Genomic DNA, 57,029 nt, shown 5'->3' on the forward strand with positions numbered 1-57,029 from the left:
GGCTCCACCACGGACGCCACCGCCCATGTCAGCGACTCCGTGGAGGCGCTGCGGGCGCTGATCTCCGCGGTGAAGTCCGGCGCGGCGGACCATCTGCTCTGACCGTGCGGCCCGACCGTGCCGTTGCCCCCCACACACACGCGTTTCGCTCCGAGTACGCCGACAGCTCAGAGCGCCCCGCGGCCGGGGGCCGGCCGGTCCCGGCATCCACCGCCCACCGGGGCGGATCGCCGCCGCCGTGCGCCGCCCGCGGAGGCGCGGCCGCGACCGGCCCCCACTCATAACGTCATGTAACCGGGCATCGCGTCGACCGGCTTGGCGGTGGGCTTACCTCCGCTTTAACCTACGGTCTCGTAACCTACGTATCCGTAGGTAATTCTCCCGTCCCCAGGAGTCCCCCGTGACGATCACCGCTCCCCACCTCGGCAGCCCGAAGGCGTGGACCGACGCCCAGCTGCTGTACGCCCTGGAAGAGGTGGTGGAGAAGGAGCTCAACCGCCATCTCAAGGTCGCCAAGGACTGGATGCCCCACGAGTACGTGCCGTTCTCCGACGGACGGAACTTCCCCGGCGTCTTCGAGGACGGCGAGGCCTGGCAGGCCGACCAGTCCAAGGTCACCGACATCGGCAAGATCGCGCTGGTGGTGAACCTGCTGACCGAGGACAACCTCCCCAGCTACCACCACGAGATCGCCTCCCTCTTCGGCCGCGACGGCGCCTGGGGCACCTGGGTGCACCGCTGGACGGCGGAGGAGGGGCGGCACGGCATCGTGATGCGTGACTACCTGCTCACCTCGCGGGCGGTCGACCCGGACAAGCTGGAGCAGTTCCGGATGGCGCACATGGCGGAGGGCTTCGAGTCGGACAACCGCCACTCGATGCTGCACTCGGTGGCGTACGTGGCGTTCCAGGAGCTGGCCACGCGCGTCTCGCACCGCAACACCGGCCACCAGTCGGGCGACCCGGTCTGCGACCGCATGCTGGCGCGGATCGCGACCGACGAGAACCTGCACATGGTCTTCTACCGCAACCTCCTCGGTGCGGCCTTCGAGCTCGCCCCGGACCTGACGATGCAGGCCGTGCGCGATGTCGTCGTCAACTTCCGGATGCCCGGTCACGGCATGCCGGGCTTCGAGCGGGCCGCCGCGCAGATGGCGATCGGCGAGATCTACAACATGCGCATCCACCACGACGACGTGATCCAGCCCGTTCTGCGCTTCCTGAAGATCCTCTCCATCGACGGCCTGGGCCCCGAGGGCCTGAAGGCGCAGGAGGAGCTGGGCCTGTACATGGGCGGCCTGGACAGCGAGGCGTCCAAGTTCGACGAGAAGCTGGCGGCCCGCAGGGCGCGGATGGCGGCGCGCGCCGGGGCCTGACGGCCCGGGAGGCCGCCGGTCCGCCGGAGGGGGCGCCGCCACGGGCCCCTGCCCGGCGGACCGGCGCCCCGCACCGGTCTCATACCGTTTCGTGCAGGTCCCTCGCATAGTGCTCGATCGCCGCCCGGTACTGGTGCACGGACGGGTCCGTGCTCCCGGCCGCGAGCAGTTCCAGCAACAGCCGCATGGCTTCGTGGTGCTCGCCGGTGTTGAAGAGGGCCATGGCGAGGAACGTCCGCAGCGCCCCGTCGTCGGGGAACTGTTCGGCCCCGCCGCGCAGCACCTCGACGGCCTTCTCGTACTGCCCGAGCACCCGGCAGGTGCTGCCCAGGCCGAGCAGCGCGCCCCTGCGGTCCTCCTCGGACAGCCCGGTCCCGGACAGGGAGCGTTCGTAGAACGGCACCGCCTCGGCCTCCAGGCCGAGCACGTCGTGGGCCCAGGCGGTCTGGTAGGCGACCTCCGCGTCCTCGGGGAATGCGGCGGCGAGGGACAGCAGTCGCTGCCGTGCCTCCTCCCGGTGGCCCTCGGTGCGCAGCCGCACGGCCGTCGCGAGCAGACTGTCCCGGTCGTGATCATTCATCCGGACATCGTCCCAGGCCGGTGCCGCTGTCCTCATACGGCCCCCGGTTCCGCACAGCCTCCGGCTGCCCCGCGTCTTCCCTGATCAGCTCCGCGCGCGCCGGAAGGAGCGCGCGGGGGCGACCTACGCGCGGCCGGTTCTGCGCAGCCGCTCCCGCTCCTTTTCGGACAGTCCGCCCCAGACGCCGAAGCGCTCGTCGTTGGCGAGGGCGTACTCCAGGCAGGCCTCGCGCCCCTCGCAGGCGTTGCAGAGCTGCTTGGCCTCGCGGGTCGAGCTGCCGGGGGCGGGGAAGAAGAACTCGGGCCCCGCCTGGGCGCACAGCGCTGTCTCCTGCCAGGCGAGCGCGGGGTCGGTCATGGTGTTGATCAGCATGCGGTCCACAGTGCCCGGTCGCGATAAACGACTGATCAACGCGCCATCAATGCGGCGCGCCGATGACTTCCGGTCAGCTCTGCGGCGCCCGCGCGTCCGGATCGGCGCGACGCGGCCCGCCGGGAAGCGGGGTGCCCTGCCCTGTACGCTCCCGCTCCCCGGACGGGGTCAGCGCGTGATCCCCAGTGCCGGGAGCACCGTCTCGGCCACTCGGTAGGCCTCCTCCAGCAGCGGGTTGCCGGAGAGGATGAAGGTGTCGACGCCCAGGTCCTGGAACTCCCCGAGCCGCTCGACGACCTGGGCCGTCGAGCCGACGACCGCGGTGCCCGGCCCCGGGCGGAACAGGCTCATGCCCGGCCACATGTTGGGGTGCGCCTCCAGCTCCCGGGCGTGCGCGGGAACCTTGCCGCCGTGCTGGCGGAACTGCCGCTGCCAGCCCACGCCGTCCTCGCCCGCCCGGTCGCCGAGCTGGCGGGCGTACGTCGCGTCGCTCGTCACGTCGAGGAGCCGGTCCGCCGCCGCCCAGGCCTCGTCCTCCGTGTCGCGGACGATGAGGTGGAGGCGGAGCCCGATCCTGAGCGTGCGGCCGTACGCGGCGGCGCGTTCCCTGACCCGGTCCAGCTTCTCCTTGAGCAGGTGCGGGGGTTCGCCCCAGGTGAGGAAGACGTCGACGTGCTCGGCCGCCATCTCGATGCCGGGGTCGGACGAGCCGCCGAACCACAGCGGGATGTGCGACTCCTGGACCGGTTTCAGCTCCCTGAAGGAGGCGCCCGCGTTCTTCAGGTCGTAGAAGCGGCCCTGGTGGTCGAAGACCTCACCCGCGGTGAGCCGTTTCACGATCGACCAGTATTCGGCGCTCAGTTCGTACCGCTCGTCGTGCTCCACGTGGAGTCCGTACTCCTGGAGCGACTTCGTCGAGCCGTTGACGACATTGAAGCGGAGCCGGCCGCCGAAGAGGTTGTCGAAGCTGAGGGCCATCTTGGCCAGCAGGGTGGGCGAGATCAGACCGGGGTGGACCGCCAGCAGGGGCTTGAACCGGGTGCTGGTGGAGGCCGCCAGCGCGCTGCCGAGCGGCCAGACGTCGTACAGGTCGGTGGCGAGCAGCGCGCCGCTGTAGCCGAGGCGTTCGACGGTGCCCGCGAGCTGGGCGAGGTAGCCGAGGTCGACCGGCCGCCGCCCCTCGGGCTCCCAGGGGTAGGCGCCTTCGCGCGGGATGATGTACCAGAGGACTTCGGTAGCCATGTCGTCATGCCGCCTTGTCCGCACCGGCACCGGCCAGCGCGTCGGCGACGGTGACCGGGCGGTCGATGAAGCCGGTGCGGTGGAAGATGTCGGCCGCTTCCTGCTGCTCGGCGATGAACGCGTCGGTGACGGGTTCGATCGTCCAGGGCAGGGCGCGCAGCGCGGTCTCCCAGTCGTCGGCGGATCCGCCGAGGTCGGCGGCGGCGATCTCGGCCGCCCGGCGGGGGTTGGCCGCCGCCCAGTCGTCGGCGCGCCTCAGGGCGCGGGTGAGCGCCTCGATCACCTCGGGCCGGCTCTCGGCCAGGTCGCGGCGGGCGAAGAAGACGGAGCGGTCGCTGATGATGTCGCCGGTGCGGACCAGGGTGCGCAGACCGCCGTTGCGGCGGGCGGCGGCGAGCTGGGCGCCCTGGGCCACCCAGGCGGCGACGGCGCCGGTGCGCAGCAGCTCCTCGCTGTCGTCGGTGCTGCGGACCGCGGTGATGTCGTCGGCGTAGGAGAGCCCGGCGTCGTCGAGTGCCTTGGCGATCAGATGGGTCTGCCAGGAGCCGATCGCGAGGTGGACGGTGGCGCCCTTGAGGTCGGCGACCGTGTGCACGGGGCTGTCCTCGGGGACGAGGAGCGCGCCGTGTTCGGGGCGCGGGGCGGAGACCGCGGTGTACACGATGTCGTGACCGGCGGCCTGGGCGGTGACCGGCGGGGTGGAGCCGGTGCCGCCGAAGTCGATGACGCCCCGGCTGAGGAGTTCGCCGGTGCGGACGCCGTTGGTGTACGGGTGGAAGACGACGGTCTCGCCGAGCGGGGCCAGTTCCTCCTGGGCGAGGCCGAGCCGGGAGAGGTGGTACAGGTGGTAGAGGGACGGGTTGCTGCTGTGCACACCGATGGTGATGGTCATTCAGATCACTCCGACTTCGGTACGTTCAGGGGCGTTTGAGGGGTGGTGCGGGGCCGCCTCGACCCCGAGGTCGTCGAGGAGGCGTCGGCGCAGGGCTCCGAAGGCGGGATCGCCGGGGTCGCGCGGCCGGTCGACGGTGACCGGTTCGTCGGTGATCAGCCGGCCGTCGCGCAGCACGGCGACCCGGTCCGCGAGCCGTACGGCTTCGTCCACGTCGTGGGTGACGAGGAGGACGGCGGGCCGGTGCTTGCGGCACAGCTCGCCCACCAGGTCCTGCATCTTCAGCCGGGTCAGGGCGTCGAGTGCGGCGAACGGCTCGTCGAGCAGCAGCAGTTCGGGTTCGCGGACCAGGGCGCGGGCGAGGGCGACGCGCTGCGCCTCGCCGCCGGAGAGGGTGGCGGGCCAGGCGTCGGCGTGCCGTTCGAGGCCGACTTCGGCCAGGGCCCGCAGCCCGTGCGCGGAGCGGCCGCGCGGCAGGGCCACCGTCACATTGGCGAGGACCTTCTTCGACGGTACGAGGCGGGGTTCCTGGAAGACGACGGTGCGGGCCTCGGGGACGAGGACCTCTCCGCCGTCGGCGCCGTCGAGGGCGCCCAGGATGCGGAGCAGGGTCGTCTTGCCGCTTCCGCTCGCGCCGAGCAGGGCGACGAACTCGCCCCGTGCGATGTCGAGTCGGAGGCTGTCGAGCACGGCGCGGTCGCCGAATACGCGGCGCAGTGCGCGTACCCGGACCGCCGGCCGGGGAGTCGGGTCGGTCATCGGGTGGCTCCCTGTGGGGTGCGCCAGGGCATCAGTACGCGTTCCAGCAGCCGTACGACGATGTCGGCGGTGAGGCCGAGCAGCCCGTAGACGAGGATGCAGACGGCGAGGATGTCGGTGCGGGCGTAGCTCTGTGCCTGGGACATCAGATAGCCGATGCCTGCCGTCGCGTTGATCTCCTCGGCGGCGATCAGGGCGATGACGCTGAGGGTCATGGAGAGCCGCAGCCCGGCGAGCAGGGACGGCAGGGCTCCGGGCAGGACGACCTCGCGCACGAGGGCGAACCGGCCCATGCCGAAGCTGCGCATGGCCTCGATGAGTCTGGGGTCGGTGTCGCGCACCCCGCTCGATGTCGAGACGTACATGGGGAAGGTGGTGGCGACGGCGATGAGGAGGATCTTCGCGGTCTCGTTGATCCCGAACCAGACCATGAACAGGGGCACCAGGGAGAGGAACGGGATGGTACGCAGGGTCTGGATGGAGGAGTCGAGGAGTTCGTCGCCGAGGCGGGTGAATCCGGTGGTGATGCCGAGGACCAGCCCGGCGGCGAGCCCGATGAGGAGGCCGAGGCCGGAGCGGGTGAGGGAGGTGGTGAGTGCGTCGGGCAGCTGCCCGTTGCCCCACAGCTCCCCCACCGCGCGCAGCACTTCGGCGGGCGAGGCGAGGACGTCGGGGGTGAGGAGCCCGGTGGCGGACGCCGCCCACCACAGCGCGAGGAGGGCGAGAGGGCCGAGGGCCCGGACGGTCGCGGACCAGGTCCGGCCGCGGGCCTTGCGCCGCTGGGGGCGGGGCCGGACGAGGCCCGGGTGCAGGCCGGCGTCGCTCATTTCAGTTTCTCGATGTCGAGGAGGTGGGCGGCGACGTCGACCTTGTCCGTGGTGACCTTCTGCTCGGCGTAGAAGTCGGCGACGTCCTCGAAGCGTTTGATGTCCTCGGTTCCGATGGGATCGACCGTGCCGCCCTCGCGGGTGAACGCGGCCTGGACCTCCTTCGCCTTGCCGGTGACGGCGGTCGGTCCGACATCCGTGAAGACGTTGAGGTACGCGGCGGGGTCCTGCTTCTCCTTGGCGCTGGCGTCGTGGAGGTAGCGGTGGAGCGCCTTGACGATCTCGGGGTGCTGCTCGGCGAAGCCGGTGCGCACGGCGTTGAGGCTGTAGTTGTCGGATCCGATCGCGGCACCGTCGGCGACGAAGTGCGCCTTGCCGCCGCCGATCTCGGCCACGGCGTAGGTCGCCCAGACGGCCCAGGCGTCGACCTTGCCCGTGTTGAACACGGCGGCCGTCTGGTCGGGCCGCAGATAGACCCGCTCGACCTTGTCGGCGGGGATGCCGGCCTTGGCGAGCGCCTTCAGCAGCAGGTACTCGCCGGTGCCGCCCTGGTTGACGGCGACCTTCTTGCCGATGAGGTCCTTGACCGACGCGATGCCGGAGCCGTTCTTGACGAGGATGCCCTCACCGGCCGCGTCCGGGTCGACCGCGGTGAAGAACTTGAAGCCGGGGCGCTGGGCGAGGGAGGTGATCCCGGAGGTGATGGAGCCGGTGGCGATGTCCAGCTGGTCGGCGTTCATCGCCTGGGCCGCCGGGGCGAAGGGGCCCGCGCTGCCGGTCCAGCGCACGGTGGCGCCGACCTTCGCGAGCGCCTTGTCGAGGCTGCCGTCCTTCTTGCCGAGGGCGAGGACACCGGAGTTGCCGGGGTCGGGGATACGGATGTCCACCGTGCCCTTGGCGCCCTGGCCTCCGCTGTCGGCCTCGGAGGAGCCGCAGGCGGTGAGGGCGAGGAGCGCGGTGGCCGTGAGCAGCGCGGGGGCGGCGGCCGTGCGCAGTGGTCGGGACGGGTTCATGGTGTCGGAGACCTCACAACTCAGGGGGATGGGACGCGGTGGGCGGGGCGGGAGGCGGCCAGCGCGGTGGCGCGGCGCAGCGGCTCGGGGTCGGCCCAGGCCGTGATGTCGACGGGTTCGGGCAGGAAGCCGTGGGCGCGCAGTCCGGCTTCCTGCTCGGTGAGCAGGGCCAGACGGTCCGGGGAGAGATCGGGGTGGAGGGTGAGATGGGTGCCCGGTCGGTAGGCCCCGGCGACTCCGTCGGCGCCCGCGCCGGTCTCGGCGCCGAGGATGCGGGCGACCTCGGCGGGCTGCTCGGTGGCCCAGTCGGCGGCCCGGAGCAGGACGGCGAGGAAGCGGTCGACGAGGCCGGGGTGGTCGTCGAGGAGCTGTTGGTGGACGGTGATGGGGCGCGGGGTGCCGTTGTTGATCCGGAACCGGCGGTCGGCCAAGTCGTCGAGTTCGACGGCGACCTCCGCGCCCTCGCGCCGGGCTGCCTCGACGGCCAGCGCGCCCTTCACGTACACGGCGTCCACGTCACCGCGCCGCAGCGCCGCCAGCTCGGCGGCCCACTGGCCCCGGTGTCCGGCGGCGGGCACGTCGACGAACGTGGCGTCGTCCGGGGCGAGTCCGGCGGCGGCCAACGCGCCCTCGAAGCCGCGCAGGGCCATGGCCCGCCAGAAGTCGATGGCGATGTCGTGCACGGGAACGGCGAGCCGCAGTCCGCGCAGGGCCGCCACGCCCCGGATCCCGGAGCCGGGACGGACGAGTACGGTCTGCCGCTCCTCGATCCAGGTGAGGCCGATCAGCCGGGTCCGCTCCCCGCGTGAACGGGCCCACAGGGCGGGCACGTTGCCGCCTTCGCGGAACAGGCCCGGCAGGGCGTGGGTGAAGTGGGCGGCCGGGTCGGCACCGGGCGCGGCGTCCTGGAGGGACCGCACCGTGATGCCGTCGGGGGCGAACTCTTCGGTGAGCCACCGGCGGTCGGCGGCGATGCCGGTCGCGGTGGGGACGGGACAGCGGGTGAACCAGAGCGTCCGGGGCAGGACGGCATGCGTCATGGGGGTCTTCCCGAGGGGTCGGCGAAGCGGAGGGTGGGAGGCGGCACGCCGGGACGCGGACACCGGGTACGGCCGAAGGCCCCGGCCGCGGCGGAGCGCGGCGGAGGATGAGTGGGGAACGCGGGAGAAGAGGAGAGGGGTGTCAGCGACAGGCGGCGCTGGAGACCCGCGCGAGGTCGATGTGACGGCGCAGTGTCAGGGCGAGCAGGACCGGAGCGGCGTGGGCGGGGGTCGCGGTTCGGCGTCCGGCCATGGCACTGCTCCCTTCTGCTCGTCGGTGATGACGTGCTGAGACTGCCACGCGCCGAGGCCCTCCCACAACTCGCTTCCCATGATGTGGGATTCAGTGTGAACACAGTGTTTCGCCACCCGGTTTCCCGGAATCCCAACTCCCGTAATGTGGCAACCACATACCCCGCCATCCCCTCACGAGCGGAGAGTGATCCGATATGACCGAGGCCACGGAGGCACGTGCTCCCGGTGGCGCCCAGGCGGTTCAGCGCGCCCTGGACGTCCTGCACTGTTTCCATGACAACGGCCCCGATGTCAGCGCCTCCGACCTCGCCCGCCGCCTCGGGCTCTCCGTCTCCACGGCGCACCGGCTGGCCCGCACCCTGCTCGGTGCGGGCTTCCTGGAGCAGGACGCCCGCACCTCCCGCTACCGGCTGGGCCCCGCCGTGACCGAGCTGGGCAGGCTCTCGTACCACCAGCGGGGTCTGCATCTGGCCGCCCCCGAGCTCACCGATCTCGCCGAGCGCACCGGCGCCACCGCCGACCTGGCGCTGCGCAGCGGCCCCCATGCGGTGATCGTCGCGGGCGGTTCGGTCACACCGAAGGTGGGGCTGCGCAGGCCCCTGCACTCCACGGCGCTCGGCAAGGTCCTGCTGGCCTGGGCCCGGCCGGGCGAGAGCGGGCCCGCCTCGCTGCCTCCGCTGCCCGCGTTCACCGACCGCACGATCGTCGAACCAGCGGCCCTGGAGGCCGAGTTGGCGAAGGTACGGTCCGAGGCCTACGCGCTCAACGACGGCGAGTCGGCCCACGGGGTGCGGACCCTGGCGGTCCCGGTCCTGGACGGCGCCGGTCATGCCCGCTTCGCACTGGCGGTCCGGGCCACACCGGCCGTGATCACGGACGCCCGCACCGACTGGTTCCTCGCGCAGGCCCGCTCCTGCGCACGGGCGCTGGAGGTCCTGCTGCTCTCCCCCGCCGAGCGCCGGCCGCCCACGCCCTGAGCAGCCGCGCTGTCGGTGCCGCGTGGCACGATAGGAGCCGTCCGGGGCAGGTGCCGGGCAGGACGGCAGCCGGGCTGCGCGGACAGAGGGACGTACATGACACAGGCCGGGCCGACGGAGGACGGGGCGCTCACGGGAAGGGCCGCCCGGGAGCTGCTGACGCGGGCCGAGCAACTGCTGGCGACCGCGCACGCGGTGCTGGCCGACCACACCCGTGCCGTCGGTGCCGTGCACACCGCGCTGGATCCGCTGCTCGACGCGCTCGTCCGCCGGGAGCTCGCCGCCATCCCGGCCTCCCGGCTCAAGGACGTCACCGAGGGCAGGCTGCGGCTCGGCGCGGTCGAGCAGGCCGGTTTCACGACCGTCGGCCAGGTCCACGAGGCCAACCGCTACGAGCTGCGGCAGATCCCCGGGGTCGGTGCGCAGACCGCCGACCAGGTGCTGGCCGCGGCCGGGCAGATCGCCCACGCGGTGCGGGAGACGGTCGCCGTCCGGATAGACGTGGACGCCCCGGACGAGGCCACGACCGCCCTGGTCATCGCGGTGCACCGGCTGGTCGACGCCGGTCCCGACGTCCGGCGGGCGGTGGACGCGGCGGGCCGGCTCGTCGGCAGGCTCCAACCCCTGCTGGACGCGGCGGGGCCGGCGCGCGGGCGGCTGCGCATGCTGTTCACCGGACGGCAGGCCCGCTCCCGGGCGCTGGAGGCCGTCGCCGAGGTGCACACCGCCGTCGCCGAGGCGGAGGGGCGCGAGCTGTCCCTGTTGTTCGGGCAGGTCTCGGTCGATCTGCTGCGGGCCCCGGAGTCGGACATCGCGGCGTGGGTGGATTTCGAGCTGCGGTCCGCCGAGTACTACAGCCTGCTCGCCGAGATGTCCGGCGCGGGCCCCGACCGGGACGCGGCCGAGGGGTTCCTGCCGTCCGGGATGGCGGACCGGGTGCGTGGTCTGCGGCTGGACGACGCCCATCTGCGTGTCTCGCTGCGCGGCTACCAGTCCTTCGGCGCGCGGTTCGCGCTCGCGCAGAAGCGGGTGATCCTCGGCGACGAGATGGGGCTCGGCAAGACCGTTCAGGCCATCGCCGCGCTCGCCCATCTCTCGGCGCGGGGCGAGACGCACTTCCTGGTGGTCTGCCCGGCGAGCGTGCTGATCAACTGGGCGCGCGAGATCCGCGCCCGCTCCACCCTGCGCACCCTGCCGGTGCACGGCCCCGAACGGCAGTCCGCCTTCGACGTGTGGAGTCGCGACGGAGGCGTCGCGCTCACCACGTTCGACGCCCTGCACACGCTCCCGGCCGCCGCGGACTGCGGACTGCGGCCCGGAATGCTGGTGGTCGACGAGGCCCACTACGTCAAGAACCCCGCCACCCGCCGGTCCCGGGCGGTGTCCGGCTGGACGCAGCACACCGAACGGGTCCTGTTCCTGACCGGCACGCCCATGGAGAACCGCGTCGAGGAGTTCCGCAGCCTGGTCCGTCATCTCCAGCCGGAGCTGGCCCCCTCGATACACACCACCCATGGAGCCGCCGGTTCGCTGGCCTTCCGCAGAGCGGTCGCCCCGGCCTATCTGCGGCGCAACCAGGTGGATGTGCTGACCGAGCTTCCCGCGCTGGTGCAGGTCGACGAGTGGGAGCGGTTCAGCCCCGGTGATCTCGATGCCTACCGCGAGGCGGTGGGCGCCGGGCACTTCATGCGGATGCGCCGGGCCGCGTATGCCCGGCCCGCCACGTCCGCGAAGCTGAACCGGCTGCGCGAGCTGGTGGCCGAGGCCGCGGGCAACGGCCTGAAGGTCGTGGTGTTCTCCTACTTCCGCGAGGTGCTCCACACGGTCGGACAGGCCCTGGAATCACCCGTGTTCGGCCCGCTCTCCGGGAGCATCCCCGCCCCCCGCCGCCAGCGCCTCATCGACGACTTCGGTGCCGTGGACGGCCATGCCGTGCTGCTCAGCCAGATCCAGGCGGGCGGGGTCGGGCTGAACATGCAGTCGGCGTCGGTCGTCATCATCTGCGAACCGCAGATCAAGCCGACGATGGAGCACCAGGCGGTGGCCCGCGCGCATCGGATGGGGCAGATACGGACCGTCCAGGTGCACCGGCTCCTCGTGGCCGACAGCGTCGACGAACGGATGCTGGACATCTTGGCCCGCAAGGAGCGGCTGTTCGACCTCTACGCGCGGCGCAGCGACGTCGCCGAGACGACCCCGGACGCCGTGGACGTGTCGGACGGGGCCCTGGCCAGACGCATCGTCGAGGAGGAACAGCTGCGCCTGGCGACCGCGACGACCACGACGGACGCCACCCCCGCGATGGACGAAGCGGTCGAGATCGACGGAACCGACGGGACGGCCGCGGTGGACGAGACGGCGCCCGAGGTGCGGGAGGGCTGACGCCGCCGGTCCGCGGGCGCCGCCCGGCGGCGTCGGCACCCGCGGACCGGCGGAGTCAGGATCCGTGCGCCTCCGGGCCGTGCGCTGCCGTGCTCTTCGCACGGCTTCCGGACGTCTTGCCGGCCGCCTCCTTCGCGGGGGCTTCACCGGCGGGCGCCCCCTTCCCGGGCTCGGCCTTGCCGGGAGCCGCCTTGCCGTGGGTCATCATGTCGTGCGGGTCGTACCCGGGCACGGTGCCGTCCGGTTTGGCGACCAGCAGCAGCCCGGCCATGCCCATGTCGGAGTGGCTCTGCACATGGCAGTGGTACATCCAGGCGCCCGCGCCCACGTGTTCGCCCGCGATGACCTGGAAGCCGAAGGAGTCCGCCGGGCCGACGATCTTCGTGTCGATGACCCGGCTCGGGTCGTCGGGGCCGGTGAGCAGTCCGGTCCGGTTGTCCGCCCAGCGATGACCGTGGATGTGGAACGTGTGGTAGTACTCGCCGTGCGTGATCATGACGACTTCGAGCCGGTCCCCCACCGTGGCCTCGAAGTTCGGGCTCTCGTGGGCCGCCTTGTTGTTGATCGTCATGTCGTTGAAGACGATCGTGATCGTCTTGTCCGGCAGGATGTCGCCCTTGCGCCGGACGACGAGCGGACCGTAGAGGCCCTTGCGGATGCCGCCGGTGCCGTGGTCCGTGCCGACGACATGGTCGTGGTAGTGCCAGTAGCCCGCGCTGCCCGGCTGCCAGGTGCCGTCCTTGCGCCGGCCGGGGGCGTGGGTGCGCCAGGTGTAGGTACGGGTGCCGCCGGGTTCGACGATGCTCTTGTTCATCCGGGTGCCGTCGCTCGCGATGTCGTAGTCGACGCCGTGCGCATGGAGGCTGACCGGTATGTCCGCCGTGTTCTCGAACTCGATGTGCAGGGTGTCGCCCTCGTTGACCTCGATGAGCGGGCCGGGGATCGACGCCTTCCCCTTCTCCAGGCCGTATCCCATCTGACCGTCCGCCAGTTTCTCGGCGTACAGCTTGAGATGGCGGACCGCACCGCCCGCCGGGGCGGTGTCCAGCGCGGGTTCCGCCGAGCTGGCGTCGATCGACCCGAGGGACAACGATGTCAGGCCGGTCGCGGCCGCCACTCCGCCACCGACCAGCATCCGCCGGTTGAAGCTCCTTCTGTCCATGCCGAACTCCCCACTGAGCCAAGGAATTTGGAGCGTCGACCCGCCCCGGACGGCCCACACCGTAGCCGGAGGATCTCCGTTTATCCACAGCCAGGACAAAGTTCGTGCAATTGCCGCCATAGCTATTGGCGGACCGCGAAAAGAGGTCTAGCTTCATGCGCTGTTGCAGTGACCAAAGAGGGGTGGGTGACCACATGCAGCGCGCACCACATCACCGGTCCAGATCGCGACGCGGCCTCGCGGTGGGCCTCGCGGCCGGCGCACTGACCGCTTCCCTGCTCGGCGCCGGTACGGCCGACGCCAAGCCCTATCCGGAACCGCCCGACTCCCGGGCGACAACGTTGTCCCTGCCGTCGCCGCCGGGCGGCGCCGACGTCAAGGTGCTGGTGTTCCACGCCTCGGCGACCGAGGAGTCCCCGACGGTCGACGCCGGGATCGCGGCCATCGAGAAGATCGGTCTCACCGGCCCGGAGGCCGGCCGGTTCAAGACCGTCGCCACGGACGACCCCGCGGTCTTCACCAAGGCCAAGCAGCTCGGCAGGTACAACGCCGTGGTCTTCCTGACCGGCGGCGGCGACGTCCTGGACCCGGAGCAGGAGGCCGGTCTGGAGGCGTACATGGAGGCGGGTGGCGGCTTCCTCGGCATCCATGACGCCGCGCGCACCGAACCGTACTCGGACTGGTTCACCGGCCTGGTCGGCGCCCGCCCTGCGGCGGACAGCCCGACCGCCGTACAACGTGCGACGGTCGAGGTCGGCGACCGGCAGCATCCGGCGACCAAGAACCTCCCGCTGGAGTGGAAGCGCCCCGACAAGTGGCTGAACTGGACGGAGAACCCGTCCGGCGATGTGCACACCGTGGCACGCGTCCGCGAGCTCACCTACAAGCCGGGCGCGAGCGCCAACGGCTGGGACCACCCGGTCTCCTGGTGCCGCGACTACGACGGCGGCCGGTCCTTCTACACCGCCATGGGCGGTACGGTCGACAGCTTCGCGGAGACCGACTTCCGCGACCATCTGCGCGGCGCGCTGGACTGGACGACCCGGATCTCGCAGGCCGACTGCAAGGCCACGATCGACGCCAACTACAAGGCCGAGCGGGTCACCCAGCCCAACCAGCCGGGACGGAACGACCAGATCGGCGAGCCGCACGGCCTGGTCACCGCCCCCGACGGGCGGGTGCTGTACATCGGACGCGGCGGCGCCGACAGCAGCAGGCCGGTCGTCACCGACTGGAACGACCCGGACATCGGCAAGGGCCAGGGGCAGATCCACGTCTACGACCCGAAGACCAAGAAGGTCACCCTCGCCGGTGAGCTGACGATCTTCGGCAACAAGGGCGGCGGCGACGAGCTGGTCAAGGTCGAGGAGGGGCTGCTCGGCATCGAGCTGGACCCGGACTTCGAGAAGAACGGCTGGGTGTATCTGCACTACACCCCCCACGCGAAGCTCGACCGCGACAAGCAGATGGCGGTGCGCCAGGTCTCCCGCTTCACCCTGGACCTGTCCACCAACAAGCTGGACCTGTCCTCGGAGAAGGTACTGCTGCACTGGCCCGTCCAGGTCCACAGCTGCTGCCACGCGGGCGGCGGGATGGCCTGGGACTCCAAGGGCAATCTCTACATCGCGACCGGTGACAACAACTCCTCCGGCTTCAGCGACGGTTACTCCGGGAACAACCCGCAGCCGAACTACAAGGGCGTCTCGTTCGCCGACGCCCGCCGCACCGCGGGCAACACGAACAACCTCAACGGGAAGATCCTGCGGATCCACCCGGAGGACGACGGCACCTACACACTGCCCGAGGGCAACCTCTTCACCGGCAAGGAGCCCGACGAGGGCGGCGGCAGGACCCGCGGCGAGATCTATGTGATGGGCGTGCGCAACCCGGCCCGGATCTCCATCGACAAGTCGACGGACACGCTGTACGCGGGCTGGGTCGGCCCCGACGCGGGCGCGCCCTCCACCACCTGGGGGCCCGCCAAGTACGACACGTTCGCCGCGATCACGAAGGCGGGCAACCACGGCTGGCCGTACTGCATGGGCAACAAGCAGCCCTACCGGGACCGCAATCTGCCGGACCCGTCCAAGCCACTGGGCTGGTACGACTGCGACCACCCGAAGAACGAGTCACCGAACAACGACGGTCTGGTGAATCTGCCGCCGGTCACCTCCAACACCATCTGGTACTCGCCGCAGGGCGGTGGCGTGGACTACCCGCGCGACGCGAACGGCATCCCGAGCTACAAGGTCGAGGACCAGAAGGAGCTGCTGCCGTGGCTCAAGGGCGGCGGCCAGGCCACGATGAACGGCCCGGTCTACCGGTACGACGCGACGAGCACCAGCGCCGACAAGTGGCCCTCCTACTGGGACGGCAAGTGGTTCGTCGGTGACTTCTACGACGACACCCAGCCCCGGCACGCCGTGCTCACCGACCCGAAGACGGTCGGCAAGGGCGGCCTGCCGACACACGCCGAGTCCCTGCGGAAGATCATCCCGGTCGGGGCGGACGGCATCCGCAACCTGATGGACTGGAAGTTCGCCCCGGACGGTTCGCTGTACGTCCTGGACTACGGGCGCGGCTTCTTCACCTCCGACTCCAAGTCCGCGCTGTGGCGTGTGACGTACAAGGGCGGCGGTCCGACCCCGGCCGCCGGGGATCTGGCCAGGAAGGCGGCAGTGCGGTGAGACATCGTCCGGTTCTCTCGCGAAAGCGGTACCGTCCCGCCCGGCTGTGGCTCGCGCTGGTGGGTTCGTTCCTGATGGTGCTGGGGCTGACCTCGACGGCGGCGTACGGCCGTACGGCGGCTCCCGCGGGTGCGGCGGCCGATCAGGTCCTCACCTGGACCGCGGGCGACCCCATCGACCACTATCTCTCCGCCCCGAAGACCGCGGTGGCCGGCAAGGCGACCATCGTCTTCGAGAACAGCGCGGCCACCGGGAACACCACGGGGATGCCGCACACCCTCACGTTCAGCGTCTCGGACCCGGAGTTCAACAACGACGTCACACTGAACATCCTGGCCAATCCCGGCGACGACCAGGGCGGCAAGCACACCGCCGAGGTCACGCTCTCCCCCGGCCGGTACTTCTACCACTGCACCATGCCGGGGCACGAGGCGATGCAGGGCATCCTCGTCGTGACCGACGGCGGTGGCGGCGAGGACACCACGGCGCCCGGCACCTCGGCGACGGTGGACGGCGACAAGAACGCCGACGGCGCGTACATCAGCCAGGCGACGGTCACCGTCTCGGCCACCGACGACGGCTCCGGCGTCGACACCATCGAGTACGCACTCGGGGCGGACGGCGCCTGGCAGCCGTACACCGCACCCGTCGTGGTCAACGAGATCGGGACGCACACGATCCGCTACCGGGCCACCGACAAGGCGGGCAACACGGCGGCCGGGAAGTCCGTCGACTTCACCGTCGCCGCACCGCCCACGGATGACGGGACGCCGCCGGAGACCTCGGCGACGGTGTCCGGCGAGAAGGACGACCAGGGACGGTACCTGGGGATGGCGACGGTCACCGTGACCGCCTCCGACACCGGGTCCGGCGTCAACACCATCGAGTACGCACTCGGGGCGGACGGCGCCTGGCAGCCGTACACCGCACCGGTGATGGTGCACGGGACCGGCACCCACCAGGTCCGCTACCGGGCCACCGACAGGGCGGGCAACACGGCGGCCGAGAAGTCGGTGGACTTCACCGTCGTCGCGCCCCCGACGCAGGACAAGACCCCGCCGGAGACCTCCGCGAAGGTGGAGGGGGCCAAGAACTCCGACAACGCCTACATCACCAGCGCCAAGGTGAGCATCACCGCGACCGACGCCGAATCGGGCGTGGACAAGGTCGAGTACTCGCTCGACGGCGGCCCGTACCTCGCGTACACCGGCACCGTCATCGTCGACCGCGTCGGCTATCACACCGTGGCCCACCGGGCGACGGACAAGGCCGGCAACACCTCCGTCGCACGGCAGGTGTCGTTCACCGTCGCGGAGAGCGGGGGCGTACCGGCGCCGAACTGCCCGGAGTTCGACGAGCGGCTCACCGTCATCGTCGGCACGGTCGACACCGGGGTCCCCAACCGCGTCACGGGCAACCGCTGCACGATCAACGAGCTGATCGAGGACGAGAAGGACTGGTCGTCGCACGCGCTGTTCCTCAAGCACGTCGACGGTGTCCTCGACAAGCTGCTCGCCGCCGGTGTGATCGACACCCGCGAGCACAAGAAGATCTACCGGGCGGCCAAGCAGTCGGGCATCGGGCTGCCGGGCCAGGACGAGGGCTACAAGAAGCTCTTCGACGGCACGGCGGCGTCCTTCGCCAAGTGGCAGCAGGTCGGCGGCGGCAAGTTCGGGCTCAACCCGGACGGCACCCTCACCAGCTCCACCGCGGTGGACGGCATGGGCATGCTCTGGTTCCCGGGACGGCAGTACGGCGACTTCTCGCTCAAGCTCCAGTGGCGCGACGACGCACCGGGCTCGGGCAACGCCAACAGCGGGGTGTTCGTCCGCTTCCCGAACGTCCACGACAACCCGGAGGAGTCGCGTCCCGAGTGGGTCGCCATCAAGTACGGCCATGAGGTGCAGATCCTCGACCGTCCGGACGGCGACATGTACAAGACCGGCTCGGTCTACGGCTTCGACCGGATCGGTCTGGCCGGTGCCGGGGTCACGCCCAAGGGCACCTGGAACGACTACGAGATCCGGGTGGTGGACCAGCACTACTCCGTCTACCGCAACGGTGTCCTGCTGAACGAGTTCGACAACGACGGCGGCCGGCTCTTCGAGCCGCCGCGCGACGACGACCCGGGCACCGACGGCCGGCGGTACGCCTCCGGTTACATCGGACTCCAGGTCCACAGCGCCACGGACGTGGTCTCGTACCGCGACATCCGCATCAAGGAGCTGTAGCCCGAAGCGGGATCAGGTGGCCGTGGCCGCGTGCTGAGGCATGCGGTCGCGGCCTCCGGGGTGCCGGTGGCGCCACACCCAGAACACCGTGCAGGAGACCAGCGCCCATACCCCGAGCACCAGATACGGGAAGATCCGCTGGTGGCCCTGGTAGTAGACCGCGGTGTGCTGGGCGTTGACGGAGGCGCCCGGCGGCAGCCAGCGTCCGATGTGCCCGAGCACGGACGGCAGGAGCGGCCAGGAGACCGCCCCGCCGGACGACGGGTTTCCCAGGAGCACCATGACGCCCCAGGTCGGGAGCATCGCCCAGCGGCCCATCAGGGTGTTGAACATGGAGAAGACCATGCCCGAGGTGAACATGGTGAACGCCAGGATCAGCCAGGACTGGAAGAACGGCAGGTCCACCGCGCCCAGCCACCAGTCCACCACCGCGGCGATGGCGAAGGCGCCGAGCAGTGAGTAGGCGATGGTGAAGGCGATCCGTTCCAGTGGGATCAGGGCGCGGGCGTGCACACTCAGCTGGATCGCGCCGACGAAACCGAGGATGACGGCGGCGAGCGAGATGTAGAACAGGGCGAGACCGCGCGGGTCGCCGCGTTGCAGGGGCTTGATGTCCCGCACGGCGACCGGCTCCCCGAGCTCGGCCCCCACCTTCGCCGCGGACTCCGTGAGCAGCTGGGCGACGGCGGCGCCGGAGGCGCTCGCGACGTCCAGTGACACACCGCGGTCCGTGGCCCGCATGATCGCGAAGACCTCCTGCTTCTCCAGTGCCTCGCGGGCCTGGGCCCGGGTCGCGAACACATGGATGTCGAGGGAGGCGTCGAGCGCCTTGTCCATGCCGGCGACGAACGCCCTCCCGCGCTCCGTCGCCGGGTGGCTGACCACGGCGGTCGGGATGCGGTGCGGGGTCGGGTTGGCCATCGCGTAGGTGTAGGAACCGGCGAAGAGTCCGGCCGCGGCGGCGAGGATGAACACCAGGACGGTCGCCGGGAAGTACGGCGAGTCCTTGTACGCGGCCCATTTCTGGGCGCGGGTCAGCGGCCTGCCGTGTGCCCCGTGCGGTGCGGCGGGCCCCGGGCCGGGCGCACTCATCCCTCGGTGCCCTCGTCGTGCCGGGCCCGGCTCGGCTGGACCCGTTTCGGCTCGCCGGGCATCTTCGGGTACTCCGGCGGATACGGCAGGTCGCCGAGCCCGCGCTCCCGCTCGTCCCGGTCCGCCAGCTCCAGCAGCCCGTCGAGCCGGAAGGCGTGGTCGTCCATGTCCGCGTGCACATCGCCCAGGTCGGCGTAGCGCTTCGGCATGGTCCGGATGTCGAAGTCGCGCGGTTCGGCGTCGTCGATCTCCTCCCAGCGCAGCGGGGCGGAGACGGGGGCGTACGGCCGGGGGCGTACGGAGTAGGCGGAGGCGATGGTGCGGTCTCGGGCGGTCTGGTTGAAGTCGACGAAGATCCGTTCGCCGCGCTCCTCCTTCCACCAGGCCGTGGTCACCCGGTCCGGCATGCGGCGTTCCAGTTCGCGCCCGGCGGCGATGGTGGCCCGTCTGACCTCGGTGAACGTCCACTCCGGTGCGATCGGGACGAAGACATGGATGCCCCGGCCGCCGGAGGTCTTGGGCCAGCCGCGCAGCCCGTGGTCGTCGAGCACGGACCGCAGCTCATGGGCGGCCCGCACCGCGTCGGCGTAGTCCGTTCCGGGCTGCGGGTCGAGGTCGATGCGGAGTTCGTCGGGGTGGTCGGTGTCGGCGGAGCGGACCGGCCAGGGGTGGAAGGTGAGGGTGCCGAGGTTGGCCGCCCAGATGACGGCGGCGAGCCCGGTGGGGCAGATCTCGTCGGCGGGCCGCCCGCTCGGGAAGGCGATCCGTGCCGTGGGGATCCAGTCGGGGAGGTTCTTCGGGGCCCGCTTCTGGTAGAAGAACTCGCCTTCGACGCCGTCCACGAAGCGCTGGAGGGTGGTGGGCCGGTCGCGCAGGGCGCGGGTGATGCCGGGGCCCACGGCGAGGAAGTACTCGGCCACGTCCCTCTTGGTGTAGCCCTTCTCCGGGAAGTAGACCTTGTCCGGATGGGAGAGCCGTACGGCCCGTCCGTCGGCTTCGAGCTCCACTGCTTTCACCGCTGCACCCATGACGGTCACGGTAGGCCGGGCTCCCATATGGCGCATATCGGGAGACTTGCACCCGGTGGCGGGTGAGAATCGGGCCATGGACCTGCCGGTGATGCCTCCTGTGAAGCCGATGCTCGCCAAGTCCGTGGCCAGGATCCCGCCCGGTATGCAGTACGAGGCCAAATGGGACGGCTTCCGCGCGATCGTGCACCGGGACGGCGACGAGGTGGTGATCGGCAGCCGCACCGGCAAGCCGCTGACCCGCTACTTCCCCGAGCTGGTCACCGCCGTCCGGAACAATCTGCCGCCGCGCTGTGTGATCGACGGCGAGATCGTGATCGCGTACGACGGGCGGCTGGACTTCGACCGGCTCAGCGAACGCATCCATCCCGCCGACTCCCGGGTGCGGCTGCTCGCCGAACGGACCCCGGCCAGTCTGATCGCCTTCGACATCCTGGCGGTGGGGGACGATTCGCTGCTCTCCGCCCGGCAGTCCGAGCGCCGTGCCGTGCTGGAGGCTGCCCTGGCCGAGGCCTCGGCCCCCGTCCACCTCGCCCCGGCGACCACGGACCCGGCCCTCGCCCAGGAGTGGTTCGAGCGGTACGAGGGCGCCGGGCTCGACGGTGTGGTGGCCAAGCCGCTCGATCTGCCGTACCGCCCCGACACCCGGGTGATGTACAAGATCAAGCACGAGCGGACCGCCGACTGCGTGGTGGCGGGGTACCGCTTCCACAAGAGCGGCCCCGTCGTGGGCTCGCTGCTGCTCGGGCTGTACGACTCCGCGGGAGTGCTCCAGCATGTCGGGGTCTGTGCGGCCTTCTCGATGAAGCGCCGCGAGGAGATGGTCGCGGAGCTGGAGCCGCTGCGCGTCGATTTCGCCGGTCACCCGTGGGCGGCCTGGACCGATGCCGAGGCGCACGAGCACGCCCGGCTGCCCGGGACGCCGAGCCGCTGGTCCGGGAAGAAGGACCAGTCGTGGGTGGCGCTGGGCCCGGAGCGGGTCTGCGAGGTGGCGTACGACCACATGGAGGGCGACCGTTTCCGGCACACCGCCCGGTTCCGCCGGTGGCGACCGGACCGTACCCCTTCCAGCTGCACCTACGCGCAGCTGGAAGAGGTGGTGCGGTACGACCTGGCGGAGGTGCTGTCGGCCGGCGGACGCTGAGCGCCTGTCGGGTGACCTCGGAGCGGGCCGGTCGGAGGTCAGCCGACAGATGCCGGGCCCGACGGCGTGGCGCAGGGGTCCTCGCTCGTCGTCGGGTCGGGTTCCGGGGATTCGGTGGGCCCGGTGGTGTCGCTCGGGTCCGGGGTCGGCGAGCCGGTCGGGCAGCCGGGGCCCGGCTCCGAGGTGCCGGGGTCGGGGCTGGTGCCGGGGTCCGGGGTGGCCGATCCGCTGTCGGTCGGGTCGGGCGAGCCGGTGCCCGGGTCGGGGGAGCCGGTGGGGTCCGGGGAACCGGTCGGCGATCCGGAGGGAGTCGGGATGGCCGACGGGGAGGGGTGGGGCGATCCGGAGGGCTGCGGGCCCACGATGATGCCGCCACCGGGGGCGCCGGGGCCGCCGACCGGATGCTTCGGCTTGTTCGGGCCGCCCGCGCCGGGGCTCTTCGGCACGGTGCCCTTGCCGTCGGCCACCGGGTGGCTGCCCTTGCGGTAGAACTCCAGCCAGGACAGCACGGTGCGCAGATAGGTGTCCGAGTGGTTGTAGCTGAGGATCGCCCGGTCCAGATCGGCCTTCACCGACAGATCGCGCGGTCCGGCGCAGAGGTAGTACCCGGCGGCGAGGGCGGCGTCGTAGATGTTGGCCGGATCGCGGCGGCCGTCACCGTTGCCGTCCTTGCCCCAGTGGGCCCAGGTGGAGGGGATGAACTGCATCGGGCCGACCGCCCGGTCGTAGGTCCGGTCGCCGTCGTACACCCCGTTGTCGGTGTCCGGGATGTCGGCGAAGCCCGCCCCGTTCAGGACCGGTCCGAGGATCGGGGTGAGCGTCGTGCCGTGGGCGTCCACCCGTCCCCCGCCCGCCTGGCCGGACTCGACCTTGCCGATCGCCGCGAGCAGCTGCCACGGCAGCCGGCAGCCGGGGTCGGTCTTCCCGAGTGCGCCCTCCGCCTTGCGGTAGGCGGCGAGCACGGTGGCCGGAATGCCCGCCTCGGCCCATGACCGGGCGGCGACCGGGCTCTGTTTCGCACCGGCCTTCGGCGGCTCCGGCGTCTGGAGCGGCGGCAGTTCGGTGTGGTACGAGTCGTCGTTGGGTACCTGCGACCACGTGACCTCGTCGGACTCCTGCGGCTTCTTCGGTGTCGCGTCGTGACCCACGAGTCCCGGTGCCTGGGACGCGGTGAGCGCGGTCATCACGGCGAACGCGGCCGCCGTGCCGCCGAGTCCGCGGCGCATCGTGCCGTTGAACCTCATGCGTGCTCCCCTCTCCCCCGGGTCACCGGGTGAACGTATCCATGGCGGAGATCCGCCAGGTGTCGCCGCGGCGAACGGCGTCCACGGCGAACATGGCCGCCGCGTAGGTCGTCTCCTCCGACGTGCCGGTGCGGGTGTTGCTCTGGTCGGCGAAGATCAGCAGCCGGGCCCGGTCGCCGTCGAGGAGTTCCACACCGCTGTCGGTGACGGTGGTGGTCAGCACGAGCTTCTGCTTCTGCCCCTGGGCGCGGACCTGGGCGAGCATGTCCTTGTGCTGCTGCACCGCCTTGCCGACCAGATGGGTCCTGGCCGCCTCCTCGGACGCGGCGGGCGAGGCGTAGTTGTAGGAGAACACCGCGCCGACGGCGTCGGCGATCTGGCCCTTCACCTCGCTGGTGCGGCCGATGTCTGTGAGGGCGGTGTTCTGCCGGGACGGGTCGTCGCGCAGGCTCGCGGCCGAGGTGAACGCCCAGGCGGCGAAGGCCCCGAGGAGCACGGTGAGGGCGCAGAGCACGGCGGGCAGCCGGACACGGAGCCGGGAGGTCCGCCCGCCGCGCGGTTCCGGCTTCTCCGGGGCCTCGGCCGGATCGTCGTCGTCCACGGCCTCGTCGGCGGTAGTGGTGTCCTTCGGTGCGGCGGGGCGCACCGGCTCGTCCCGGGACACGTCCGGGGTCTCGGGCCCGCGCGCCGGGGCGGCCGAGGTGGCGCGTTCCGCGGCGACGGTGGCCAGGCGGCGCTGACGGTTGACCAGATGACGGGTGGTCGACATGTCCGGGGTCCTCTCGGTGACGGGGTGGGAGTCGGTGGCGTCAGCCGGCGGTGTTGCCGACGGGCGCCTGGCCTAGGGCGCTGAGCTTCCACCCCTCGGAGGTGCGGGTGAGCTTGCCGAGCATCCGGCTCTCCTTCACCGCGGGCTTTCCCTTCGGCGCGGTCACGGTGACCCGCAGCGCCACCATGACTCCGGCCTTCCCGGCCCGGTCGTCGAGTTCGGTCACCGCCCCGGACAGGATCTGGGCCGTGCTGACCGTCTTCGCCTCCTGGATCTGCTTGATGAACGCCGTCCGCCCGTCGACGAGTTGCTGGTGCAGATCACCGGTGGTGGAGTCCTCCCAACTGTCGAGGCCCTTCTCCAGCTTCCGGTGGTCGAGCGTGTTCATGTTCTGTACGGCCTGCTCGCCCGCGGCCAGCGCCTCGTCCCGGGCCTGCGCGTACGCCGCCGAATCGTCGTGCGAGGCGTCGTACCAGGACACTCCTCCCCAGGCGCCCGCGCCGGCCGCCGCGACCGCCAGCACGACCGCCGCCGCCATCAGCGGGTTCCTCGTCATCCGTACCCGTGCCATGTGCTGTCTCTCCCCTGCCGACCGATCCGTACCGGGTTGCGCGAATGTGGGCGCCGCTATCTGGCGGTGATCCCGACCACGGTCCAGTGCCCGTCCCGCAGTTGGGCGGTGACGGAGAGCTGTGCCGCCGCCGTGGTGGCCGGCTTGCCCTGCCGCTCGTAGACCTGGTCGAGGAAGACCAGCAGATGAGCGCTGTCGTCCGTCAGCCGGGTCACTCCGGCACGCACGACGTGGGTGGTGAGCGTCAGCTTCTGGTCTGCGGCCTGCTTCTCGACCTGGCCGAACAGTGCCGCGTACTGCTGGAGCGCCTTGCCGGCCAGGAGTTGCTTCGCCGACTCCTTGGTGACGCCGGTGGCTTGCGGGCTGTAGGAGAAGACCTTGCCGAGCGCGTTGCTGACATCGCCCGCGACCCGGGTGGTCGCCTCGCTGTCGGTCAGCGCGCGGTTCGAGGTGGCGGGGGTGTCGCGCAGCGCCCTGCCCTCGGCGAAGAGCGCGCCGCCGGTCGCGAGCAGCGCGACGACCAGGACCGCTGCCACGACGCGCGGCCACCGCCGGGCGGGCTCCGGTGTCTGTGTCGAGCCCTCGTCGGCGGCCGCGCCGACCTCCTCGACCTCCTCAGCCTCCTCGGCGTCCCGCGTGTCCGGGTCCGTGTCCGTGGTCACGACCGCTGTCCCTCCCCGCTCCTTCATGCACCGCTCCCGACCGGAATCGCCGTGAGCGCCTTGACCTTCCAGCCGTCCGCGGTCCGGGCCAGCGTGGCTTCGAAGCGTTTGCGTTCGGTGCCGCCCTTCCCGGTGCGCGGGGTGACCTCGACATCGACGGTCGCGATCATCTCGGCCGTTCCGGTCCGCTCGTCGAGCGCGGTGAGCGCCGCGTCGGTGACCTTCCCGCGCGCGGTGGCACCGGACGTGGTGAGTTCCTTCGCGTCCTTGCTCCGGGTACGGCCCAGCTGGTCGTGGAGCGGCCCGGTCGAGGAGTCGAGCCAGGCCGCCAGTCCGCTGTCCACGGTCCCGGCGTCCTTGGCGTCGAGGCTGTTCAGCAGGGCGAGGCGGTGCTTGCCGTCGGCCAGCGCGACATCACGGTGCTTCGCGTACGCCAGGCTGTCGTCGCCGCGGGCCCGCGCGTAGGACCAGCCGCCGAGGGCGCAGACCAGCACGGCGGCGAGCAGCACCGCCCAGCCGGTCAGGGTCTTCGTACGGGTCGTCATCGGCCGCCCTCCTGTCCGAGTCCCAGCAGTCCGGCCATGCCGTCGCCGTCCGACTGCGGCCGGCCGGTGACACCGAGTGCCCCGGGGAGCCGGTCCGCGGAGCCGTGCCCCAGCAGCATCGAGCCGGGCTTGGCGGGCTCGGGCACGCCGCCGCCCTTCGGCGCGTTCGCGCTGCCGCGTACGTTGATGCCGGTGCCGGGCGAAGAGGTGCAGCGGGCCTTGGTGTTGACGGGCGGTCCGGCAGTGGTGTCCAGGCCGCTGCGGTAGACCGTGGAGCCGTATCCGGCGGTGCAGGGCAGGGGCTCGAAGAAGGTGACCGCCATGCCGAACCGGGCGCCGTTCTCGTCGATCACACTGGACCCGGCGGCCGCCACGGCGGGCAGTTTCACCAGCAGCTCCTCCATGCCGCGCTGCCGGGTGACGGCGACCTCGGAGGTGGTGAGGAGGTTGGCGACGACGACGCCGAAGCTCGGGTCGAGGTCCCGCAGCAGTCCGCTGATCTGCCCGGTCGCGTCGGGGGTGACGGCGATCAGCTTGCGTAGATCGGTGTCGGATCCCTTGAGCTGCGCGGCCAGTTCCTTGGCGCCGGAGGCGAAGCCCTTGAGCGCTTCGCCCTGTTCGGCCTGGGTGCGCAGCACGGTCCGGCCGTCGGCCATCAGCCGGGTGTTGACGGGCAGTGCGTCGTCCGCCGCCTGGACGAATTCGCTTCCGGTGTCCAGCAGTACCTGGAGGTCGTCGCCGCGCCCCTCGAACGCGGTGCCGAACTCGTCGACGACCGTGCGCAGGGACTCCAGGTCGACGGAGCTCGCGAGGTCGTTGACGCTGGTGAGGACGTTGGTGACGGGGGCGGGGACGGTGGTGTCGGCCTGGTCGATGACGGAGCCGTTGGCCAGGTACGGGCCCCCGGTGCGGGTCGGCCGCAGGTCGACGTACTGCTCACCGACCGAGGAGAGGCTGGCGACGACGGCCTTGAGCCCGTCCGGGATCTTCGGGGCGTCCTTCTCGATGCGCAGTTCGGCCTCGACTCCGTCGTCGGTGAGCTCGATCGGCCCGACCCGGCCCACCGACACGCCCCGGTAGGTGACGTTGGAGTGGGTGTACAGCCCGCCGGTGCGCGGGAGCTGGACCTTGACGGTGTAGTAGCTGCGCAGTCCGATGTAGTGGCCGAGGTCGGCGTACCGCACTCCGAGGTAGCCGAGCACGAGCACCGCGATGACCAGGAAGGCGATGTTCTTGAGCCGGATGGCGAGGGTGATCATCGGCTGCTCCTGTCCGTGCCCGCCGTCGGGACCTCGGGAAGGGGCAGCGGCAGCGCCTGGCTGGTTCCGCCGGTGCCGCCGGTACCGGTACCGGGCTGCGGGGAGACCGCCGGGATGATCGGCGGGACGATCTGCGTGCCGGGCATGGCCGTCACATCCAGGTAGACGTTGAGGTAGTCGCCCTTCACCCCGCGCAGCACTTCGTCCGTGAACGGGTAGGTGAGCAGCACCTGGAGGGAGTCGGGCAGGTCGCGGCCGGAGTCGGCGAGCGCCTTGAGGCTGGGGGCGAGGGCCTTGAGGTCGGCGATCATGTCGGCCTTGCTCTTGTCGATCGTGTCGACGGCGACGGTGGAGAGGGTGTCGAGCGAGCGCAGCATGGTGAGGAGCGAGCCGCGCTGCTTCTCCAGGACCTTCAGGCCGGGGCTGAGTCCGGTGAGGACCGTGCCGACGTCCTGTTTGCGGGTGGCGAGGGTGGCGGAGAGCCGGTTCACCCCGTCGAGGGCGTCGGTGATGTCCTTCTTGTGGCTGTCCAGGTTCGTGACGAGGGTGTCGACCCGGCCGAGCATGGAGCGCATCTGGGGTTCGCGGCCGGCGAGCGCCTTGTTGAGCTCGGTGGTGATGGTCTTGAGCTGGTTGATGCCGCCGCCGTTGAGGAGCATCGACAGGGCGCCGAAGACCTCTTCGACCTCGGGGTTGCGGTTGGTGCGGGTCAGTGGGATCCGGTCGCCGTCGGCGAGCCTGCCCTGCGCGGTGCCGCGTGCGGGCGCGGCGAGCTGGATGTACTTCTCGCCGAGGAGGCTGGACTGTTCCAGATGGGCGTAGGCGTTGGCGGGCAGTTCGACCGTGCCGTTGACGCGCATGGTGACCTTGGCGTTCCAGCTGCCCGAGCCCAGGGAGACCTTGGTGACGCGGCCGACGGCGACGTCGTTGACCTTCACCGAGGCCTGCGGGGCGAGGCTGAGCACGTCCGCGAACTCCGCGGTGATCTCGTAGGGGTGGTCGCCGAGGTCGGCGCCGCCGGGCAGCGGCACCTGGTCGATCCCGGTGAACGACGGCAGGCCGGAACCGGTGACGACGAGGGCCAGGCCGACGCCCACGGCCAGCACCGCGGCGACGCCGGTCGTGCGGGCTCCGGGTCTGCGCAGCACACGGCTCATCGGTTCGCCCCCTTCTTTTCCTTGGCGGTCTTCGCCGGGGTGCCGTAGACGGTGCCGACGGCCGGGAGCGGCAGCGTGGGCAGCGCCTTGCGGCGTGCGGTGTCCACCGGGGTGAGGCCGGCGAGTGCGCCGGCCTCGGTGAGCGGTCCGCCCATGGAGAGCTCGTTGAGGTTGGTACGGCCGTCGAGCGTGCGGTTCACCGGGTCGTAGGCGTTGACGACGTTGCCCGCGGTGAGCGGCAGGGTGTCCAGGGACTCGGCGAGCGAGGCCCGCTGGTCGACCAGGGTCTGGGTGAGCGGCACCAGGGCGTCCACGTTCGCCTTGAGCGCGCCCCGGTTCTTCTGGATGAAGCCCTTGACCTGGCCCAGCGCGGTGCCCAGTTCCTTCAGGGCCGCGCTGAGGTTCTCCTTGTCGTCGGCGAGGAATCCGGTGACCGAGTTGAGCTGCTGTTCGGCGGCGCGCACATTGCCGTCGTTGTCCTTCAGCATGGTGGTGAAGGTCTGGAGGTAGGACAGGGTGTCGAAGAGGTTCCCGCTGCTCTTGTCGAGGGTCTTGGTGGCCTTGCCGAACTGCTCGATGGAGTTTCCGATGGCCTTGCCGTTGCCGTCGAGGTTCTTGGCCCCGGTGTCGAGGAGTCCGGAGAGCGCTCCGTCGGCGTTGGCGCCGTCCGGGCCGAGGGCCTTGGAGAGCTGGGTGATGGAGTCGTACAGCTGGTCCACCTCGACGGGGGTGGCGTTGTTCGCGGCCGGCAGTACGGCGTGGTCCGCGATCTGCGGTCCGCCGTCGTAGGCGGGGGCGAGCTGGATGTAGCGGTCGGCGACGAGGCTCGGCGCGACGACCACGGCGTGCGCCCCCTTGGGGACCTTGACCCCCTTGTCGACCCGGAGGGTGACCTTCACCTCCTTGCCCTTGGGCATGACCGATTCGACCCGGCCGACCCTGACGCCGAGGATCCTGAGGTCCGATCCGGCGTACACACCGGTGGCCTGGTCGAAGTAGGCGGTGATGGTCGTCGTTCCCTCGTCGTCCAGGGCCATCACACCGGTGGTGGCCGCGACGGCCACCACGGCGAGTCCGGCGCCGATGCCGACGATGCGCTTCATTCTCATGTCAGCGGCCGCCTTGCTGCTTGGGTGGCTTGCACTCGGCCCCGGCGGGCGTGCCCGCGGGCACGTACTCCTTCGGGACGACTCCGCAGACGTAGTTGTCGAACCAGCGGCCGCTGCCGAGGGTGTTGCCGACGAGCCTGTTGTACGAGCCCGCGAGCGAGAGCACCTTGTCGAGACTCTTGCGGTTCTTCACCAGGACCGCGGTGACCCGGCCGAGCGAGTCCAGGGTGGGCTTGAGCTGCTTGTCGTTGTCCCGCACCAGGCCGGTGAGCTGGGTGCCCAGGTCCCTGGCGCCGGTGAGCAGCAGATGGATGGAGTCGCGGCGTGCCTGGATCTCGCCGAGGAGCAGGTTGCCGTCCTCCAGCAGGGTCTCGAAGCTGCTCTTCTTGTCGGCGAGCGTCCTGGTGAGCTGCTTGCTGCCCTTGAGGAGGGTGGCGAGCTGGGCGTCCCGTTCGGAGACGGTCTTCGAGAGGGCGGAGAGCCCGTCGGCCGCGTTCTTCACGTCCGGCGGGGAGTCCTTGAAGGTGGCGGAGATCGTCTCGAAGCTCTTGGCGAGCTGTGCGGTGTCGATCTCGCCGATGGTCTCGCCGAGTCCGTTGAACGCCTGGGTGACGTCGTACGGGGAGGTGGTGCGGCTCGCCCCGATGCGCTCGTGCGGGTCCTGCGGGGCGTTGCCCAGCGGGTCGACGGCGAGGTACTTCTCGCCGAGCAGCGTCTTGATGGCGATGCCGACGGTGGAGGAGTTGCCGATCCAGACGTCCTTGACCTTGAAGGCGACCTTCACCTTGGGGCCGTCGAGCGAGACGCCGGTGACCTCGCCGACCTTCACTCCGGCGACCCGTACCTCGTCGCCCTCGCTCAGTCCGGCGGACTCGGTGAAGTCGGCGCTGTAGGTGGTGCCGCCGCCGATGAAGGGCAGCGAGTCGACGCGGTAGGCGCCCAGGCCGATGAGGGCGAGGACGAGCAGTCCCACGACGGCCACGGCGACGGGGTTGCGTTCGCGTACGGGGGTGAACCTCATCCCTGGCACCTCGGCTTCCTGACCTCGATGCCGGTGGGCGGGGCGCTGCCGTCCTCGGTGGTCACTCCGCTGACCTTGGCCTCGCAGAGGTAGAGGTTGAGCCAGGACCCGTAGGAGGTGAGCCGGGTGATCGCCGCCATCTTGGCCGGGGTCTTCTGCAGGAAGTTCTCGATCTGCGGATTCCCCTTGTCCAACTGGTCGGACAGCCGCCCGAGTTGCTTGATGTCGCTCTTGAGGGGGGCGCGGCCGTCGTCGAGGAGGTCCGCGGTGACGGTGGTGAGCGCGCCCATGGCGGTGACGGCCTCGCCGAGCGGTTTGCGGTCGCCGGCGAATCCGGTGACGAGCTGCTGCAGGGTGTCGACGAGTTCGTCGAAGCCCGCCTCCCGGTCGTTGACGGTCTTCAGGACCGTGTTGAGGTTCTTGATCACCTCACCGATCACCTTGTCCTTCGCGGCGACCGTGCCGGTCAGCGAGCCGACGTGCGAGAGGATGCTGTCGACGGTGCCGCCCTCGCCCTGGAGCACCTGGACGATGGATCCGGCCAGCTGGTTGACGTCGGGCGGGGAGAGTCCTTCGAAGAGCGGCTGGAAGCCGTTGAAGAGCTGGGTGAGGTCGAGCGCCGGGGTGGTCCGGGAGAGCGGGATGGTCGCTCCGGCGGCGAAGCTCCTGCCGACCGGTCCGGCCCCCTGGTCGAGGTCGATGTACCGCTGGCCGACCATGTTGAGGTACTTGATCGAGGCGGTCACCGAGGCGGGCAGTCTGCGCCCCGCGCGGACGGCGAAGCCGACCTCGGCGAGCCTCTTGTCGGCCACCGAGATGGACTCGACCTGCCCGACCTTGACCCCGGCGATCCGGACGCTGTCGCCGACGACCAGCCCGGTGGCGTCGGTGAACCTGGCCTTGTACGTGGTGGTGTCGCCTACCCCGGTGTTGGCGATGGACAGTGCCAGCACGGTGGTGGCCAGCACGGTCACCAGGATGAAGACGATCGATTTCGTGAGGGGACCGGCGAGAGAGCGGCGCTTCACTTGAGCTTCACCTCCGCACCGCGGAAGGCCGGACCGATGAGCACGCTGCTCCAGTCGGGCAGGGTCTGCGGCTGGACTTTCAGTGAGGGAGCGACCAGCTCGTTGACGAGTTGGCTCTCCTGCGGGGAGTTGGGCATGCCGAGGGCGGCGTCCTTGGCCGAGGGCGCAGTGCCGGACGGCTCACCGGTGTGTGCGGTGCCGGGCGCCGTGGCCGCCGTCGCCGTGCGGGCGTCCGCGGTCGGCACGGCCTTGCCCACGTACGGCACGGAGTAGCAGTGCGGTCCGCCGGTCGCCTGGTAGACCGGGGTGTCCTTGCCGGGCACGTACCTGCCCTTCGACTTCACGGGCTTGACGGTGACGTGGAGTCCGGGCCGGTCGGTGCCCTTGCCGAGCGCCTTGTCCATGGCCGGGACGAAGCCGGCCATGGTCCGCAGGGTGCAGGGGAATTCGTCCGAGTACTTCGCCAGCAGCTCCAGCGTCGGCCTGCCCGTGGCGGAGAGCCGGATCAGGTTGTCCTTGTTCTCCTGGAGGAACGAGGTGAGGTCCCGTGCGGAGGCGGTCGTGGAGCCGTAGAGCCCGGCCAGCTGCGCCTGCTGTTCGGCGATGGTGCCGCTGGTGGTGGTGAAGTCGGTGAGTGCGTCCAGGACGTCGGGGGCGGCGTCCCCGTACACCTTGCTGACCTTGACCAGTTCCTTGATGTCGGCGTTGAGCGTGGGGAGTTGGGGGTTGAACTTCGCCAGGTGGGCGTCGAGCCGGACGAGGGTGTCGCCGAGCTTCTCGCCGCGTCCCTGGAGGGCCTGGGAGACCGCGCCCAGGGTGGCGGCGAGCTTCTCCGGTTTGACGGCGGTCAGCAGCGGCAGGACGTTGTCGAGGACCTCCTCCAGCTCGATGGCATTGCTGGAACGGTCCTGCGGGATGACGGAACCGGCCCGCAGCGGCTGCGTGGACGGCATCTCGGGCGGTACCAGTGCGACGAACCGTTCCCCGAAGAGCGTGGTGGGCAGCATCTGGGCGGTCACATCGGCCGGGATGCGGCCGAGCTTGCCGGGGTCGATGGCGAGGGTGAGCCGGGCCCCCTTCCCGTCGGCCGAGATGGCGCGGACCTGCCCGACGACGACACCGCGCAGTTTCACATCGGCGTTGTCGTGCATCTCGTTGCCGACGCTGGAGGTGAGCACGGTGACGGTGGCGTCGTCGGTGAAGTCCTTCCGGTACACCGAGACCGAGACCCATACGAGCACGGCCGGCACGAGGAGGAAGGCGACTCCGGCGAGTCTGCGGCGGACGGTCTGCGTCCGGTGGGCATTCATCAGCCGGCCACCTTCACCGTCGTGGTAGCGCCCCAGATGGCGAGGGAGAGGAAGAAGTCGGTGACGCTGATGAGCACGATGGCGTTGCGCACCGACCGCCCGACCGCGACACCCACACCGGCGGGCCCGCCGGTGGCGTGGAAGCCGTAGTAGCAGTGGGCGAGGATCACCATCACGCTGAAGATCAGCACCTTGAGCACCGACAGCAGCACGTCGTCCGGGGAGAGGAAGAGATTGAAGTAGTGGTCGTAGGTGCCCGCGGACTGCCCGTTGAACAGGACCGTGATGTAGCGGGACGCGAGGTACGAGGAGAGCAGCCCGATCGCGTACAGCGGGATGATCGCGACGACCCCGGCGATGATCCGGGTGGAGACGAGGTACGGCATGGACCGCACCCCCATCGCCTCCAGGGCGTCGACCTCCTCGTTGATCCGCATCGCTCCGAGCTGGGCGGTGAAGCCCGCGCCGACGGTGGCGGAGAGCGCGAGTCCGGCGACGAGCGGGGCGATCTCGCGGGTGTTGAAGTAGGCGGAGATGAAGCCGGTGAAGGCGGAGGTGCCGATCTGGTTGAGGGCCGCGTACCCCTGGAGGCCGACGACGGTGCCGGTGAAGAGGGTCATCGCGACCATCACGCCGATGGTGCCGCCGATGACACCGAGTCCGCCGCTGCCGAAGGCCACTTCGGCCAGCAGCCGCTGGACCTCGCGCAGATAGCGGCGCAGGGTCCGTGGCACCCAGATCAGTGCGCGTACGTAGAAGGTGAGTTGTTCACCGGATCGGTCGAGCCAGCTGAGCATCGACATCGGTCAGCTCCCCTTCGCGGGGACGATCTGGAGGTAGATCGCCGTGAGGACCGTGTTCACGAAGAACAGCAGCATGAAGGTGATGACGACGGACTGGTTCACGGCGTCGCCGACACCCTTGGGGCCGCCGCGCGGGTTGAGCCCGCGGTAGGCGGCGACGATGCCCGCGATGAAGCCGAAGATCAGCGCCTTGACCTCGCTGATGTAGAGGTCGGGGAGCTGGGCGAGGGCGGAGAAGCTGGCCAGGTAGGCGCCGGGGGTGCCGTGCTGGAGGATCACGTTGAAGAAGTAGCCGCCGAGCGTGCCGACGACGGAGACCAGGCCGTTCAGCAGGACGGCGACCAGCATGGTGGCGAGGACCCGGGGGACGACGAGGCGCTGGATCGGCGAGACGCCCATGACCTCCATCGCGTCGAGCTCCTCACGGATCTTCCGCGAACCGAGGTCGGCGCAGATGGCCGAGCCCGCCGCACCGGAGATCAGCAGGGCCACGATGATCGGGCTGGCCTGCTGGATGACGGCGAGGACGCTGGCTCCGCCGGTGAACGACTGGGCCCCGAGCTGCTGGGTGAGCGAGCCGACCTGGAGGGCGATGACGGCGCCGAACGGGATCGAGACGAGGGCGGCGGGCAGGATGGTGACACTGGCGACGAACCAGAACTGCTCGATGAACTCCCGTACCTGGAAGGGGCGCCGGAAGACCTCCCGGCTCACGGTCGCGGCGAGGGAGAACAGCTTGCCGGTCTCGCGCAGCGGGGCGAGCAGCCGGTTGGGCGGCTTGTGCTCCGGCGCCCTGGGCGGCGTCGCGTCGGCCGGGGGCGGTTCGGGGGGCAGCACCGGCATGGGGGCCGTCACAGGTATTCACCGCCCGGGGCCGGGGTGTAGCTCTTCATGATGGCCGTGCGGGCGGCCTCGGGCAGCTGGCCCATCATCGACAGGACCCGTTCCCGGCGGCGCAGCGCGGCCTGCCGTACGGGCATGCCGGGCGAGGGCTCCAGCTGCGGGACGACGGTGCGCGGCCCGTTGGCGGAGCTGATGCCGACTCCGTAGCCGTTCACCTCCTCGGCGGCGAGGGTGGCGGCGTCCTTCTCCTCGGCCATCCCGATGGGCCCCTCGCGGCGTCCGGCGAGGAACTGGGAGACGACCGGCATGTCGCTGGTGAGCAGCACCTCGCGCGGCCCGAAGGTGACGAGATTGCGGCAGAACAGCATCCCCATGTTGTCCGGGACGGTGGCCGCGATGTCGAGGTTGTGGGTGACGATGAGCATCGTCGCGTCGATCTGTGCGTTGAGGTCGATGAGCAGCTGGGAGATGTAGGCGGTGCGCACCGGGTCGAGACCGGAGTCCGGTTCGTCGCAGAGGATGATCTGCGGATCCAGGACGAGGGCGCGGGCCAGGCCGGCCCGCTTGCGCATGCCGCCGGAGATCTCGCCGGGCAGTTTGTCCTCGGCGCCGAGGAGGCCGACGATGTCGATCCGCTCCATGACGATCCGGCGGATCTCCGACTCCTTCTTGCGGGTGTGTTCACGCAGAGGGAAGGCGATGTTGTCGAAGAGCGACATCGATCCGAAGAGGGCGCCGTCCTGGAACATGAGCCCGAAGAGCTTGCGGGTCTCCATGATCTCGCGTTCCGGGCTGTTCACCATGTCGACGCCGTTGATGAGGACGCGCCCGTGCTCGGGCTTCAGCAGACCGATGATGGATTTCAGGAAAACGGTCTTTCCCGTGCCGGAAGGCCCGAGCATCACGCTCACTTCACCGGCGGGCAGAGTGAGGGTGACGTCCTGCCAGATGTTCTGCTTGCCGAAGGACTTCGTGAGGCCTTCGACAACTACTTCGATTCCCATCGGCCCTCCTTCGAAGTGGTGGTGAACGAAGTCATCTGTCAGCGCTCCGGCTCTGAGAAATCCAATGGCGGCTCGTCACACATGCACCAGGAGGCGCACGCTATGTCCGTCGAAACCGCCAGGACAAGCCGTTGAACAGCGGAAATCGACGAATCTGGGGCTCGGCGCGGATCACTTGTCACCGAGTGACAAAGCCGTGGGGCGGCTTTGTTGGAATCTGCGCAAGGTCCCTGGCGCGCGGAGCCGGTCCCCACGGCCGGCGAGGCCGGATCCGTCGGGGCTCCAGAGGTACCGAACGAACAGCCGCGGATACGTTTCGCCGCTGCTCAACCGGGACGCTACGACCCGGTAACCTGGCTTCGCAATACTGGTTCGGCAACTTTTTGCACGGCACTCGGCGGGCCTTTTTCTTTTTGTGAGCGAGTGAGTAATGCCTAGCGCGTACTTGTCGACAAGTGAGTCGTCCGGCTCACCGGTGCGAATGCGCCCGCCCCGCCCGGCGGAATGCGCCGGGCGGGGCGGGCGGCATCACTGATGTCCGTACTCCGGGGAAGGAGGTACGGAAGGAATGCCTACGGAGCCACTCCCGCGTGCCAGCTATCCGACAGCAGCCGCCCGGCGTTGGGCACCGCCGCGCTGGGGGAAGCCAGGCCCCCCGTGTACGTGGCGGCGTTGTTGAGCACCAGGTTGTTCTTTCCGGCCGCCGACGGGAGCGCCGTCTTCAGGTTGACCGCCCAGTTCAGCTCGCCGAGGGTCAGGGGTCCGCAGCCGCTCACCCCGGGGACGGCGAAGCCCGCGTCCCCCTGGTCGTTCCCGGTCAGCTCGATGCGGTTGAGCGCGCCACCGGTGTTGGGCGTGCCGTTGGCGTCGAAGCGCTTGCTGGCCACGGCCGGCTGGGTGAGGTTCTGCGGGCGCAGCACGATCGGGTCGGAGGTGGTTCCGATGTAGCACTTCGACCCCAGGAAGGGGTTCTCCAGATGGATGCGGACCGGGATGTCGACGATGATCTTCCCGCTCTGCATCCCGGCGGCCACGTCGAAGTTCCTGGGCGTGCCCGCCGACTGCACGGTGGCGACGACCCGGTTGAGACTGTTGTCCGTCAACTGCCGGCAGATGTCCGAGATCACCGGGATCCCGCTCGGGCACATGATGCCGAGCAGGCCGCCGGGAATCTCCGTCGGGGCTCCGATGATCGCCCCGCCCGCGGGCGGCACGATCCTGGACTCGCCCGTCGCCGTGTTCCGTACGACACCGAACTGGAGGTCGTTGGCACCGGTCGTCGCCAGGGTGTTGCCGAGCTTGATGGACCCGCTCTCGGAGTGCGAGGCCACACAGATCGGGATCTCCGTCTGGCCGTCCGCGGCCAGCATGGCGCCGTCGTCGACCGGACACCGGCTGAAGGGAGCCCAGTTGCCGTTCATCGCCTGGGCCGAGGCGGCGCTCGCCGGCGAGGTGCTCAGCGGAATGCCGACGGCCACCGCCATCAGCGCGCCGAGGAGGGCGGGTCTGACACTTTTCGGGGCAGCTCGCATGGTTCGTCCAGCCTTTCTGGGGATCCGGGAAGTCCGGGAAGTCAGCGCTTGTGGAACAGCTCTCAGCGTTCGGGCTTGGGCTTCGGCGGCTCGGGACAGTTCGCCGGAACACCTTCGACGCACAGCGGGGACTGCATCATTTTCGTGTAGTTGCCTTTTCCGGAGACCGAGGCGGTGAAGAGGTTGTCCAGATCCTCCGTGACGCCGCATCCGGTGAACGGCGGCACATCCGCGTAGCCGGTCAGGGGCCCTCCGGTCTTCACGGTGTAGCCCTCGGGTCCACCCGCGCCGGACGCCCCCTTGCCGACGAGTTGCAGCGTCATCGAGTGGGCGCTGCGGCAGTCGGGGCCGACGTCCAGCGGCTCCCCGTTGACCTTCACGTCGTAGAGACGCACATGCGCGGGGGCGATGGCGGTCGTCGTCTCCTTGTACTTCTTGGTGTCGGGGTCGGGGGCCGAGTCCCCCAGCGTTCCGATCTCGATCCTGCCGTCGAGGATCAGTTCCATCTTCGCCGTCGTCGGCATGAAGCCGAAGGTGAGGAAGGTGCCCTCGGCCGGCGGCATCTGGGGCCTGCCCCGGTAGTCGAGCGTGCCGTCGGTGGTCAGCCAGCTCTTCACGCCCGTCGGGCATTTGAGGAAGGAGACGGACGTGTTCAGGTTGAGGCGCAGATGTCCCGGGTCGTCGAACCTGATCGCCCCGGCCAGTTTGTTGACGTTGGAGTATCCCGCCATGTAGCCGTGTGCCGCCTTGGGCACCTGCACGATCGGACCGGTCATGAGCGTGCAGTCGGCGGGTGGTTGCACGCCCCCCGACGAAAGGGCCTGCGCCCGCTCGGCCTTCGCGCCGCCTGACCGGTCGGGGGTGGTGCCCCCGGACGGCTCGGGGGCGGTCCCGGACGGCGGCGGGGTTCCGGTCTCCGGGGGAACGGTGACCGTGGCCAGCTCCGCGCTCTGGTCCGGATCGACCGTGCAGGAGATGGCCAGCGGGGGCGGCGCGTCCCCGGCGCCCTCCGCGGCGCTCGGGGCCAGACCCACGTCCAGCCGCCCCAGGGCGAAGAGCACGTCGCCGCTCGATCTCGGCGTGATCGTCGGAACCTCGCCCGTCGCCCGGAGCGCGAGGTCGCCCGTGGCGGGGAGCGAGGTCTCCGGGATCTCCAGACCCTGCCAGGGCACGTCCGTCGACTCGCCCCGCTGCGAGACCTCGGTCAGCACCCGCGCGGACCCCGAGACGGCCGCCGGTTCGGTGCCCGGCGAGGCGGAGAGGGCGGAACGCGGAAGCTCGAAGGAGAGGGCCACGTCCCGGGGCTGGATCGCCGTCCCGACGCTCGTGGTCACCGGCAGCTCCGTCGCGATGTGCACCGCGACCGGCTGCGCGCCGGAGGGAAGGTCACAGGTGTAGGCGATGTCCGCCTCGGCGGTCCGGGTGTCGGCCGCGGCTCCCGTTCCCGGCATGAAGCCCGCCACGAGCGCCACCGCACCGACCGCGGCGATGCGTGCGGTGCGCCGCGGATCCGTGGTCCTTGTTCTCATCTCGACATACCTGCCGTCGTCTCGGTGCTCGGCACTCGTGCGTGGGATGCGAAGGCGCCGGCCGACGGCGGGCCGCGAAGAGGAGGAGAACCTCCGCTCCGCGGCCCTTCCCTGCCACCGGCGCCGGTTCGGTTACGGCGAGGTGATGGTGAGCGGCGCGGCGACCTTGTACGTCGCCTTGAACGTGGCCGAGTCACCCGCGTTGAGCAGCCCCGCGCAGTTGTCGGCGCTGTCGACCTTCAGACCGGAGCCGGTGTTGATGTTGAGTTCGCCCGTGGAGTTGGTGTAGGTCACGTTGCTCACGTTTCCGGAGATCACGGCCTTGCAGGTGCCCAGGATGGTGTCACCGGTCAGGTTGACCTTGACCCCGGACAGGGTGCCCGAGGTGACGCCCCCGCTGTAGGTGTTCGCGTTGATGCTGATGACGGCACCGGGTGCGAGTACGGCCGTGAAGTTCGAGCCGAGCGGTCCCGGGCACGGGCTGGCCGTGGATCCCCAGGCGGCGGCGGTGATCTTCGCGAGGCCGGCGCCGGAGGTGTACGTACCGCTCGGAGCGGTACCGCTGGCGGTGCCGGTCGAGCAGTCCACCTGCTGGCTGGTGTTGGTGTCGACCAGGGTCGCCACCGTGCCGGACTTGAGCGCGGCCGTGAAGGTGCCGTTCGCGTTGGGGTTGACCACGGTCCACCCCGCGAGGGCGGTGGCCGAGGCCGACGTGGCGGCGAAGCCCAGTGCGGCCGCGGTGACGGTCGTGGCGAACAATGCTCGTCTGAGGGTGTTTCTCACGGAACATACCTCCGGGAAGTGGAGTTGGACGTACCCGATTACCTCGCACCACACCCCGGGAATGGGCGCGGCCCGAGGGCGGCTCACATCGTGGAACGCAGAAGTCGATGGACTCGACTGCGTGATCGAACTCCGTGCGGATCGAACGTTACGAGCCAGTAGCCCGGGGCGGCAATACCCGGCGCAGAAAATCCCCGGCCCTCTCGGCAAAAGCATTCCGCCTTAGCGAGAACTCAGCAGATCGCCGCAGTTTTCTATACGAAAGTGAGTAGTTACGGCCCTGCCATGCGCCCCGGCCCCCGCAGGACACTCACCCCGGGCGCAGTCACCGGCGACTGGGCTCCCCGCCGACCGGCGGCGTACCCGCCGGTAAGATCGTCGGACCTGCGGCCGAATGACGCCCCGGCGTACCGAACCCGCCGGACGGCCGGACCGCACGGAGCGCCCCGGATCCTGTTCCCGGAGCACGGAACACACCCCGCCGGGGAGGGCGTCGATGAATTATCCATTCCGACCGACCGGTTCTTATATCGGTCCGTCAATCCCCGACCATTTCCCGTGCCGAAGAATATGTCCCCCTTCGGATAAAGCGGTGCCCGGGACGGAGGACGACCGCACCCCGGCACGACTGCGGCGCTCCGGAAGAATGCACACCACCCGCGCGAATCCACATCAATCACCCGGCAGGAATTCGTTACCCAAGGTTACTTTCTTGTCGCCGGAAGAGCAGATGTCCGAAAAACATTGTCCGGAAGTGAGCACTGGCGTCCCACCTGCGCCGAAGCACCACAACGGGGCCTCGATGTGTGCCCCTTGCACTTCGATCTTGTCCAAGCGGTGGGCACAACCGCTGACTTGGTCTATCTTCATCGCGAACTTGGTACGCACCTGTCGGTTCGTGGGAGCGCTTTCCCCACCGCCTGACCCCCCACCGGGCGCCGGAGAGCAAGGGGACAGTCATGCCAGAACTCATACAGCCGTCGGACACGGGGGATCCACTGGGGCCGCTGCCCCAGGAATTCGCCGCCATCATGCGGCCCGAACTGCCCAGCCTGATCAAGGAGATCGGCGTCGAGGTCACCCGGGCCTATCCGGAGTACGCCCGGCTGCTCAGCGGCCCCAACGGGCAGGCCATCCGCGTCGGTGTCGAGCAGAGCCTCTCCTCGTTCGTGGACCTGGTCGCCGAACCGTCCGCCTCGACCTCGCTCCGTGACGACATGTGCCGCCGGTTCGGACGCTTCGAGGCGTACGAAGGACGCACCATGGAGACGCTCCAGGGCGCCTACCGTCTCGGGGCCCGGGTCGCGCTGCGCCGGGCGAAGAAGGTCGGCCGGAGCTACAACTTCTCGCCGACCCTCATGCTCAGCTTCGCCGACGCGCTCTTCGCCTACATCGACGAGCTCGAATCCCTGTCCCGCGAGGGTTTCCTGGAGGTGCAGTCGCAGACCGGCGAGCAGACCGAGGCCCTGCGCCGCCGTCTGCTCCACCTGATCCTCGCCGGTCGCCCCGCGCCCCGTACCGCCATCGCGGAGCTCTGCGAGCAGACCGGATGGACGCTTCCCGAGGAAGTCACCCTGGTCGCCGTCCGCTCCCCCGCCACCCTGGACCGGGCCGTGGCGGACCGCGACGTCCTGGCCGATCTCAGCGATCCCCAACCGCACTTACTCATCCCCGGAGCGTTCGACGACGCCCGAAGACACATGCTGGACGAGGCGCTCCTCGGCACCCACGCCGCGATCGGCCTGACCGTGCCCACCGCCCTGGCCTCGGACTCGATCCGCTGGGCCCGGCGCGTGCTCGAACTCGTCGACACGAACATCATCGACGACGCGCCCGTCATCCTCTGCGAGGACCACCTCATCACCCTGTGGCTGCTCTCCGATCCGGTGCTGGTCGACCAGCTCGCCCAGCGCGAACTGGCGCCGATCTCGGGAATCAGCGCCACCCGCCGGGAGCGGCTGGTCGAGACCCTGCGGATCTGGCTGGACACCCGTGGCACCGCGGCCCACATGGGCGAGTTGCTCGATGTCCACCCGCAGACGGTTCGCTACCGGATGCGCAATCTGGAGTCCATCTTCGGCGAGCAACTGACCGATCCGGAGAGCCGGTTCTCCACCGAGGCCGTGTTACGGGCGCTCCAGCTGCGGGCCCGTGCCGAAGAATCACCGCTCTGAGTCCGCCGCCAGCTGGATCACGGTCCTCGCCATGAGTCAACTTACTTACAAGTAAGGCGAAATAGACGGTCACTCTCAAACGGTTGCCACACGGAGACGTTCTCAACGAGAAACCCGGAACCGCGTCCCGTACACATGGAGATGTCGGCCGCCGCACCCGGCGGCCGCACCCGGAACCACCTCCTGGCCAACCATTCCGAGAGGGCCCCATGACCGCCTCACACCTCCTCGTCCCCGTACCGATCCCGGACCGGGTCGCCGCGCTGATCGGGTCCTGCATCCCGCCGCACATCCTGCGGGCGGAATTCGACGCCGCATGCGCCGCGCGCGAGGTGCGCAGCTTCCGCGGCCCGCGGCTCTGCGACGAGGACCGGGCCGACCGCGAGCAGGCGCTCTCCGAACTGGCCCGCGCCAACAAGATCCTGGCCGCCCACCACCCCCGGCTGGCGGTGCGCCCCGGCAGCTCCTGGTGACTCCTCCGCCGCTCAGCCGGCGACCGGGGTGAACCGGACCGGCAGCGAGTGCGGGCCCCGGGTGAAGACGCCCTGCTCGGTGGGGGTGAAGCCGTCCGCGAGCCGCAGGTCGGGCATCGCGTCGAGCAGGTGGTTCACCGCCGTCTCCACCTCCGCCCTGGCCAGCAGCGCGCCGACGCAGAAGTGTCTGCCGAGCGCGAAGGCCAGGTGGTCGGCGGCGGCCGAGAAAGCGGTGGTGCTGGTCAGATCGGAGCGGAAGATGTCGAACCGGTCGGGCTCGACGTAGCGCGACTCGTCGCGGTTGGCGGAGCCGATCAGACAGGTGACGGTGGCTCCGGCCGGTACCGTACCGCCGCTGAGCTCCACCTCCCGCGCCGTCTGGCGCATGATCATGTGGACCGGCGGGGTGTGGCGCAGGGTCTCGGCGAAGGCCCGGTCGATGAGGGTGCGGTCCTCCCGCACCGCCGCGAGCTGCTCGGGATGGCCGAGCAGATTGGCGAAGACGGAGGCGATGGCCTTGTCGGTGGTCTCGCCGCCCGCCGCGAGCAGCAGGCTGCAGAACGCCTTGACGTCCTCGTCGCTCATCCGCACACCGTCGACCTCGGCGGCACAGAGGGTGGAGAGCAGATCGTCGCCCGGCGCGTTCCGGCGGCGCCGGATGACCGGGATCATGTACTCGGCGAACTCCCGGCGGGTCCGCTCCCCGGCCGCGGCCACGTCCGGGTCTCCCGCCAGATTGCCGAGGAAGGCGATGACGGTGGTGTACCAGCCATGGAAGCGTGCGTGGTCCGCCCGGTCCAGGCCGAGCATGTCGGCGATGACCAGGACGGGGAAGCGGGTCGCGAAGGCGCCGACGAGATCGGCCTCGCCGGTGTGCCGGAAGGCGTCGATCAGCTCGCGCGCGTTGCGTTCGATGACCGGCAGGAATTTCTGCTGGAGGTCGGTGCCCCGGAAGGCCGGGGCGACCAGGGCCCGGCGGACGGCGTGCTCGCCTCCGCTGAGCTGGAGGATCGTCCTGCCGTGGACCGGTTCGATCTGCCAGTCGTAGTTCTCGGTGGTGAACTCCCCCGCCCGGTCCTTGAACACCCGCTCCACGTCCTCGTACCGGGAGACGAGGTAGCTGTTCGTGGCCTCGTGCCGGATCAGCGGCGCGCTCTCGCGCATGATCCGGTACGCCCCGTAGGGATCGGCCGCGAAGGCGGGCGAGAGAATGTCGGGCGGCGACGGCGCTCGCGAGGCGACCGGCTCGTACGGGGCAGGCGTCATGACGCTCCAGGGTCGTGAACGGGCAACTCCGCCAAGGTTATTGATCCGCTGTCCTCCGACGCATCCCCCGGGAGAACGCCATGCACACCGGCCCGCGACCGTCCGTCCTGTTCGTCACCGACCTCGCCTACCAGGCGCGCGGCCGCCGCTACTGCGACGAGGACATCCAGCTGACCGCCCGGCTGCGCGAGGAGTTCGATGTCGCGCTCTGTCATCCCCGGGACGCCGCCGCGCTGCTGGAGGGGTTCGACACGGTGGTCATACGCAACAGCGGTCCGGTGCTGCACTACCAGAAGGCGTACGACGCGTTCCGCGCACGGGCCCGGGAGCTGGGCACCCGGGTCTACAACCCGTTGCACGGCCGCGGGGACATGGCCGGCAAGCAGTATCTGGTCGACCTCTGCCGGGCCGGACACCCGGTGATCCCCACGGTGGACCGGGCCGCCGATCTGGGAGCGCTGCCCGAGGCGGCGGAGTACGTGGTCAAGCCGAAGCTGGGGGCCGACTCGGCCGGACTGCGGTTCGTGCGGGAGGCCGCGCTGCCGGAGGGCGAGGACGGCACGGTGCTCGTCCAGCCCCGGATCGACCTCCGCTACGAGGTGTCCTTCTACTTCGTCGACCACGACTTCCAGTACGCGCTGTACGCGCCCGACCCGGAGCGGCGGTGGGTCCTGGAGCCGTACGATCCGGACGCGGCGGATCTGGCGTTCGCCCGCGGCTTCGTGGAGTGGAACAGCCTCGACCACGGCATCCAGCGGGTCGACGCCTGCCGGACCGCGCGGGGCGAGCTGCTCCTGGTCGAGCTGGAGGACCTCAATCCGTATCTCTCGCTGGACCGGGTGGCGGAGCCCGTACGGGAGGCGTTCGTGACCCGGATGAAGGCTTCCGTGCGGGATCTGCTGGCCTGACCCCCCATCCGGCCGTCCCCCACATGCGCGAGGCACGGGCCGGTGTGAGGGTGCAGGCGTGACCACTGCCAGCGAGACCGCACCCGCCGCGCAGAGTGCCGCCGCGCCGCCCGTACTCGATCCGCGCCGCCGGAACATCGTCTTCGCGACGATCGTGCTGGGAATCCTGCTGGCCGCCCTGGACCAGACGATCGTCGGCACCGCGCTGCCGACGATCGTCTCGGATCTCGGCGGCGCCGCCCATATGTCCTGGGTGGTCACCGCGTATCTGCTCGCGGAGACGGTGGCGACGGTCCTGGTGGGCAAGTTCGGCGACCTGTTCGGCCGGAAGATCATCTTCCAGCTCTCGGCGATCATCTTCATCACCGGCTCGTTCCTCTGCGGCCTCGCGACCAACATGACCCTGCTGATCGTCTGGCGCGGGCTCCAGGGCATCGGGGCCGGCGGGCTGATGGTCACCTCGATGGCGCTGATCGCCGATGTGATCCCGTTGCGCGAACGCGGCAAGTACCAGGGCGCGATCGGTGCGGTCTTCGGGGTGTCGACGGTGATCGGGCCGCTGCTCGGCGGGCTCTTCACCGACCATCTGAGCTGGCGCTGGGCGTTCTACGTCAATGTGCCGATCGCGATCGTGGTGGTCGTCGCCGCGGCCCGGACGATCCCTTCGGTCAAGGCCGCCGGACGGCCCGTCATCGACTATCTGGGCATCGCGATGGTCACGATCGGCGCGAGCGCGCTGATCCTGGCGACGAGCTGGGGCGGCAACGAGTACGCCTGGGGCTCGCCCGTCATCCTCGGTCTCTTCGCGGGCGGTCTCGTCGCACTGGCGCTCTTCTGCCTCGTGGAGTTCCGGGCGAAGGAACCGATGCTGCCCATGCGGCTCTTCCGGAATCCGGTGTTCACGGTCTGCTCGGTGCTGAGCTTCATCGTGGGCTTCGCGATGCTCGGCGCGATGATCTTCCTGCCGACGTATCTGCAGTACGTGGACGGGGACTCGGCGACCCTGTCGGGCGTACGGACGCTGCCGATGGTCCTCGGTCTGCTCGTCGCCTCCATCTTCAGCGGCAATGTGGTGTCCAAGACGGGCCGGTACCGGGTGTTCCCCATCGTGGGCACGTTGGTCATGGCGGTGGGGCTGTATCTGCTCTCCCGGATGGGACCCGGCACCGGGGTGTGGCTGGAGTCCCTGTACATGCTGGTGCTCGGCGTCGGCATCGGCCTGGCCATGCAGGTGCTGACGATCGCCGTGCAGAACACGGTCGACTACGCGGACCTGGGTACGGCGACATCGGGCGTGACGTTCTTCCGTACGCTCGGCAGCTCCTTCGGCACGGCGGTCTTCGGCACCATCTACGCCAACGCGCTGAAGCCCAATCTGACCGACGGCGTCGCCGCGGCGGCGCGGGCCGGCGGCGATCCGGCCACGCTGGCGAAGGCCGCGCAGAGCCCGGCGGGGCTGCACGGTCTTCCTCCCGCGCAGTCCGCGCCACTGGCCCAGGCGTACGCGGACACGCTGCACACCGTGTTCCTGTGGACGGTGCCGATCGCGGTCCTGGGGTTCTTCGTGGCGCTCTTCCTGAAAGAGGTGAAGCTGCGGGACACCGCGCGGGCCGGGTCCACGGACATGGGCGAGGGTTTCGCGCAGCCCGGCAGCGGCGACTCGGCCAAGCTCCTCGAATTCGCCGTGGCCAAGATCCTCGGCGGAGTCGGCCCGGACACCGCCCGGCGGATCATCGCGGGCTCGGACACCCGGCTGGACATGGCGGGCGCCTGGGCGGTGATGCAGGTCGAGCTGTTCACCCGCATGGTGGGCCACGCGGGTCTGCGGCTGATCGCGGCCCGGCACCGGCTGCCGCACGAGGTGCTGGTGCCGGTCTTCGACCGGATGATCGAGGAGGGCTATCTCACCGGCGACGGTCATCTGTTCGCGCACACCGCCGCCGGGAGCCGGGAGGCCGCGGCGATCACCGACGCGTGGGCGCGGTGGCTGGGCGAGCGGCTGGACGAGCACGGGGCGCGCCCGGACGACCGGCAGCTGCGGGCGGCGGTGGACATGATCGCCAAACGGCTGCTGGCGGAGGACCTGACACAGGAGCTGTCGCCGGAGAAGGCGCTGGTGGGAACGGCGGGCTGAGGGAGACCGGCCGCCGTCCGGCCGCGTCAGTCGACGAAGACCGCGCTCGCGTACACCCAGGCGCCCTCATGACGGACGAAGCGGCTCTTCTCGTGGAGCGAGTCCGGCCGCCCGTTGTCCGTGTAGTGCGCACGGAAGGTGACCGTGCCCGTGGTGTGGAAGGGGCTGCCGTCCGTCGTCTCCAGCACCTCCAGCCGCACCCAGCGCATCCCGGGGTCGAAGTCGACGGCGGGCGGCCGGGTGTCGGGGTGCCAGCTGCGCAGCAGGTACGCCTCGTCCCGGACGACGAAGGCGGCGTACCGGGAGCGCATCAGCGACTCGCAGGTCGGCGCGGCGGCGGTCCCGGCGTGCAGGCGGCCGCAGCACTCCGCGTAGGTGGCGGGCAGACCGCACGGGCACGGCGTTTCCGCGGTGACCACGGGGGGCCGTGCTCCGGCGGCGGACCGCCCCGGTCGTGTGGTGCGTCGTGACATGCGTCCATTGTGACCCGCGGCGCGGCCGGCCCGGGGAGCCGGGGGTGCTGCCGCGAGGCGGGGACGGTCAGGCCTTGCGGGCCACGCCCGCGTAGCCCGGGATCGGCTCGTCGCCGGGGACGTCGATGACCTCGCCCAGCTCCGGGTGCCAGTCCGCGGAGAGCGAGACCCCGGGCTCGACGAGTTCGAGTCCGTCGAAGAACGTGGTGATCTCCGCGTGGGAGCGCAGGCGCAGCGTCATCCCCCGGGCCCGGTACATGGCGGATGCCTGCGCCGCGCCCTCGGGGTCGAAGTCCCCGGTGGTGTGCGAGAGCACCAGATAGCTCCCGGAGGGGAGCCGCTCGACGAGGCGGTCGACGAGGTCGGCCGCGCCGTCCTCGTCGTCCAGGAAGTGCAGCAGGGCGAGCAGCGACAGGGCGATCGGCTTGTCGAAGTCGAGAATCCCGCCGGCCGCTTCGAGGATGGCTTCCGGCTTGCGGGCGTCGGCCTGGATGTACTCGGTGGCGCCCTGCGGGGTGGAGCGCAGCAGGGCCGCGGCGTGGGCGAGGACGATGGGGTCGTTGTCGCAGTAGACGATGCGCGCGTCCGGGGCGGTGTGCTGGGCGATCTGGTGGAGATTCGGCTCGGTCGGTATGCCGGTGCCGATGTCGAGGAACTGGCGGATGCCCTTCCCGGCCAGCCAGCGGGTGGCCCGGTGCATGAAGGCACGGTTCACCCGCGCCATGTCCCGCCCCCGCGCGTCGAGGGCGAGCAGCTGCCGGGCCATCTCTTCGTCGACCGGGTAGTTGTCCTTGCCACCGAGGAACCAGTCGTACATCCGGGCGGGATGGGGCTTGGTGGTGTCGATCTCGATGCCTTGGGGTTCGTGCCCGGTCATAGCGCGCTCCATGGGTCCATAGGTCGGCGAACAACAAGAGTGTGGGGCCGGGGCGGGCTCCGGCGCCGCGGATTCGGGCAAGAAGGACCGGTCCGGGCGGGAGCCGCGGCGTCAGGTGAGCAGGAAGTCCGCCTGCCCGGACTTGGCTCCCTGGATGAAGGCGGCGATCTCACGGGGCGTGTAGATCAGGGCCGGGCCGTCGGGATCGGCGGACTGGCGTACGGCGATCCTGCCGTCGGAGAGCTTCATCGCCTCGACGCAATTGCCTCCGTTCCCGCCGCTCCACGGCTTGTGCCAGCCCTCGGAGCCGAGTTCGGCGGCCGGCATGCCGTTGTATATGGGATCCATCACAGCTCCTTGCGGAAGTCCCGGAGGATTTCCTTCGTGCGTTGTGCAGTCGCGGCCTGAGCCGCCATGCGGTCCATGACTTCGAGGTAGGAGGCCACCTCGGGGCGCGCGTCGAAGTAGACGGCTCCGGTCAGGTACTCGCTGTAGACCATGTCGGGGAGTTCGGGGACGCCGAAGCGGAAGAGGACGAACGGGCCGTAGGTGCCGGGGTGGTGTCCGGTCGAGAATTCCGCGATCTGCAGCGTCACATGCGGCAGCTCGGTCGCTTCGAGCAGCCGGTCGATCTGTTCCCGCATGGCGTCGACGCTGCCGACGGGGCGGCGCAGCACCGTCTCGTCCATCACCACCCACAGCTTCGGGGCGTCCGGCCGGGTGAGCAGGGACTGACGCTGCATCCGCAGCGCCACATGGCGTTCGATGTCCTCGGGTCTGGTCTGGCCGACGGCTCCGGTGCGCATCACGGAACGCGCGTAGTCCTCGGTCTGGAGCAGGCCGGGGACGAAGTGCGGCTCGTACATGCGCAGGAGGCTCGCGGCACCCTCCAGGCTGACGTACATGCTGAACCAGTCGGGCAGCACGTCGTGGAACCGCTGCCACCAGCCGGGTTTGTTGGCCTCCTCGGCGAGCTCCACGAAGGCGTCGTTCTCGTCGTCGGCGACTCCGTACGCCTTCAGCAGCATCTGGACATAGGGGATCTTGAGAGCGACCTCGGCGGTCTCCATCCTGCGTATCGTCGCAGGTGCGACCCGCAGCACCTTGGCAGCCTGGTCACGGCTCAGGCCGACGCGCTCCCGCAGATCCTGCAGGCGCTTGCCGAGAACGACCTGACCCACGGTCGGGGCGGACCGCGGTTCGCTCACTTCAGACCTCCCCATGCACTGTTTTTGAGCAGTGTGCCATGCGCGGGCCGACCAGAACACTGCCACTCTGAAAATTTCAGAGTGCCCCTTGCCAAGTGTTCACGACAGGGGGAGAGTTGGTGAGTGAACCAGTTCACGATGTCTCGCCCGCCCTCATTCGCGTGGGAACGCGGAGCGTGACGCAGCCCCCACTGTGAGGAATCGGTTGTGGCACCTGGCAGTGCGCTCATCCCCCGGCATATGGATCTCAGTCCCGGGACGGAGGCGCTCCGGTACTGCTTCGCCCTGCCCGCGCACCCCGAGTCGGTGGCGGGTGCGCGGAGGCTGACCCGGGCCCGGCTCGACGAGTGGCAGCTGGACGCGGACGCCCACGACTCGGCGATCCTGATCGTCTCGGAGCTGGTCACCAACGCGGTGGTGCACACCCTGAGCACCCGGGTGGTGTGCGAACTGCGCTGCCTCGACGGACGGCTGCGCATAGCCGTGCAGGACCAAGGACACCAGCCCGGCGGACCGCAGCTGTGCCGGACCGCCGATGACGAGCACGGACGCGGCCTGCTGCTCGTCGACGCGATGTGCAGTTCCTGGGGTTCCCGCGACGCGGGCAACGGCTCGGGACGCATCGTCTGGGCGGAACTGCCGCACGGCTCGGAGCGCCCATGCTGAAGAACGCGATGTCCCATCTGCTCGCCGCGCGACGCGTCCGTGGCCCCCGGCCGCCCGTCCGCGCGGCGGGCATGGTGCAGCTTCCGGTGCCGCCCGCCATGTCGGCCAGCCTGGGCTGCGACGCGGTGGGGGTGCCGGCCCGGTACGGCTTCCGGCTGATGTCCCATCTGCCACGCACCGGCTGTGTCTTCGCGGACGCCGACCGCTGGTGGTGGATCGTGCCCTCGGGCTCCGACCTGGACCTGGACTGGCCGCCGCAGGCCGCCTACGCGAAGGGGGCGTTCGTCCCCGCCGTCCGGCCCCGGCTGATCCACCGGCCGGACAGCCATACGCCGTACACCCCGCCCATCCCGCTCTTCCTGATGGTGTGCCAGGTCACCGGAGTGGCGCCGTCCTGGGCGCCGTCGGGCGGCGAACGCGCCGTCTCCGCCCCCTGACACCGCCGGGGGCGTCACGGGTTCTGCCTGACGCGTGGGGTGGCGGCGGTGGCCTGCCGGGGCGGGGCCTCGCGGCCGTCACCGTCCGGAGCCGCTATGTGCGGTGGAGCCCTCCACATAGCGGGTGGCCTGCTGCTTCACCCGCCGGACGCAGCGGTCACGCTGCGTTGTCAGTGGCCCGTTCTACTGTGAAACCACTGATCGAAAAGCCCGCGGCGGAGCGGGCTGCGGGCGGGAAGGGGCGGAGCTGTGCGCCGCTGGGAATATGTCGAGGGCACTGCGTCGAAGTTCTGGGAGACCGGGGCCGAGGGCGCCACGGTGACGGTGCGCTACGGGCGATGCGGAAGCGACGGACGTACGCAGACCAAGGAGTACGCGTCGGCCGGAGCCGCGGCCGCGCAGATCGCCAGGACGATCGCGGAGAAGGAGAAGAAGGGGTACCGGGAGGTCGCCACGTCGGCCTCGGCCCCCGCCGTTCCGGACGCCGCGACAGCCGCTGCCGCCCCCGGTGCGGTCACGGACGAGGGCACGCCCGCTCTCCCCGACGAGGACACCTTCACCCTGCCCGCCGGCTGGAAGCGGGTGCTCCACCCGCGGCGCGGCGGAGTGCCCCGCGGCCCCGGCAAGGTACGGCCGGACACGCTCGACACGATCGAGGCCAGGCTGGTGGAAGAGGCCGCCTGGATCGAGGAGTTCGCGCACTCGCCGCGTTCGGACGCCTCGGTGGCCGGCCCGCTGCGCGCACACCTCGACGGAGAACCCTCGCCGACCGGTGCGGCCGCGCTGACCGCGATCGTCGGCGTTCCCGGATGGGCGGACTTCTGGACCGAGCGCTACGGCCTTCCGTTCGCCGCGCGGGCCGCGACCGAGGTGTTCTCGGTCGACGCCGACTGGCAGCAGAGCGGCCGCAAGCGGGACGCGCCCCGGCTGATGGCGCTCCCGGCACCCCGCCACGCGTACTGGGCCTGGCATCACCGGACGCCGATCGACCGGGTCCGTGCGCTGCTCGCCGCGGCCGACGAAACGACCTACCGGGCAGCGGTCGAGGCACTGGCCGAATGCCGCACCGACACCATGCGCAGGATCATCGTCTCCTACCTGGTGCCGAGCGAGACCCACTGGGTGGACGAGCTCTGCGCGGATCCCGCGGTCGGCGCGGAGCAGGACCGGACCCTGCGTGCCATGGTCTTCAGTTCGCTGTACTCGGCCGACCAGCTGGCGCTGCTCCCCTACCGCCCGGATCTCACCCTCGGTGTCGCGATCATCGCCACGGTGGCCGAGGGCATCGGCCCGGCCGTCTCCCAGTCGCTGGCCGACGCGCTCGACGGCAACCACTACTACTCGGACAGCGTGAAGCTCGTCGCCGGCGCCCTGACGGAGCTGCCCACCGACGAGGCCTTCCTCGGCCTGCTGGCCCATGCGGACTCCAAGCACGTCCGCCCCTCGCTCCTGGAAGCAATGCGCCGCTACCCGGTGCGCGCGGCGCGCCTGCTGGCCACCGCGTCGGGCGGTGCTCCGGCAGCGGCGTCCCGCGCGTCGCAGCTGCTCCGGACCCATGTCGGCGCCCACCACGAGGTGCTGTCACAGGCGCTCGGCGATCTCGGCCCCGAGGTCGTGGAGATCGTCGAACCGCTGCTCAACCCGGCGGATCTGATCCCCGACGCACCGGCGGACGCCCTGCCGGCCGTGCTGACGGCGCCTCCGTGGTCCCGGCCCCGCACCCCCGTCAAGGCCAAGGTGGTGACGGGGCTGACCGCGGTGTCCGAGCCCTCGCTGGAGTGGCTGCCCGAGGAGCGGGAAGCCTGGGCCGCCGCCTCCTCCTGGTACACCACCCAGCAGAACAACGACGACGTGAACGAGTGCGTCGACGTCCTGCGCCATGCCCCGGCCGAGGGAGACCTGCGCCCGGCGTGGGTGTTCGTCCACGGCGACGAGGAGACGGTCGCCCCGCTGCTCGACGTCTGGGATCCGACCGACCTGTGGGACGGCGAGGACACCCTCAAGCCGGTCGCCGCACGCTTCGGCCTGGCCGCGCTGCCCCTGCTGCTGCGTGCCGTGCCCAGGCAACCGTGCTCGCTCGCCCCGCTGTTCCTTCCGTTCGTCGATGTGAACGTCGCCCGGCACATGGCAGACTGGGCGGTCCGGCTCAAGTCCACCGCGGCGACCGCCCGTTCCTGGTTCGCCCGGCACGGCGTCGCGGCCGCCCCGCTCCTGGTGCCGGACGCCCTGGGCAGGGCGGGCGCGGCGCGGCGCAACGCCGAGCAGGCACTGCGGCTGATCGCCACGGCGCACGGCGACGACGTGGTGCGCGAGGCCGGCCGGGTGTACGGCACACAGGCGGCGGCCTCGGTGGACGAGCTGCTCGCCGGGGACCCGCTGGAACGGGCGCTGCCCGCCAAGATGCCGGTGCTGCCGGGCTGGGCGGAGCCCTCGGTGCTGCCGCAGATCGTGGTCGGCTCCGGCGGTGCCCTGCCGGTGGCGGCGACGCGCAACGCCCTGACGATGCTGGCCCTGTCGAAGCCCGGTGAGGTGTACCCGGGAGTCGCTTCGCTGACCGGGGTGGCCACGGCCGATTCGCTCGCCGAGTTCGCCTGGGCCCTGTTCGAACAGTGGCGGCTGGCCAACATGCCCGCGAAGGAGTCATGGGCCCTGCACGCACTGGGGCTGCTGGGTGACGACGAGACGGTCCGCCGGCTCACACCGGTCATCCGGCTCTGGCCCGGCGAGGGGGCGCACCACCGGGCCGTGGAGGGCCTCGATGTGCTGGCGTCCATCGGCAGCGATGTGGCGCTCCTCCATCTGCACGGCATCTCGCAGCGGGTGAAGTTCAAGGCGCTCAAGGTGCGGGCCCAGGAGAAGATCGCGGAGGTCGCCGCAGGGCTGGGGCTGACCGGCGAACAGCTCTCCGACCGTCTGGTCCCGGACTTCGGCCTGGACGCGGACGGCTCGGCCGTCGTCGACTACGGCACCCGTTCGTTCACGGTCGGCTTCGACGAACAGCTGCGGCCCTACGTGCTGGACGGTGACGGCAAACGCCGCAAGGACCTCCCGAAGCCGGGCGCCCGGGACGACGCGGAGCTCGCCCCGGCGGAGCGCAAGCGGTTCATGGCGCTCAAGAAGGACGTCCGGACGGTCGCCTCGGACCAGGTGCGGCGTCTGGAGGCCGCGATGGTGAGCGGACGGTCGTGGACGGCCCAGGAGTTCCTGGAGCTGTTCGTCGGTCATCCGCTGCTGTGGCACCTGGTGCGCCGGCTGGTGTGGCTGAGCGGGACGGACGGCGCGGCGCCCACGGCGTTCCGGGTCGCGGAGGACCGCACGTTCGCCGACGTGGAGGACGACGCCTTCGTCCTGCCGGACGATGCGGCCGTGCGGCTCGCGCACCCGATGCACCTCGGTGACGCGCTGACCGCCTGGTCCGAGGTGTTCGCCGACTACGAGATCCTTCAGCCGTTCCCGCAGCTAGGGCGCACCGTGCTCACACTGCCCGAGGAGGAGTCCGACGGGTACCGGCTCACCCGGTTCGAGGGCCTCAAGGTGCCGATCGGAAAGGTGCTGGGGCTGGAGCGGCGTGGCTGGCGGCGCGGGACGCCGCAGGACGCCGGGGTGGAGCGCTGGATCTCCAAGCGGCTGGGCGACAACTGCTATCTCGTGATCGCGCTGGACCCCGGCATCGCGGTCGGTGTGGTCGACATGTTCCCCGAGCAGACCCTGGAGACGGTCTGGCTCGACAAGCAGCCCGACGACCACTGGACGCGTCGCAGCCACTCGCTCCGCTTCGCCGGGACGGACCCGGTGATCGTGTCCGAACTCCTCGCCGACCTGACCGAACTCACCGAGGGCGTCGCATCGTGACCACGAGGAACGAGCCCCGTGCCGGAGCACCGGCCGGTGATGCGGCACCGGTGCAGCGGCCTCCGGCCGAGGTGCGGTACGCGGAGGAGCTCGCGGCGCTGCGGGCGGACGACCGCGATCCGCGTCCGCCCGGCTGGGAACTGAGCCTGCGTGCGGCGCGCCGGTTCGTCATCGGTGACGCGGAGACGGGCATCAGCAGGAAGTTCGTCGGCAATCCGTCGCTGGTGGACCGGGCTCTGGTGACGCTGGCGACGAGCCGTGGGCTGATGCTGGTCGGCGAACCGGGCACCGCCAAGTCGCTGCTGTCCGAACTGATCGCGGCCGCAGTCAGCGGCGACTCGACGCTGACGGTGCAGGGCGGTGCGGCCACCACCGAGGACCAGATCAAGTACGGCTGGAACTACGCGCTGCTCGTCGCCGAGGGGCCGTCCGCCCGGTCGCTGGTGCCGGCCCCGATGCTGCGCGGCATGGCGGAGGGCCGGCTCGTCCGGTTCGAGGAGATCACCCGCTGTCCGCTGGAGGTGCAGGACTCGTTGCTGTCGCTGCTCTCCGAGCGGGTGGTGGCCATCCCCGAGCTGACCGGGCCGGACGGCATGGTCTTCGCCCGGCAGGGTTTCAACGTCATCGCCACGGCCAATACCCGGGACCGGGGCGTCAACGAGATGAGCGCGGCGCTCAAGCGGCGGTTCAACTTCGAAACGGTCTTCCCGATCCCCGACCTGGACACCGAACTGGCCCTGGTGGAGGCCGAGGTGACGACCCTGCTGCGACGCTCCGGGGTGGAGCCGCCGCCGGACCGGGACGTGCTGGAGGTCCTGGTCGGTACGTTCCGGGAGCTGCGTGCGGGGGCCGGCGGAAAGGGCGGTTCCGGCGCCGGACCGGACCGCCCCTCGGCGGTGATGAGCACGGCGGAGGCCGTGTCCGTCGCCCACGCGGTGGGCGTGCGCGGCTGGTTCCTGCGCGGCGAGCCCGGCAGTGCCGCCGATGTGGTGGCGTGTCTGGCGGGCACGGCGGCGAAGGACAGTCCGGAGGACCTGGCCCGGTTGCGCCGCTATCTGGAGCAGCAGGTACCGCGCCGTCGCGGACCGCACTGGAAGGCCCTGCACGACGCACGCCATCTGCTGGCCGACTGATGTCCGCGGTGTTCCTGGGGGTGCGCCACCACTCCCCCGCCTGCGCACGGCTCGTCGAGCGGACCATCGCACGGCTGCGGCCCGTACAGGTGCTGGTCGAGGGGCCCGCCGAGATGAACGGGCGGCTGGACGAGCTGCTGCTCGGTCACGAGCTGCCGGTCGCGGTGTTCAGCCACTACCGCGACGAGCAGCGGGCCGCCACGTCCTGGGCCCCGCTGTGCGACTACTCCCCGGAGTGGGTCGCCCTGCGGGCGGGACGGGCGGCCGGGGCGGAGGTGCGCTTCATCGATCTGCCTGCCTGGCATCCGGCGTTCGCCGAGCGCACCAACCGCTATGCCGACGCGGAGGCCCGCTACGAGGAGGCGACGGAGCGGCTCTGCCGGCACTTCGCGGTGGACTCCTCCGACACCCTGTGGGACCGGCTCTTCGAGGTCGAGCCGGACGACGGTCTCGCCGAGCGGCTCGATGCCTACTTCGCGCTGGTCCGCGGTGACGCGGAGGCCGACGCGGGCGACCGGGCACGGGAGTCGTACATGGCGGCTTGGGTACGCGCGGCAGTGGACACCGCCGGGGACCGGCCGGTCCTGGTGGTCACCGGCGGCTTCCACCAGCCCGCACTCCGGGCGCTCACCGGACCGGGCGAGCCGGGCGGCCCGGAGGGCGACGACCCCGACGGGTGGGAGCGGGGCGCGGACGGGTGGCCCCGGGTGCCCGCCCCGCCGGGCGCCGCGACCGCCGGGAGTTTCCTCGTGCCGTACTCCTTCCGGCAGTTGGACGCGTTCGCCGGATACCAGTCGGGGATGCCGTCGCCCGGCTACTACCAGCGGGTGTGGGAGGCGGGCCCCGAGGCCGCGGCGGACCGCTTGCTGCGGGTGGTCGTCGAGCGGCTGCGGGCGCGGAAGTTCCCGGTGTCCACGGCCGATCTGATCGCCGCCCGGAGCCTGGCCCAGGGACTCACGGCGCTGCGGGGCCACCCCCGCCCGGCCAGGATCGATGTGCTGGACGGCCTGGCGGGCGCCCTGATCACGGACGACCTGGACCACCCGCTGCCGTGGACGGGCCGGGGCACGCTGACGGCGGGTGCCCATCCGGTGGTCGTCGAGATGGTCGCGGCCTGCGGCGGTGATCGCACCGGGCGGCTCCATCCCGGCACACCGGCACCACCCCTGGTGCACGACGTCGCGGCGCAGCTGGCCGGGCTGGCGCTGGACGGCGGCCCGGAGGCCACGTACCGCCTCGATCTCACGGACACCGCCGATCTGGAGCGCAGCCGGGTGCTCCACCGGCTCCGGGTGCTGGGGATTCCCGGCCAGGTGCGGACCGCAGGGCCCGCGCACGGTGTGGACCCGGAGTTCACCGAACGCTGGGAGTCGCGGTCCGTCGTGGGGCGCGAGGCCGCGCTGGTGGAGGCGGGGGCGTACGGGGCCACGCTGGCCGAGGCGGCGGCCGTCGCGCTCACCGGGCGGACACGGGATGTCGCGCGGGAGGCCGACCGTCTGGCGGGGGCGCTGTTCGACGCCGTGCTGTGCGGGATGGACGGCTTCTCGGACCAGTTGCTCGGCGAACTCGGCTCCTGTGTGCGCGAGTCGAGCCTTCCCGGCCCGCTCGGGGAGGTGCTCGCCACCGCTCTCGGGCTGTGGCGGCACGACCGGGTGTTCGGCATGGCGCGCGGTCCGCTGCTCGGCACCGTGATCGACGGGGCGACGGAGCGGCTGCTGTGGCTCCTGGAGGGTGCGCGCGGTTCGTCGGGGGTGGACTTCTCCCGGCTGCGGGCCGTGGTGGCGGTGCGCGACGCGGTGCTGCACGCACCGGAGTTGCTCTCCGTCACCCGGGAGACCGCGGCCGGTATCGCCCGGCGGATCGCGGATGACTCCGAGGCACCGGTCGAGCTGCGCGGCGCCGCCTTCGGGCTGCACCGTTCCCTCGGACAAGCCTCCGGCGCGGCCGGGGATCCGGCCGAGGCGGTCCGTACGGTGGCGAGGGCCGGCACGGACGCGCTCGGCGACTGGCTGGCCGGTCTCTTCGCGCTCGCCCGCGACGAGGTGACGGGCGCGGTGGGAGACGACGGCGACGGAGCGGGCGGCGGCGCCGAGTCGCTGATCGATGTGCTGGACGGTCTGGTCTGTGCGCTGCCCGACGACGCGTTCCTGTCCGGTCTGCCCGCGCTGCGTCAGGCCTTCACCTTCTTCCCGCCGCGCGAACGGGACCGGATCGCCGGCCGTCTGCTGGAACGGCGCGGGGTCCGCGGCTCCTCGCGTTCCCTGCTGCGGACCACCGCGGACCCCCTGCTGATCGGCCGGGCCCGCGCCCTGGAGGAATCCGTGTCCCGACTGCTGGCCCGCTATGAACTGGAAGCCACCCCATGACCACGCCCGAACAGGCCCCCGGCCGGGCACCCCTGCCCGGGGAAGGCCCCGGCACCGCTCCCGACGCGGGGCTGGAGCGCTGGCGGCTGGTCCTCGGCTCCGCCGCCGAACGGCACACCGGACCGCTGGGGCCGGGCAACGCCGGACGGGACGCCGCCCTCGACTGGCTCTACGGCCGCGACCCCGACCTCACCAGGCGGGGCGTGCGCCGCTCCGGAACCGCCCCTCGGGAGGGCGGCGACGGCCCGTCCGCGGTGACCGCGATCGACTGGCTCGACGACATCCACCGGCTCTTCCCGAAGGAGACCATCGAACGGCTGGAGCGGGACGCCGTCGAGAAGTACGGCATCCAGGAGATCGTCACCGACCCCGCGGTGCTGGAGCGGGTCGAGCCCAGCCAGACGCTGCTGCGTGCCGTGTTGCGCACCAAGCACCTGATGAACCCGCAGGTGCTGGGGCTGGCACGGCGCATCGTCGAGTCGGTGGTGAAGCAGCTCCTGGCCGCTCTCCGGCCCGAGATCCGCCGGGCGTTCCACGGCACCCGCTCCCGCAGACCCAGCCGGGTCCCGCTGGCGAGGGACTTCGACTTCCGGCAGACCGTGAGGGCCAACCTCGCGCACTACCAGCCGGCCGAGCGGCGCCTCCTGATCGAGCGCGCGCACTTCCACTCCCGCACCCGCCCCCAGGTGACGCGGTGGCAGCTGATCCTGCTGGTCGACCAGTCGGGCTCGATGGCCGGATCGGTCATCCACTCCGCGGTGACCGCCGCGTGTCTGTGGGGTCTGCCCGGCCTCACCACGCATCTGGTCGCCTTCGACACCCAGGTGGTGGACCT

Annotated in this window: 52 protein-coding genes (2 of these 52 cut by a window edge); 17 read left to right on the plus strand and 35 right to left on the minus strand. The window is 70.8% G+C overall.

Translation table 11 applies throughout. From position 1 onward, the window contains the following. On the plus strand, positions 1–102 hold the 3' portion of the coding sequence (locus tag GA0115234_RS38780; protein WP_093551195.1) for a hypothetical protein. Its footprint begins 90 nt before the window's first position; the window shows 102 of its 192 coding nt (coding positions 91–192); its start codon lies off the left edge, out of view; it ends in the stop codon at positions 100–102. Positions 103–400: 298 nt separating this feature from the next. Then, positions 401–1,375 carry an acyl-ACP desaturase gene (locus GA0115234_RS38785; protein ID WP_093551197.1) on the plus strand — a complete coding sequence of 325 codons (975 nt, stop codon included), beginning with the start codon at positions 401–403 and terminating at the stop codon, positions 1,373–1,375. A gap of 79 nt (positions 1,376–1,454) precedes the next feature. On the opposite strand, the gene GA0115234_RS38790 is transcribed toward GA0115234_RS38785, so the two are convergent. The 9 genes from GA0115234_RS38790 to GA0115234_RS44555 all read right to left on the minus strand — a co-directional run bounded on the left by GA0115234_RS38790 (position 1,455) and on the right by GA0115234_RS44555 (position 8,353). Continuing rightward, entirely contained in the window at positions 1,455–1,955 is a 501-nt protein-coding gene (locus GA0115234_RS38790; RefSeq protein WP_093551199.1) for a tetratricopeptide repeat protein, read from the minus strand. 123 nt (positions 1,956–2,078) lie between these two features. Then, positions 2,079–2,327 (minus strand): WhiB family transcriptional regulator, encoded by a 249-nt coding sequence (locus GA0115234_RS38795; protein ID WP_093551557.1) that lies wholly within the window; start codon positions 2,325–2,327, stop codon positions 2,079–2,081. A 168-nt stretch (positions 2,328–2,495) separates the two neighbouring features. Beyond that, entirely contained in the window at positions 2,496–3,569 is a 1,074-nt protein-coding gene (locus GA0115234_RS38800; RefSeq protein ID WP_093551200.1) for an LLM class flavin-dependent oxidoreductase, read from the minus strand. Positions 3,570–3,573: 4 nt separating this feature from the next. After that, a complete protein-coding gene (locus GA0115234_RS38805) occupies positions 3,574–4,461 on the minus strand; it encodes an ABC transporter substrate-binding protein (protein WP_093551202.1) in 888 nt (295 codons plus the stop codon). Next, entirely contained in the window at positions 4,462–5,220 is a 759-nt protein-coding gene (locus GA0115234_RS38810) for an ABC transporter ATP-binding protein (protein WP_093551204.1), read from the minus strand. Further along, positions 5,217–6,047, minus strand: coding sequence for an ABC transporter permease (locus tag GA0115234_RS38815; protein ID WP_093551206.1), 831 nt, complete (start codon positions 6,045–6,047; stop codon positions 5,217–5,219). The genes GA0115234_RS38810 and GA0115234_RS38815 overlap by 4 nt, the downstream gene beginning before the upstream one ends. Then, positions 6,044–7,060, minus strand: a complete 1,017-nt coding sequence (locus tag GA0115234_RS38820; RefSeq protein WP_093551208.1) for an ABC transporter substrate-binding protein — start codon at positions 7,058–7,060, stop codon at positions 6,044–6,046. Before GA0115234_RS38820 ends, GA0115234_RS38815 begins: the two co-directional genes overlap by 4 nt. 20 nt (positions 7,061–7,080) lie before the next feature. Continuing rightward, on the minus strand, positions 7,081–8,100 hold the full coding sequence (locus tag GA0115234_RS38825; RefSeq protein ID WP_093551210.1) for an ABC transporter substrate-binding protein: 1,020 nt from the start codon (positions 8,098–8,100) through the stop codon (positions 7,081–7,083). Between the two features lie 142 nt (positions 8,101–8,242). Continuing rightward, on the minus strand, positions 8,243–8,353 hold the full coding sequence (locus GA0115234_RS44555; RefSeq protein WP_327271637.1) for a putative leader peptide: 111 nt from the start codon (positions 8,351–8,353) through the stop codon (positions 8,243–8,245). A 196-nt stretch (positions 8,354–8,549) separates the two neighbouring features. Between GA0115234_RS44555 and GA0115234_RS38830 the strand changes: the two genes are divergently transcribed. Together GA0115234_RS38830 and GA0115234_RS38835 are read left to right on the plus strand one after the other, a co-directional pair. Then, a complete protein-coding gene (locus GA0115234_RS38830) occupies positions 8,550–9,332 on the plus strand; it encodes an IclR family transcriptional regulator (RefSeq protein WP_093551212.1) in 783 nt (260 codons plus the stop codon). Positions 9,333–9,428: 96 nt separating this feature from the next. Beyond that, positions 9,429–11,714 (plus strand): DEAD/DEAH box helicase, encoded by a 2,286-nt coding sequence (locus GA0115234_RS38835; RefSeq protein ID WP_093551213.1) that lies wholly within the window; start codon positions 9,429–9,431, stop codon positions 11,712–11,714. A 55-nt stretch (positions 11,715–11,769) separates the two neighbouring features. On the opposite strand, the gene GA0115234_RS38840 is transcribed toward GA0115234_RS38835, so the two are convergent. Then, complete coding sequence (locus tag GA0115234_RS38840) at positions 11,770–12,876, minus strand: multicopper oxidase domain-containing protein (RefSeq protein WP_237542106.1); 1,107 nt, start codon at positions 12,874–12,876, stop codon at positions 11,770–11,772. Between the two features lie 194 nt (positions 12,877–13,070). On the opposite strand from GA0115234_RS38840, the gene GA0115234_RS38845 reads away from it, so the two are divergent. Further along, positions 13,071–15,563 carry a ThuA domain-containing protein gene (locus GA0115234_RS38845; RefSeq protein ID WP_093551559.1) on the plus strand — a complete coding sequence of 831 codons (2,493 nt, stop codon included), beginning with the start codon at positions 13,071–13,073 and terminating at the stop codon, positions 15,561–15,563. A gap of 74 nt (positions 15,564–15,637) precedes the next feature. Continuing rightward, a complete protein-coding gene (locus GA0115234_RS38850; RefSeq protein ID WP_237542117.1) occupies positions 15,638–17,794 on the plus strand; it encodes an OmpL47-type beta-barrel domain-containing protein in 2,157 nt (718 codons plus the stop codon). 12 nt (positions 17,795–17,806) lie between these two features. Here the strand turns inward: GA0115234_RS38850 and GA0115234_RS38855 are convergent, their stop codons facing one another. Then, positions 17,807–18,886 carry a hypothetical protein gene (locus GA0115234_RS38855; protein ID WP_093551217.1) on the minus strand — a complete coding sequence of 360 codons (1,080 nt, stop codon included), beginning with the start codon at positions 18,884–18,886 and terminating at the stop codon, positions 17,807–17,809. Further along, a complete protein-coding gene (gene ligD / locus GA0115234_RS38860; protein WP_093551219.1) occupies positions 18,883–19,893 on the minus strand; it encodes a non-homologous end-joining DNA ligase in 1,011 nt (336 codons plus the stop codon). The genes GA0115234_RS38855 and ligD overlap by 4 nt, the downstream gene beginning before the upstream one ends. 97 nt (positions 19,894–19,990) lie before the next feature. Between ligD and GA0115234_RS38865 the strand changes: the two genes are divergently transcribed. Further along, the gene (locus GA0115234_RS38865) at positions 19,991–21,058 is read left to right on the plus strand and encodes an ATP-dependent DNA ligase (RefSeq protein ID WP_093551221.1); all 1,068 of its coding nucleotides are present in this window, start codon (positions 19,991–19,993) and stop codon (positions 21,056–21,058) included. A gap of 38 nt (positions 21,059–21,096) precedes the next feature. On the opposite strand, the gene GA0115234_RS38870 is transcribed toward GA0115234_RS38865, so the two are convergent. The 18 genes from GA0115234_RS38870 to GA0115234_RS42035 all read right to left on the minus strand — a co-directional run bounded on the left by GA0115234_RS38870 (position 21,097) and on the right by GA0115234_RS42035 (position 39,115). Continuing rightward, a complete protein-coding gene (locus GA0115234_RS38870; protein ID WP_093551223.1) occupies positions 21,097–22,302 on the minus strand; it encodes a lytic transglycosylase domain-containing protein in 1,206 nt (401 codons plus the stop codon). 22 nt (positions 22,303–22,324) lie between these two features. Beyond that, entirely contained in the window at positions 22,325–23,071 is a 747-nt protein-coding gene (locus tag GA0115234_RS38875) for a hypothetical protein (protein WP_093551225.1), read from the minus strand. Between the two features lie 40 nt (positions 23,072–23,111). Next, positions 23,112–23,609, minus strand: a complete 498-nt coding sequence (locus GA0115234_RS38880) for a hypothetical protein (RefSeq protein WP_093551227.1) — start codon at positions 23,607–23,609, stop codon at positions 23,112–23,114. A gap of 89 nt (positions 23,610–23,698) precedes the next feature. Continuing rightward, positions 23,699–24,331 carry a hypothetical protein gene (locus GA0115234_RS38885; protein ID WP_093551229.1) on the minus strand — a complete coding sequence of 211 codons (633 nt, stop codon included), beginning with the start codon at positions 24,329–24,331 and terminating at the stop codon, positions 23,699–23,701. Next, positions 24,328–24,849, minus strand: a complete 522-nt coding sequence (locus GA0115234_RS38890; RefSeq protein WP_093551231.1) for a hypothetical protein — start codon at positions 24,847–24,849, stop codon at positions 24,328–24,330. Before GA0115234_RS38890 ends, GA0115234_RS38885 begins: the two co-directional genes overlap by 4 nt. Then, positions 24,846–26,108 carry an MCE family protein gene (locus tag GA0115234_RS38895; RefSeq protein WP_093551233.1) on the minus strand — a complete coding sequence of 421 codons (1,263 nt, stop codon included), beginning with the start codon at positions 26,106–26,108 and terminating at the stop codon, positions 24,846–24,848. Before GA0115234_RS38895 ends, GA0115234_RS38890 begins: the two co-directional genes overlap by 4 nt. Further along, a complete protein-coding gene (locus tag GA0115234_RS38900; RefSeq protein WP_093551235.1) occupies positions 26,105–27,265 on the minus strand; it encodes an MCE family protein in 1,161 nt (386 codons plus the stop codon). Before GA0115234_RS38900 ends, GA0115234_RS38895 begins: the two co-directional genes overlap by 4 nt. Continuing rightward, positions 27,262–28,374 carry an MCE family protein gene (locus GA0115234_RS38905; RefSeq protein WP_093551237.1) on the minus strand — a complete coding sequence of 371 codons (1,113 nt, stop codon included), beginning with the start codon at positions 28,372–28,374 and terminating at the stop codon, positions 27,262–27,264. The genes GA0115234_RS38900 and GA0115234_RS38905 overlap by 4 nt, the downstream gene beginning before the upstream one ends. 1 nt (position 28,375) lies before the next feature. Beyond that, complete coding sequence (locus GA0115234_RS38910) at positions 28,376–29,395, minus strand: MCE family protein (RefSeq protein ID WP_093551239.1); 1,020 nt, start codon at positions 29,393–29,395, stop codon at positions 28,376–28,378. Beyond that, positions 29,392–30,423 (minus strand): MCE family protein, encoded by a 1,032-nt coding sequence (locus GA0115234_RS38915; protein ID WP_093551241.1) that lies wholly within the window; start codon positions 30,421–30,423, stop codon positions 29,392–29,394. The genes GA0115234_RS38910 and GA0115234_RS38915 overlap by 4 nt, the downstream gene beginning before the upstream one ends. Then, entirely contained in the window at positions 30,420–31,733 is a 1,314-nt protein-coding gene (locus tag GA0115234_RS38920; RefSeq protein WP_093551242.1) for an MCE family protein, read from the minus strand. Before GA0115234_RS38920 ends, GA0115234_RS38915 begins: the two co-directional genes overlap by 4 nt. Next, positions 31,733–32,536, minus strand: coding sequence for an MlaE family ABC transporter permease (locus tag GA0115234_RS38925; RefSeq protein ID WP_072485014.1), 804 nt, complete (start codon positions 32,534–32,536; stop codon positions 31,733–31,735). Before GA0115234_RS38925 ends, GA0115234_RS38920 begins: the two co-directional genes overlap by 1 nt. Positions 32,537–32,539: 3 nt before the next feature. Further along, complete coding sequence (locus GA0115234_RS38930; RefSeq protein ID WP_093551244.1) at positions 32,540–33,391, minus strand: MlaE family ABC transporter permease; 852 nt, start codon at positions 33,389–33,391, stop codon at positions 32,540–32,542. Beyond that, a complete protein-coding gene (locus GA0115234_RS38935) occupies positions 33,388–34,383 on the minus strand; it encodes an ABC transporter ATP-binding protein (RefSeq protein WP_093551245.1) in 996 nt (331 codons plus the stop codon). The genes GA0115234_RS38930 and GA0115234_RS38935 overlap by 4 nt, the downstream gene beginning before the upstream one ends. Before the next feature lie 572 nt (positions 34,384–34,955). Further along, positions 34,956–35,915, minus strand: coding sequence for a hypothetical protein (locus tag GA0115234_RS38940; protein ID WP_361709759.1), 960 nt, complete (start codon positions 35,913–35,915; stop codon positions 34,956–34,958). Between the two features lie 62 nt (positions 35,916–35,977). Further along, on the minus strand, positions 35,978–37,444 hold the full coding sequence (locus GA0115234_RS38945) for a DUF6801 domain-containing protein (protein WP_093551249.1): 1,467 nt from the start codon (positions 37,442–37,444) through the stop codon (positions 35,978–35,980). Positions 37,445–37,576: 132 nt separating this feature from the next. Continuing rightward, positions 37,577–38,227 (minus strand): hypothetical protein, encoded by a 651-nt coding sequence (locus GA0115234_RS38950; protein ID WP_141718541.1) that lies wholly within the window; start codon positions 38,225–38,227, stop codon positions 37,577–37,579. 672 nt (positions 38,228–38,899) lie between these two features. Beyond that, positions 38,900–39,115 carry a hypothetical protein gene (locus GA0115234_RS42035; RefSeq protein ID WP_141718542.1) on the minus strand — a complete coding sequence of 72 codons (216 nt, stop codon included), beginning with the start codon at positions 39,113–39,115 and terminating at the stop codon, positions 38,900–38,902. A gap of 71 nt (positions 39,116–39,186) precedes the next feature. On the opposite strand from GA0115234_RS42035, the gene GA0115234_RS38955 reads away from it, so the two are divergent. Together GA0115234_RS38955 and GA0115234_RS38960 are read left to right on the plus strand one after the other, a co-directional pair. Then, positions 39,187–40,401, plus strand: coding sequence for a PucR family transcriptional regulator (locus GA0115234_RS38955; RefSeq protein WP_093551253.1), 1,215 nt, complete (start codon positions 39,187–39,189; stop codon positions 40,399–40,401). A 209-nt stretch (positions 40,402–40,610) separates the two neighbouring features. After that, entirely contained in the window at positions 40,611–40,874 is a 264-nt protein-coding gene (locus GA0115234_RS38960; protein ID WP_093551255.1) for a hypothetical protein, read from the plus strand. A gap of 12 nt (positions 40,875–40,886) precedes the next feature. On the opposite strand, the gene GA0115234_RS38965 is transcribed toward GA0115234_RS38960, so the two are convergent. Beyond that, the gene (locus tag GA0115234_RS38965; protein ID WP_093551257.1) at positions 40,887–42,140 is read right to left on the minus strand and encodes a cytochrome P450; all 1,254 of its coding nucleotides are present in this window, start codon (positions 42,138–42,140) and stop codon (positions 40,887–40,889) included. A gap of 80 nt (positions 42,141–42,220) precedes the next feature. Between GA0115234_RS38965 and GA0115234_RS38970 the strand changes: the two genes are divergently transcribed. Then, a complete protein-coding gene (locus GA0115234_RS38970) occupies positions 42,221–43,048 on the plus strand; it encodes a hypothetical protein (RefSeq protein ID WP_093551259.1) in 828 nt (275 codons plus the stop codon). 58 nt (positions 43,049–43,106) lie between these two features. Next, positions 43,107–45,182, plus strand: a complete 2,076-nt coding sequence (locus tag GA0115234_RS38975) for an MDR family MFS transporter (RefSeq protein ID WP_093551261.1) — start codon at positions 43,107–43,109, stop codon at positions 45,180–45,182. Positions 45,183–45,208: 26 nt separating this feature from the next. Here GA0115234_RS38975 and GA0115234_RS38980 read toward each other — a convergent pair whose 3' ends face one another. The 4 genes from GA0115234_RS38980 to GA0115234_RS38995 form a co-directional block, all read right to left on the minus strand. Beyond that, positions 45,209–45,655, minus strand: coding sequence for a YchJ family protein (locus tag GA0115234_RS38980; RefSeq protein ID WP_093551263.1), 447 nt, complete (start codon positions 45,653–45,655; stop codon positions 45,209–45,211). 67 nt (positions 45,656–45,722) lie between these two features. Next, complete coding sequence (locus tag GA0115234_RS38985) at positions 45,723–46,532, minus strand: SAM-dependent methyltransferase (RefSeq protein WP_093551265.1); 810 nt, start codon at positions 46,530–46,532, stop codon at positions 45,723–45,725. Between the two features lie 111 nt (positions 46,533–46,643). After that, positions 46,644–46,880: a DUF397 domain-containing protein gene (locus tag GA0115234_RS38990; RefSeq protein WP_072485026.1), complete on the minus strand. Its 237-nt coding sequence runs from the start codon at positions 46,878–46,880 to the stop codon at positions 46,644–46,646. After that, positions 46,880–47,740, minus strand: coding sequence for a helix-turn-helix domain-containing protein (locus GA0115234_RS38995; RefSeq protein WP_093551267.1), 861 nt, complete (start codon positions 47,738–47,740; stop codon positions 46,880–46,882). Before GA0115234_RS38995 ends, GA0115234_RS38990 begins: the two co-directional genes overlap by 1 nt. A gap of 207 nt (positions 47,741–47,947) precedes the next feature. On the opposite strand from GA0115234_RS38995, the gene GA0115234_RS39000 reads away from it, so the two are divergent. The 6 genes from GA0115234_RS39000 to GA0115234_RS39025 all read left to right on the plus strand — a co-directional run. After that, complete coding sequence (locus tag GA0115234_RS39000; RefSeq protein ID WP_093551269.1) at positions 47,948–48,406, plus strand: ATP-binding protein; 459 nt, start codon at positions 47,948–47,950, stop codon at positions 48,404–48,406. Then, positions 48,400–48,843 (plus strand): hypothetical protein, encoded by a 444-nt coding sequence (locus tag GA0115234_RS39005; protein ID WP_093551271.1) that lies wholly within the window; start codon positions 48,400–48,402, stop codon positions 48,841–48,843. The genes GA0115234_RS39000 and GA0115234_RS39005 overlap by 7 nt, the downstream gene beginning before the upstream one ends. A gap of 249 nt (positions 48,844–49,092) precedes the next feature. Then, entirely contained in the window at positions 49,093–52,695 is a 3,603-nt protein-coding gene (locus tag GA0115234_RS39010; RefSeq protein WP_093551273.1) for a WGR and DUF4132 domain-containing protein, read from the plus strand. Then, positions 52,692–53,828, plus strand: a complete 1,137-nt coding sequence (locus GA0115234_RS39015) for an ATP-binding protein (protein ID WP_093551275.1) — start codon at positions 52,692–52,694, stop codon at positions 53,826–53,828. The genes GA0115234_RS39010 and GA0115234_RS39015 overlap by 4 nt, the downstream gene beginning before the upstream one ends. Continuing rightward, positions 53,828–56,194, plus strand: coding sequence for a DUF5682 family protein (locus tag GA0115234_RS39020; protein ID WP_093551277.1), 2,367 nt, complete (start codon positions 53,828–53,830; stop codon positions 56,192–56,194). The genes GA0115234_RS39015 and GA0115234_RS39020 overlap by 1 nt, the downstream gene beginning before the upstream one ends. After that, on the plus strand, positions 56,191–57,029 hold the 5' portion of the coding sequence (locus tag GA0115234_RS39025; RefSeq protein ID WP_093551279.1) for a VWA domain-containing protein. It continues 355 nt past the right edge of the window; the window shows 839 of its 1,194 coding nt (coding positions 1–839); the start codon lies at positions 56,191–56,193; its stop codon lies beyond the right edge, outside the window. The genes GA0115234_RS39020 and GA0115234_RS39025 overlap by 4 nt, the downstream gene beginning before the upstream one ends.

Source organism: Streptomyces sp. DvalAA-43, from assembly GCF_900091725.1.
GTDB lineage: Bacteria > Actinomycetota > Actinomycetes > Streptomycetales > Streptomycetaceae > Streptomyces > Streptomyces pulveraceus.

Bases quoted from the DNA above. Each gene is read 5' to 3' on its own strand.
- GA0115234_RS38790 (WP_093551199.1), bottom strand. From the start codon at position 1,955: ATGAATGATCACGACCGGGACAGTCTGCTCGCGACGGCCGTGCGGCTG.
- GA0115234_RS38795 (WP_093551557.1), bottom strand. From the start codon at position 2,327: ATGCTGATCAACACCATGACCGACCCCGCGCTCGCCTGGCAGGAGACA.
- GA0115234_RS38800 (WP_093551200.1), bottom strand. From the start codon at position 3,569: ATGGCTACCGAAGTCCTCTGGTACATCATCCCGCGCGAAGGCGCCTAC.
- GA0115234_RS38805 (WP_093551202.1), bottom strand. From the start codon at position 4,461: ATGACCATCACCATCGGTGTGCACAGCAGCAACCCGTCCCTCTACCAC.
- GA0115234_RS38810 (WP_093551204.1), bottom strand. From the start codon at position 5,220: ATGACCGACCCGACTCCCCGGCCGGCGGTCCGGGTACGCGCACTGCGC.
- GA0115234_RS38815 (WP_093551206.1), bottom strand. From the start codon at position 6,047: ATGAGCGACGCCGGCCTGCACCCGGGCCTCGTCCGGCCCCGCCCCCAG.
- GA0115234_RS38820 (WP_093551208.1), bottom strand. From the start codon at position 7,060: ATGAACCCGTCCCGACCACTGCGCACGGCCGCCGCCCCCGCGCTGCTC.
- GA0115234_RS38825 (WP_093551210.1), bottom strand. From the start codon at position 8,100: ATGACGCATGCCGTCCTGCCCCGGACGCTCTGGTTCACCCGCTGTCCC.
- GA0115234_RS44555 (WP_327271637.1), bottom strand. From the start codon at position 8,353: ATGGCCGGACGCCGAACCGCGACCCCCGCCCACGCCGCTCCGGTCCTG.
- GA0115234_RS38830 (WP_093551212.1), top strand. From the start codon at position 8,550: ATGACCGAGGCCACGGAGGCACGTGCTCCCGGTGGCGCCCAGGCGGTT.
- GA0115234_RS38835 (WP_093551213.1), top strand. From the start codon at position 9,429: ATGACACAGGCCGGGCCGACGGAGGACGGGGCGCTCACGGGAAGGGCC.
- GA0115234_RS38840 (WP_237542106.1), bottom strand. From the start codon at position 12,876: ATGGACAGAAGGAGCTTCAACCGGCGGATGCTGGTCGGTGGCGGAGTG.
- GA0115234_RS38845 (WP_093551559.1), top strand. From the start codon at position 13,071: ATGCAGCGCGCACCACATCACCGGTCCAGATCGCGACGCGGCCTCGCG.
- GA0115234_RS38850 (WP_237542117.1), top strand. From the start codon at position 15,638: ATGGTGCTGGGGCTGACCTCGACGGCGGCGTACGGCCGTACGGCGGCT.
- GA0115234_RS38855 (WP_093551217.1), bottom strand. From the start codon at position 18,886: ATGAGTGCGCCCGGCCCGGGGCCCGCCGCACCGCACGGGGCACACGGC.
- GA0115234_RS38865 (WP_093551221.1), top strand. From the start codon at position 19,991: ATGGACCTGCCGGTGATGCCTCCTGTGAAGCCGATGCTCGCCAAGTCC.
- GA0115234_RS38870 (WP_093551223.1), bottom strand. From the start codon at position 22,302: ATGAGGTTCAACGGCACGATGCGCCGCGGACTCGGCGGCACGGCGGCC.
- GA0115234_RS38875 (WP_093551225.1), bottom strand. From the start codon at position 23,071: ATGTCGACCACCCGTCATCTGGTCAACCGTCAGCGCCGCCTGGCCACC.
- GA0115234_RS38880 (WP_093551227.1), bottom strand. From the start codon at position 23,609: ATGGCGGCGGCGGTCGTGCTGGCGGTCGCGGCGGCCGGCGCGGGCGCC.
- GA0115234_RS38885 (WP_093551229.1), bottom strand. From the start codon at position 24,331: ATGAAGGAGCGGGGAGGGACAGCGGTCGTGACCACGGACACGGACCCG.
- GA0115234_RS38890 (WP_093551231.1), bottom strand. From the start codon at position 24,849: ATGACGACCCGTACGAAGACCCTGACCGGCTGGGCGGTGCTGCTCGCC.
- GA0115234_RS38895 (WP_093551233.1), bottom strand. From the start codon at position 26,108: ATGATCACCCTCGCCATCCGGCTCAAGAACATCGCCTTCCTGGTCATC.
- GA0115234_RS38900 (WP_093551235.1), bottom strand. From the start codon at position 27,265: ATGAGCCGTGTGCTGCGCAGACCCGGAGCCCGCACGACCGGCGTCGCC.
- GA0115234_RS38905 (WP_093551237.1), bottom strand. From the start codon at position 28,374: ATGAGAATGAAGCGCATCGTCGGCATCGGCGCCGGACTCGCCGTGGTG.
- GA0115234_RS38910 (WP_093551239.1), bottom strand. From the start codon at position 29,395: ATGAGGTTCACCCCCGTACGCGAACGCAACCCCGTCGCCGTGGCCGTC.
- GA0115234_RS38920 (WP_093551242.1), bottom strand. From the start codon at position 31,733: ATGAATGCCCACCGGACGCAGACCGTCCGCCGCAGACTCGCCGGAGTC.
- GA0115234_RS38925 (WP_072485014.1), bottom strand. From the start codon at position 32,536: ATGTCGATGCTCAGCTGGCTCGACCGATCCGGTGAACAACTCACCTTC.
- GA0115234_RS38935 (WP_093551245.1), bottom strand. From the start codon at position 34,383: ATGGGAATCGAAGTAGTTGTCGAAGGCCTCACGAAGTCCTTCGGCAAG.
- GA0115234_RS38940 (WP_361709759.1), bottom strand. From the start codon at position 35,915: ATGCGAGCTGCCCCGAAAAGTGTCAGACCCGCCCTCCTCGGCGCGCTG.
- GA0115234_RS38945 (WP_093551249.1), bottom strand. From the start codon at position 37,444: ATGAGAACAAGGACCACGGATCCGCGGCGCACCGCACGCATCGCCGCG.
- GA0115234_RS38955 (WP_093551253.1), top strand. From the start codon at position 39,187: ATGCCAGAACTCATACAGCCGTCGGACACGGGGGATCCACTGGGGCCG.
- GA0115234_RS38960 (WP_093551255.1), top strand. From the start codon at position 40,611: ATGACCGCCTCACACCTCCTCGTCCCCGTACCGATCCCGGACCGGGTC.
- GA0115234_RS38965 (WP_093551257.1), bottom strand. From the start codon at position 42,140: ATGACGCCTGCCCCGTACGAGCCGGTCGCCTCGCGAGCGCCGTCGCCG.
- GA0115234_RS38970 (WP_093551259.1), top strand. From the start codon at position 42,221: ATGCACACCGGCCCGCGACCGTCCGTCCTGTTCGTCACCGACCTCGCC.
- GA0115234_RS38980 (WP_093551263.1), bottom strand. From the start codon at position 45,655: ATGTCACGACGCACCACACGACCGGGGCGGTCCGCCGCCGGAGCACGG.
- GA0115234_RS38985 (WP_093551265.1), bottom strand. From the start codon at position 46,532: ATGACCGGGCACGAACCCCAAGGCATCGAGATCGACACCACCAAGCCC.
- GA0115234_RS38990 (WP_072485026.1), bottom strand. From the start codon at position 46,880: ATGGATCCCATATACAACGGCATGCCGGCCGCCGAACTCGGCTCCGAG.
- GA0115234_RS39005 (WP_093551271.1), top strand. From the start codon at position 48,400: ATGCTGAAGAACGCGATGTCCCATCTGCTCGCCGCGCGACGCGTCCGT.
- GA0115234_RS39020 (WP_093551277.1), top strand. From the start codon at position 53,828: ATGTCCGCGGTGTTCCTGGGGGTGCGCCACCACTCCCCCGCCTGCGCA.